The 48,431-nt window shown below is 43.0% G+C and carries 47 protein-coding genes; 33 read left to right on the forward strand and 14 right to left on the reverse strand.

Annotated features, from left to right (window positions below):
• Positions 1-705, forward strand: a 705-nt coding sequence (locus tag FTU72_RS10795) for an IS982 family transposase (protein ID WP_180087658.1), incomplete at its 5' end; no start/stop codon positions are given.
• 23 nt (positions 706-728) lie between these two features.
• Positions 729-1,772: a type I secretion C-terminal target domain-containing protein gene (locus FTU72_RS10800; protein ID WP_180052840.1), complete on the forward strand. Its 1,044-nt coding sequence runs from the start codon at positions 729-731 to the stop codon at positions 1,770-1,772.
• Positions 1,773-1,874: 102 nt separating this feature from the next.
• Here FTU72_RS10800 and FTU72_RS10805 read toward each other — a convergent pair whose 3' ends face one another.
• Both FTU72_RS10805 and FTU72_RS10810 read right to left on the reverse strand, forming a co-directional pair.
• A complete protein-coding gene (locus tag FTU72_RS10805; RefSeq protein WP_034706330.1) occupies positions 1,875-2,330 on the reverse strand; it encodes a hypothetical protein in 456 nt (151 codons plus the stop codon).
• Positions 2,331-2,412: 82 nt separating this feature from the next.
• A complete protein-coding gene (locus FTU72_RS10810; protein ID WP_180052839.1) occupies positions 2,413-3,021 on the reverse strand; it encodes a DUF805 domain-containing protein in 609 nt (202 codons plus the stop codon).
• A gap of 525 nt (positions 3,022-3,546) precedes the next feature.
• Here FTU72_RS10810 and FTU72_RS10815 point away from each other — a divergent pair.
• Positions 3,547-4,137 (forward strand): DUF4142 domain-containing protein, encoded by a 591-nt coding sequence (locus FTU72_RS10815; RefSeq protein ID WP_180052838.1) that lies wholly within the window; start codon positions 3,547-3,549, stop codon positions 4,135-4,137.
• Between the two features lie 81 nt (positions 4,138-4,218).
• Here FTU72_RS10815 and FTU72_RS10820 read toward each other — a convergent pair whose 3' ends face one another.
• The 3 genes from FTU72_RS10820 to FTU72_RS10825 all read right to left on the reverse strand — a co-directional run bounded on the left by FTU72_RS10820 (position 4,219) and on the right by FTU72_RS10825 (position 8,801).
• Positions 4,219-5,502 carry a ribonucleotide-diphosphate reductase subunit beta gene (locus FTU72_RS10820; RefSeq protein ID WP_180052837.1) on the reverse strand — a complete coding sequence of 428 codons (1,284 nt, stop codon included), beginning with the start codon at positions 5,500-5,502 and terminating at the stop codon, positions 4,219-4,221.
• Positions 5,503-5,640: 138 nt separating this feature from the next.
• Positions 5,641-5,772, reverse strand: a complete 132-nt coding sequence (locus FTU72_RS16415; RefSeq protein WP_005237071.1) for a hypothetical protein — start codon at positions 5,770-5,772, stop codon at positions 5,641-5,643.
• A gap of 194 nt (positions 5,773-5,966) precedes the next feature.
• Positions 5,967-8,801 (reverse strand): ribonucleoside-diphosphate reductase subunit alpha, encoded by a 2,835-nt coding sequence (locus FTU72_RS10825; protein ID WP_159124296.1) that lies wholly within the window; start codon positions 8,799-8,801, stop codon positions 5,967-5,969.
• Between the two features lie 569 nt (positions 8,802-9,370).
• Between FTU72_RS10825 and bfmR the strand changes: the two genes are divergently transcribed.
• Positions 9,371-10,087 carry a response regulator transcription factor BfmR gene (bfmR, locus tag FTU72_RS10830; RefSeq protein WP_004785097.1) on the forward strand — a complete coding sequence of 239 codons (717 nt, stop codon included), beginning with the start codon at positions 9,371-9,373 and terminating at the stop codon, positions 10,085-10,087.
• 41 nt (positions 10,088-10,128) lie between these two features.
• The gene (gene bfmS / locus FTU72_RS10835; RefSeq protein WP_180052836.1) at positions 10,129-11,805 is read left to right on the forward strand and encodes a sensor histidine kinase BfmS; all 1,677 of its coding nucleotides are present in this window, start codon (positions 10,129-10,131) and stop codon (positions 11,803-11,805) included.
• Positions 11,806-11,865: 60 nt separating this feature from the next.
• Here bfmS and FTU72_RS10840 read toward each other — a convergent pair whose 3' ends face one another.
• On the reverse strand, positions 11,866-12,222 hold the full coding sequence (locus tag FTU72_RS10840) for a hypothetical protein (protein ID WP_004785094.1): 357 nt from the start codon (positions 12,220-12,222) through the stop codon (positions 11,866-11,868).
• A gap of 574 nt (positions 12,223-12,796) precedes the next feature.
• On the opposite strand from FTU72_RS10840, the gene ndhC reads away from it, so the two are divergent.
• The 17 genes from ndhC (at position 12,797) to FTU72_RS10925 (ending at position 30,326) form a co-directional block, all read left to right on the forward strand.
• Positions 12,797-13,342: an NADH-quinone oxidoreductase subunit A gene (gene ndhC / locus FTU72_RS10845; RefSeq protein WP_004785092.1), complete on the forward strand. Its 546-nt coding sequence runs from the start codon at positions 12,797-12,799 to the stop codon at positions 13,340-13,342.
• A 6-nt stretch (positions 13,343-13,348) separates the two neighbouring features.
• Entirely contained in the window at positions 13,349-14,029 is a 681-nt protein-coding gene (locus FTU72_RS10850; protein ID WP_004785090.1) for an NADH-quinone oxidoreductase subunit B family protein, read from the forward strand.
• 90 nt (positions 14,030-14,119) lie between these two features.
• Positions 14,120-15,907, forward strand: coding sequence for an NADH-quinone oxidoreductase subunit C/D (nuoC, locus tag FTU72_RS10855; RefSeq protein WP_034702039.1), 1,788 nt, complete (start codon positions 14,120-14,122; stop codon positions 15,905-15,907).
• Positions 15,908-15,921: 14 nt separating this feature from the next.
• Positions 15,922-16,431: an NADH-quinone oxidoreductase subunit NuoE gene (nuoE, locus tag FTU72_RS10860; RefSeq protein WP_004785086.1), complete on the forward strand. Its 510-nt coding sequence runs from the start codon at positions 15,922-15,924 to the stop codon at positions 16,429-16,431.
• Positions 16,428-17,759 carry an NADH-quinone oxidoreductase subunit NuoF gene (gene nuoF / locus FTU72_RS10865; RefSeq protein WP_004785084.1) on the forward strand — a complete coding sequence of 444 codons (1,332 nt, stop codon included), beginning with the start codon at positions 16,428-16,430 and terminating at the stop codon, positions 17,757-17,759. Before nuoE ends, nuoF begins: the two co-directional genes overlap by 4 nt.
• 11 nt (positions 17,760-17,770) lie before the next feature.
• Positions 17,771-20,449 carry an NADH-quinone oxidoreductase subunit NuoG gene (gene nuoG, locus FTU72_RS10870; RefSeq protein ID WP_180052835.1) on the forward strand — a complete coding sequence of 893 codons (2,679 nt, stop codon included), beginning with the start codon at positions 17,771-17,773 and terminating at the stop codon, positions 20,447-20,449.
• A gap of 3 nt (positions 20,450-20,452) precedes the next feature.
• Positions 20,453-21,463, forward strand: coding sequence for an NADH-quinone oxidoreductase subunit NuoH (nuoH, locus tag FTU72_RS10875; protein ID WP_004785081.1), 1,011 nt, complete (start codon positions 20,453-20,455; stop codon positions 21,461-21,463).
• Positions 21,464-21,481: 18 nt separating this feature from the next.
• A complete protein-coding gene (nuoI, locus tag FTU72_RS10880; RefSeq protein ID WP_004785079.1) occupies positions 21,482-22,024 on the forward strand; it encodes an NADH-quinone oxidoreductase subunit NuoI in 543 nt (180 codons plus the stop codon).
• The gene (gene nuoJ, locus FTU72_RS10885) at positions 22,024-22,542 is read left to right on the forward strand and encodes an NADH-quinone oxidoreductase subunit J (protein ID WP_171056685.1); all 519 of its coding nucleotides are present in this window, start codon (positions 22,024-22,026) and stop codon (positions 22,540-22,542) included. The genes nuoI and nuoJ overlap by 1 nt, the downstream gene beginning before the upstream one ends.
• Positions 22,542-22,850 carry an NADH-quinone oxidoreductase subunit NuoK gene (nuoK, locus tag FTU72_RS10890; RefSeq protein WP_004280769.1) on the forward strand — a complete coding sequence of 103 codons (309 nt, stop codon included), beginning with the start codon at positions 22,542-22,544 and terminating at the stop codon, positions 22,848-22,850. The genes nuoJ and nuoK overlap by 1 nt, the downstream gene beginning before the upstream one ends.
• Positions 22,847-24,736, forward strand: a complete 1,890-nt coding sequence (gene nuoL, locus FTU72_RS10895; RefSeq protein WP_180012381.1) for an NADH-quinone oxidoreductase subunit L — start codon at positions 22,847-22,849, stop codon at positions 24,734-24,736. Before nuoK ends, nuoL begins: the two co-directional genes overlap by 4 nt.
• A gap of 1 nt (position 24,737) precedes the next feature.
• Positions 24,738-26,351 (forward strand): NADH-quinone oxidoreductase subunit M, encoded by a 1,614-nt coding sequence (gene nuoM / locus FTU72_RS10900; RefSeq protein ID WP_004785072.1) that lies wholly within the window; start codon positions 24,738-24,740, stop codon positions 26,349-26,351.
• A gap of 3 nt (positions 26,352-26,354) precedes the next feature.
• Positions 26,355-27,899: an NADH-quinone oxidoreductase subunit NuoN gene (nuoN, locus tag FTU72_RS10905; RefSeq protein WP_004785070.1), complete on the forward strand. Its 1,545-nt coding sequence runs from the start codon at positions 26,355-26,357 to the stop codon at positions 27,897-27,899.
• A 123-nt stretch (positions 27,900-28,022) separates the two neighbouring features.
• Complete coding sequence (gene upp / locus FTU72_RS10910) at positions 28,023-28,658, forward strand: uracil phosphoribosyltransferase (protein ID WP_004785068.1); 636 nt, start codon at positions 28,023-28,025, stop codon at positions 28,656-28,658.
• A gap of 85 nt (positions 28,659-28,743) precedes the next feature.
• The gene (locus tag FTU72_RS10915; RefSeq protein ID WP_180052834.1) at positions 28,744-29,037 is read left to right on the forward strand and encodes a cold shock domain-containing protein; all 294 of its coding nucleotides are present in this window, start codon (positions 28,744-28,746) and stop codon (positions 29,035-29,037) included.
• Positions 29,038-29,244: 207 nt separating this feature from the next.
• Positions 29,245-29,610, forward strand: a complete 366-nt coding sequence (locus FTU72_RS10920; protein ID WP_180052833.1) for a hypothetical protein — start codon at positions 29,245-29,247, stop codon at positions 29,608-29,610.
• 134 nt (positions 29,611-29,744) lie between these two features.
• The gene (locus FTU72_RS10925) at positions 29,745-30,326 is read left to right on the forward strand and encodes a cold shock domain-containing protein (protein ID WP_180052832.1); all 582 of its coding nucleotides are present in this window, start codon (positions 29,745-29,747) and stop codon (positions 30,324-30,326) included.
• A gap of 46 nt (positions 30,327-30,372) precedes the next feature.
• Here the strand turns inward: FTU72_RS10925 and gigC are convergent, their stop codons facing one another.
• Positions 30,373-31,251: a LysR family transcriptional regulator GigC gene (gene gigC / locus FTU72_RS10930; RefSeq protein ID WP_159124400.1), complete on the reverse strand. Its 879-nt coding sequence runs from the start codon at positions 31,249-31,251 to the stop codon at positions 30,373-30,375.
• An 85-nt stretch (positions 31,252-31,336) separates the two neighbouring features.
• On the opposite strand from gigC, the gene FTU72_RS10935 reads away from it, so the two are divergent.
• Positions 31,337-32,098 carry a ferredoxin--NADP reductase gene (locus FTU72_RS10935; RefSeq protein ID WP_180052831.1) on the forward strand — a complete coding sequence of 254 codons (762 nt, stop codon included), beginning with the start codon at positions 31,337-31,339 and terminating at the stop codon, positions 32,096-32,098.
• A gap of 312 nt (positions 32,099-32,410) precedes the next feature.
• Here FTU72_RS10935 and FTU72_RS10940 read toward each other — a convergent pair whose 3' ends face one another.
• Positions 32,411-32,833 carry a hypothetical protein gene (locus FTU72_RS10940; RefSeq protein WP_005237048.1) on the reverse strand — a complete coding sequence of 141 codons (423 nt, stop codon included), beginning with the start codon at positions 32,831-32,833 and terminating at the stop codon, positions 32,411-32,413.
• Between the two features lie 406 nt (positions 32,834-33,239).
• On the opposite strand from FTU72_RS10940, the gene FTU72_RS10945 reads away from it, so the two are divergent.
• The 4 genes from FTU72_RS10945 to FTU72_RS10960 all read left to right on the forward strand — a co-directional run bounded on the left by FTU72_RS10945 (position 33,240) and on the right by FTU72_RS10960 (position 36,144).
• Positions 33,240-33,593, forward strand: coding sequence for a hypothetical protein (locus tag FTU72_RS10945; RefSeq protein ID WP_034702043.1), 354 nt, complete (start codon positions 33,240-33,242; stop codon positions 33,591-33,593).
• Positions 33,594-33,791: 198 nt separating this feature from the next.
• Positions 33,792-35,627: a mechanosensitive ion channel gene (locus FTU72_RS10950; RefSeq protein WP_180052830.1), complete on the forward strand. Its 1,836-nt coding sequence runs from the start codon at positions 33,792-33,794 to the stop codon at positions 35,625-35,627.
• Between the two features lie 67 nt (positions 35,628-35,694).
• Positions 35,695-35,862: a hypothetical protein gene (locus FTU72_RS10955; protein ID WP_179992650.1), complete on the forward strand. Its 168-nt coding sequence runs from the start codon at positions 35,695-35,697 to the stop codon at positions 35,860-35,862.
• A gap of 129 nt (positions 35,863-35,991) precedes the next feature.
• Entirely contained in the window at positions 35,992-36,144 is a 153-nt protein-coding gene (locus FTU72_RS10960; RefSeq protein ID WP_180012012.1) for a hypothetical protein, read from the forward strand.
• A 34-nt stretch (positions 36,145-36,178) separates the two neighbouring features.
• Here FTU72_RS10960 and FTU72_RS10965 read toward each other — a convergent pair whose 3' ends face one another.
• Positions 36,179-37,378: an NAD(P)/FAD-dependent oxidoreductase gene (locus tag FTU72_RS10965; protein ID WP_180052829.1), complete on the reverse strand. Its 1,200-nt coding sequence runs from the start codon at positions 37,376-37,378 to the stop codon at positions 36,179-36,181.
• Positions 37,379-37,567: 189 nt separating this feature from the next.
• On the opposite strand from FTU72_RS10965, the gene FTU72_RS10970 reads away from it, so the two are divergent.
• Positions 37,568-37,891, forward strand: a complete 324-nt coding sequence (locus FTU72_RS10970; RefSeq protein WP_004785040.1) for a hypothetical protein — start codon at positions 37,568-37,570, stop codon at positions 37,889-37,891.
• Between the two features lie 24 nt (positions 37,892-37,915).
• On the opposite strand, the gene FTU72_RS10975 is transcribed toward FTU72_RS10970, so the two are convergent.
• Positions 37,916-38,776: a 1-aminocyclopropane-1-carboxylate deaminase/D-cysteine desulfhydrase gene (locus FTU72_RS10975; protein ID WP_004785037.1), complete on the reverse strand. Its 861-nt coding sequence runs from the start codon at positions 38,774-38,776 to the stop codon at positions 37,916-37,918.
• 178 nt (positions 38,777-38,954) lie between these two features.
• On the opposite strand from FTU72_RS10975, the gene FTU72_RS10980 reads away from it, so the two are divergent.
• A complete protein-coding gene (locus tag FTU72_RS10980) occupies positions 38,955-39,140 on the forward strand; it encodes an NF038215 family lipoprotein (protein ID WP_034702009.1) in 186 nt (61 codons plus the stop codon).
• Between the two features lie 102 nt (positions 39,141-39,242).
• Positions 39,243-39,866: a LysE family translocator gene (locus tag FTU72_RS10985; RefSeq protein WP_004785033.1), complete on the forward strand. Its 624-nt coding sequence runs from the start codon at positions 39,243-39,245 to the stop codon at positions 39,864-39,866.
• 61 nt (positions 39,867-39,927) lie between these two features.
• Here the strand turns inward: FTU72_RS10985 and FTU72_RS10990 are convergent, their stop codons facing one another.
• Positions 39,928-41,115, reverse strand: a complete 1,188-nt coding sequence (locus FTU72_RS10990; protein ID WP_180052828.1) for an ammonium transporter — start codon at positions 41,113-41,115, stop codon at positions 39,928-39,930.
• Positions 41,116-41,564: 449 nt separating this feature from the next.
• Positions 41,565-42,545, reverse strand: a complete 981-nt coding sequence (locus FTU72_RS10995; protein ID WP_180052827.1) for an MBL fold metallo-hydrolase — start codon at positions 42,543-42,545, stop codon at positions 41,565-41,567.
• A 265-nt stretch (positions 42,546-42,810) separates the two neighbouring features.
• Here FTU72_RS10995 and FTU72_RS16570 point away from each other — a divergent pair, with 265 nt between their 5' ends.
• The gene (locus tag FTU72_RS16570) at positions 42,811-42,927 is read left to right on the forward strand and encodes a hypothetical protein (protein ID WP_373683639.1); all 117 of its coding nucleotides are present in this window, start codon (positions 42,811-42,813) and stop codon (positions 42,925-42,927) included.
• 65 nt (positions 42,928-42,992) lie between these two features.
• Here the strand turns inward: FTU72_RS16570 and FTU72_RS11000 are convergent, their stop codons facing one another.
• Positions 42,993-43,349 carry a hypothetical protein gene (locus FTU72_RS11000; protein ID WP_034170100.1) on the reverse strand — a complete coding sequence of 119 codons (357 nt, stop codon included), beginning with the start codon at positions 43,347-43,349 and terminating at the stop codon, positions 42,993-42,995.
• Positions 43,350-43,544: 195 nt separating this feature from the next.
• Positions 43,545-45,605, reverse strand: coding sequence for a methionine--tRNA ligase (metG, locus tag FTU72_RS11005; protein WP_180052826.1), 2,061 nt, complete (start codon positions 45,603-45,605; stop codon positions 43,545-43,547).
• Positions 45,606-45,919: 314 nt separating this feature from the next.
• Between metG and FTU72_RS11010 the strand changes: the two genes are divergently transcribed.
• Complete coding sequence (locus FTU72_RS11010) at positions 45,920-46,723, forward strand: hypothetical protein (protein ID WP_180052825.1); 804 nt, start codon at positions 45,920-45,922, stop codon at positions 46,721-46,723.
• Positions 46,724-47,012: 289 nt separating this feature from the next.
• Positions 47,013-48,272 (forward strand): iron-sulfur cluster carrier protein ApbC, encoded by a 1,260-nt coding sequence (gene apbC / locus FTU72_RS11015; RefSeq protein WP_180004395.1) that lies wholly within the window; start codon positions 47,013-47,015, stop codon positions 48,270-48,272.
• Positions 48,273-48,431 lie beyond the last annotated feature (159 nt).

Consider the following 48,431-nt stretch of genomic DNA (forward strand, 5'->3'; position numbering starts at 1 on the left):
CATTTCACTAATTTCAAAGCATTTTTCACATGGTTGAAACAGGATAAAAATCATTTATTTAAAAGCTTACCCTGTTACCAACGGATGATTCATCTGATTAATAGACATCAATTAGCTCTACACGCTTCACATGTGGCGCTAATGAAAGGCCAAGGTACACAATATTTATGGATTGATTCAACAACTCTGCCAGTTTGTAAAAATCAACGTATTCAACGCCATAAATCATTAGTCCAAATTGCATCACGTGGTAGAAACTCAATGGGCTGGTTTTATGGCTGTAAATTACATATTGTGATGAATCAATTTGGTGAAATTGCTTGTTCTGCTTTATCCAATGGACATTTGGCTGATATCAAAATGGTTGAGAGACTCGTTAAAGAGATGGGAGCAAAGTTGTATGGAGATCGTGGCTATATTAGTCAAGAACTGAAGAGTAGGTTGAAAGAGCAAGGTATTGATTTAATTACCTATCATCGAAAAAATATGCAGGCTATACAACTTTCTGAGTCAGATAAATATCACTTAAAACAGCGCAATAAGATAGAGACTTTATTCAGTTTATTGAAAGGTCAGTACAATTTAGTGACAAGCAAAGCACGTAGTGTTCATGGATTTCTAGGAGGGATTTACGCGTCCTTGTGTGCATATCAACTGATCCATAAAAATAAGCCAACAATTCAAATTATGAAGTCATCGGCTTAAGCAGGATTCGGGTTACTTTAGGATTGGGTACAGCATTAGATGCGCTTCTAAATGGAATTTTAGAAGGGGTAGATGGTGCAGGCCAGGCATTATTCGATAACCTGGTTGAACCACTAGTTAGCGATATTTTGCTAGATACCGTGCTTGAAGAAACTGGCCTAACGACTGGTTTAAATACCTTGCTCGGATCATTAAATGCATTGCTAAGTACTTTAGGGCTGGATGATGTTTTACCAGCTGTTGATGGCTTAATAGACCTGATCGCTCAAGAAGCCTTAAGTAATCCATTAACGCTATTTGGTGGAACCACTGCTGAAGTCTACGAAGTCAATGGAGAAATCTACCGTGCAACAGGCAATATTCATGAAACTTCAGCCGACGGCACACAAGCGGATAATTGGGCGGGTGGCGTATTAACTGAGATTAATGGGCAGCCAGTAACTTTCTATTTAAGTGATGAAGGAGGTAACTTTACCCTTATCGAAGGGACATATGGTGAGCTCAAACTCTATGAAAATGGTAATTTCAGTTATGAATACAATAGTGCAGTAGGACAGGGCCCATTACTGAGTGAGGTATTTGAATATACGGTAACGCGTAATGCGGGACAGGCCGATCAGGAAAGTGCTTCAGCAAATCTGGTGATCAATATTGATCAGGTAAACCAGATTCTTAACTATGCCGACGATCCAGCAGATAACCTGTTACAGGGTGGTGCAGGTGATGACATCCTGACAGGTGGTGCAGGAGCAGATACAGCGATCTATTATTTACTAAATAATGCTGATGCAACTGGCGGCAATGGTACATATACCTGGACTGACTTCAATGCAGTTGAAGGTGACACCATCGATGTATCTGCATTATTAAGTGATCAGGCAGTAGATGCGTCAAATCTGGGGAACTATATCACGCTCGAACAACGTGGAGATGATACAGTCGTGACGATCGATCGTGATGGTTCCGATACCGATACCACCTTTGCGCGCGCTGATTTGCTGATATTGCAGAATGTAGACAGTGCAACTTTACAGCTGGATGACATCATTAAATATAATCCAATCTGATCAGCAGGTTCAGAATGGATGATTTATAAAATTTTATGATGTCATTGAACTTCAATTAAAAAATCCCGCTTAATGCGGGATTTTTTAATTTTACATGGGCATTTAAAGTGTTAAAAACCAGATAGAAGCAGCAATGACGACAATTAAGATAACCAGAAAGATTTTTAGATTGGTTTTAGGATAAGTGGTGCTTAAGCTCGCTTTCGTAATTTCCTGACCTGCGGGATCATACAGAATCACCTTTTGTGCACTATTTTCATAACCTAATTCTAGCAGGGCACGCTGTTCAAGAGCTGTCAGACCCTCTTCAGGCATATCCATAACTTGCAGCAGCGTTGTAGAGCCCCAAAGTTTTTGAACAATTGAAGTAGATACCAGCTGTTTTAGGGTGTCTGAGGCAGCATTAAAGTCGGCAATGATGCTGCGTTCATGCGCATAGGGAACGGGAGGGACCATTGTTTGCACAATCGTGCCCTCATTGTCCATCAGTTGCATTTTATCTTTATAAATTTGCACCCATATTGCATTGGGAAGTTTGGATAACTGATCTTGCAGCATGAATTGCCTACGTATTGCTTTGATATTAAATTAAATAATCTATAAACATATCCCGTATCAAGACGGGATATGTAATGTTCCATTACTTGGCAGGAGCACCATATTCATTATTTTCTTTTTTGGTATCACTTGCCCACCAGATAATGAGTAAAATGGCTCCTATCCCTGTCAGTACAAGCAATTGCCACCATCCAGAGCGTCCAATGTCATGCAAGCGACGTGCCCCTACAGCCAGACTTGGGAGCAGAACCGCTAAATTTAGCAGGCCATTCACCAAAGGTTTGGTGCCTAAAACTGCATCAATGGCTTCACTAATAATGCTTAAAATTACACAAAACAGCATAAAGAACCAAAATTCTTTACGGCGTGCACGACCTGAAAAGTTTGCATAATTGGTTAGACATTTTACGAACCAATCGATACTGCTGTAATTCTCTTCAGCCTGATCCAGATTGGAATATTTATTAATCTGATTGCTAATGCTTTCTCCCAGATGAATCGAGTTTCCCAAAGCCAGATAAATATCTGCTGCCTGACCGGTTGAGTTAACAATAAAATCAACCCGGTCACCGCGTGAAGGAGGGCGTTGTCCACGCCAGTCTGCACCGCTAAAACTGTAGCGGTTGTTATCATCCCCTGTGATAAAACCCGTATTATCTTGAATAGAAAAATCCAGGATGGAACCTTTCATAAGCCCTCTCTATTTATCTTCTGGCTATTATGGATTTGTATAAATATTATTCATATATGGCCGATAGTAGCATAGGAAATTTATTTTGAGATCAAGCTTTTATAAAAATATTTAGGTAATAAATTTTCACTATCTAAAGCTAGAAGTTCTGATTAATAAGAAGTTGATTTAGCCGATAACAAATAATTTAGTTAAATTTAGATTTTCTTAATTTGTTGAATAATAAGAAATGATTCAAGGGAAGAAAAACTGAAATAAATTTAATAAAGCTAAAAATATACCAATATTTATAAAAATAATTTAAATCAATGACTTAATTAATTTTAGTATTTTATTCAATATGAATATATTGCGAATTTTTACGTAGAGTTTGAATAAGAAACTAATCCCCAACAGACTTTGCTTAAGTTAATAAATGCTTATATATTGATCTCATAAAACAACTTAAACATTAAACTGTTTTTAAGTGAATTCACCTATTTTATAAAGGCAATTTTAATTAATAAAACATTAAAGGGTGTCATGATGAAAGCTATTCTAATGAAGAAGATGATTAACTGCGTTGCGATGAGTGGTGTATTGCTATTCACTGCTGGTCAAACGATGGCAATGAATCAGCAATCTTCAACTACTGCTCAAGCAAATTCTAAAGCATCAAATGACAGCCGAATGAATTTAACTGAGAGCCAAGTGATTAAGGTTGTAAGTACGGTCAATAACGGTGAAATCAAACAGGCAAAAACAGCCTTGCCTAAGCTTAAAACAGATGACGCACGTAAGTATGCGCAAATGATGATTAGCGAACATACAGCGAACGAGAAAAAAGGCCAGGCTCTGGCAGACCGTTTAAAATTAACTCCACAAGCAAGCAGCCTCAGTATTGCATTGCAAAGTGATAGTGACAAGATTGTCACTGACCTGAGCAAGCCATCTGCAGCCGATAAAGACTATATGATGAGTCAGGTTGAAGTACATCGTAAAGCCCTGAACACTTTGGATACACAATTGATTCCAAATGCGAAAAATGCGGAATTAAAAAGCATGTTGACGCAAACCCGTACTGCGGTAGCGACACATCTGAAAAAAGCTGAACAAATCGTTGAAAAGATGAAATAAGTTAAGCATTCATCCAATAAAAAAACCGCCATTTTAGGCGGTTTTTTTGATCATAATACTTTATATATTATGTGATATTTCTTACCAGCTTAACGCGCCACCAGTTTGATAATCTGTTACGCGAGTTTCGAAGAAGTTCTTCTCTTTACGTAGATCCATCATTTCTGACATCCACTGGAATGGATTGTTCACACCAGTAAACTGTTCAGGCAAGCCTAACTGGCTCAAGCGACGGTTACAGATAAATTTCAGGTATTCTTCCATCATACCGGCATTCATGCCCAATACACCGCGTGGCATCGTGTCACGTGCATATTCAATTTCAAGCATGGTGCCTTCAAGGATCATCTGAATCACTTCTTGCTGGAATTCAGCAGTCCACAGATGTGGGTTCTCGATCTTGATCTGGTTGATCATATCAATACCGAAGTTCAGGTGCATAGATTCATCACGCAGGATGTACTGGAATTGCTCAGCAACACCATTCATCTTGTTACGACGACCCATAGACAGAATTTGGGTGAAACCGCAGTAGAAGAAGATACCTTCAAGTACACAGTAGAATGCGATCAGGTTGCGAAGCAAGATCTGGTCGTTTTCTGGTGTACCGGTTTTGAAAGTAGGATCACTTAGAGATTGTGTATATTTCAAGCCCCAAGCCGCTTTACGTGCAACTGATGGGACTTCGCGGTACATGTTGAAGACTTCACCTTCGTCCATACCTAAAGACTCGATACAGTACTGGTAAGCATGCGTATGAATCGCTTCTTCAAATGACTGACGCAGGATGTACTGACGGCATTCAGGGTTGGTGATGTGACGGTAGATCGCCAATACCAGATTGTTTGCTACTAGTGAATCCGCAGTAGAGAAGAAACCAAGTGAACGCATCACGATGGTACGTTCATCTTCAGTCAAGCCATTTTTAGACTTCCACAACGCGATGTCGTGGTTCATGTTGATTTCTTGAGGCATCCAGTGGTTCGCACAACCATCCAGATATTTCTGCCAAGCCCATTCGTATTTGAATGGCACTAACTGGTTCAAGTCAGCACGGCAGTTGATCATACGTTTATCATCAACCTGTACACGCTGTGCGCCCATCTCAAGTTCTTCAAGACCAGGCGCAACGTCCAGTTGGTCTAGGGAAGCAGATGCTCTTGCCAGTGAATCGGTTGAATTTGATCCTGCGCTTCGAGGGGCTGCAGCGGGTTGTGCAGCTGCCACATTCGACGATGTGTTGCTTGCATCAGATACCATCTGCGGATTAGCCGTTTTTTTCGGCTCGACGGGCGTAGGCTGCTGTTCAGGTGCAGCCGGTTTTTGCGAATCATCTTCGAAATCGTCCCAACTTAGGATAGACATATCAATTCTCTCTAGTTGCTTTATATCTTTTATTAGACATCCAGCAGTGCTGAGATGTCTTACTATACGCTCAATTTGTGTAAACAAAATTAAGTTTTGTCGATGAATGCTCTGAATTTGTTCAGAGATAAATCCCCACTACTTATTTTGTTTACGCTGTTGCTGGCGAACTTTAAACCAGAAATAAGCAATCGGTGCGTAAAAGGTAACGGCAAAGGAAAGGATCAATGCCACAAGTCCTAACATGTAATTGTGAGTCATATGGGGCATGGTTTTTTCCTTTTTTAGTAATTTAACAATCCATTTTCTTGTACTAAATCCATGTACAACATTGTTGTACATGGATAGTAAGGATTACTTTTCATCACCTTTTATTGCAATGATTAATGCTGTAAATGCAGCCATAAATAAAACCATCAACAATAAAAGAACAATAATTAGTACAAGAAAATGAGGGATTGTCATTATTGGCAAGCCTCACAATCAGGATTGTCAATTGAACATGCTTGTGGCACTGGCGCTGCCTGAGTGAAACCTTCTTCCTCTACAGGCGCTTCAGGTTTTTTCTCTTCAACCACTGGCGCTGCAACTACAGGAGCCGCAACAGTTGCAGGTTTAACTGCATTCAATGCACCAGTATTAATGGTTGATTTTTCAGCAGAAGTTGCACCTAATGCACGTAGGTAGTAAGTGGTTTTCAGACCACGTAACCAAGCCATCTTGTAAGTGATGTCCAGTTTCTTACCGTTTGCACCAGCGATGTACAGGTTCAGAGATTGCGCCTGATCGATCCATTTTTGACGACGAGAAGCAGCATCTACGATCCAGCGTGGCTCAACTTCAAACGCAGTCGCAAAGATTGCTTTCAATTCTTCAGGAATACGAGAAATCTTTTGTACTGAACCTTCAAAGTGTTTCAGGTCATTGACCATCACTGCATCCCAAAGACCACGTTCTTTCAACGCACGTACCAGGTACGGGTTGATCACTGTGAATTCACCAGACAGATTAGATTTCACATACAGGTTCTGGAATGTAGGCTCGATTGACTGAGACACGCCACAAATGTTCGAAATAGTTGCAGTCGGAGCAATCGCCATCACATTCGAATTACGCATACCGTCTTTTTGAACTTTGGCACGTAAAGTGTCCCAGTCCAGACGTTGAGTGCGATCCACTTCAAACATGCGTTCTGGACGAGTTTTCGCAACCAGGTCAAGTGAGTCGATTGGCAGAATGCCTTGGTCCCACAATGAACCTTTGAATGTTTCATACGTACCACGTTCAACAGCAAGGTCACTTGAAGTTGAAATTGCGTAGTAAGAAATCACTTCCATTGATTCATCAGCAAACTCAACCGCAGCGTCAGAACCGTAAGCCATACCCATTTCGTAAAGCGCATCCTGGAAGCCCATGATACCCATACCGACTGGACGGTGTTTCAGGTTCGAGTTACGTGCTTGTGGAACCGCGTAGTAGTTGATGTCGATCACGTTATCGAGCATACGAACCGCAGTTTTCACTGTACGAGCCAGTTTTTCACGATCCAGCTTGCCGCCTTGAACGTGTTGTACCAGGTTAATCGAACCTAAGTTACATACTGCGATTTCTTCTTTGCTGGTGTTCAGGGTAATTTCTGTACACAGGTTAGAAGAGTGAACTACACCCACGTGTTGTTGTGGTGAACGCAGGTTACATACGTCTTTAAATGTGATCCATGGGTGACCTGTTTCAAACAGCATAGACAGCATTTTGCGCCACAAATCTTTTGCACGGATTTTCTTGTGCAACATGTTTGTTTCTTTGGCAATGCTTTCGTAGTAAGCATAACGCTCAGCGAATTCTGCACCAGTCAGATCATGAAGATCAGGCGTTTCAGAAGGAGTGAACAGTGTCCATTCAGCATCTTCGAATACACGTTGCATGAACAGGTCAGGAACCCAGTTCGCAGTGTTCATGTCATGGGTACGACGACGGTCATCACCCGTGTTCTTACGAAGCTCAAGGAATTCTTCGATATCCAGGTGCCAGGTTTCCAGGTATGCACATACCGCACCTTTACGTTTACCGCCTTGGTTTACCGCAACAGCAGTATCGTTGGCAACTTTAAGGAATGGCACCACACCTTGAGACTTACCGTTTGTACCTTTAATGTAAGAGTTCAGGGCACGAACTGGAGTCCAGTCATTACCTAAACCGCCTGCCCATTTAGACAGCATTGCGTTATCACGCATCGCGCCATAGATGTCAAACAGGTCATCATCAATCGTAGTTAAATAGCAGCTAGACAACTGTGGACGTAACGTACCTGAGTTGAATAGGGTAGGTGTAGACGCCATGTAGTCGAAGCTAGACAATAAGTTATAGAACTCGATTGCGCGGTCTTCGCGGTTATCTTCGTTCAGGGCAAGGCCCATAGACACACGCATGAAGAACAATTGCGGCAATTCGAAACGCACGCCATCTGAGTGGATGAAGTAACGGTCAAATAGGGTTTGCAGACCTAGGTAAGTGAACTGGTTTGAACGTTCTGGTTGAATCGCTGCAGCCAGTTTAGCTAGGTCAAAGTTTAACAATTCAGGTGAAAGAAGCTCTAACTCAATCCCTTTTTTCAGGAAAGTTTCAAGTGCATCACCTTCATTAGTATCAGTGGATAGACCCAAGAACTCTAAACCGGTAGCCACCAGGTCATCACGCAACAGACGTGCAGTCACATAAGTATAGTTAGGTTCTTGCTCAATACGGGTACGAGTTGCCATCATCATTGTGGTAGAGATGTCAGACTCTTTTACACCGTTATAAAGGTTTTTTACGGTCTCATCGACAATCGCCTGTACGTCGATCCCTTCAAGGCCTTCAGCAGCACGAGTCACAGTCGCAGTCAATTCGCTTAAGTCAAGCGGCTTTAACTTACCTTCTGCATCAGTGACTTGCAGTGTAGGGTGATGGTTGGCACCTAACTGTTTGCGCGCTTCAGAACGTTGTTCACGGTAGATGACATAGGCACGTGCAACTTTCTGTTCGCCAGTACGCATCAGCGCAAGTTCAACCTGATCCTGAATTTCTTCGATATGGATCGTGCCACCCGATGGTAAACGGCGTTTGAATGTATTCAGAACCATTTCCGTTAATTGTTCGATACGGTCGTGTATACGGCTCGAATCTGCACTTTGCTGGCCTTCTACTGCCAAAAATGCTTTTCCAATTGCAACAGAAATTTTTTCTGCATCAAAAGCGGCAACATCACCGGTGCGTTTAATCACCTGAAGTTGACCCGGAGTGGACGTGATTACGCTCATGTTAGCATAGCTCCATTGTCATCTATTTTTATGTTTATGGACCGTTTGAACTGGGCAAAAATCGTGCCACAGTGTTCGAGGAATAAACACAAGACCTAGTGGTTATAAAATTAATTGAACACAAGATACGGGAAAATTTAGGGTAGATCAATATTGACATTTTGCTAAATATTTTTCTGAAGTTTTATCTTAATCTTTTGCAAAAAGATACCAATTTTTATTGATTCTTGCATAAGCCTTATCCGGCAAGGCATAGCATATCAAAGCTGGCAAAAAGTGCTTATAGATAACATTGTGGATAACTAAAAAGGCCTGAATCAACTAGTCACATTTTGTTCAGATTAAGCTTTAATCGATGCAAATAAGCCGACAAACGGTAGTTAAATGCACATTCGAGTGAAATGTGCACGATAAAATATTACAAAATGCTACTTTGATGTATTGGTTTGGTGAACGCTATCTTGTTTACAATGTAAACGTGTGTATATTGCAAGCATATTAAAAACGTATCTATTGGATTTCAAAAGGATACGTCCGTAGCATGCGTCCATCAAATAAAGGGGCAACACATGAGCCAAGAAGAAAAGTTACCTAAAATTCTAATTGTTGAAGATGATGAGCGTCTTGCTCGTTTAACACAAGAATACCTCATCCGTAATGGTCTTGAGGTTGGGGTAGAGCCGGATGGCAACCGTGCTATTCGTCGTATTATTGCTGAGCAACCAGACATGGTGGTTCTAGATGTCATGTTGCCAGGTGCTGATGGTTTGACCATCTGCCGTGAAGTTCGTCCACATTATCATCAACCGATTTTAATGCTGACTGCACGTACTGAAGATATGGATCAGGTCTTAGGTCTGGAAATGGGTGCAGATGACTATGTCGCTAAACCGGTTCAGCCGCGTGTCCTGCTGGCTCGTATTCGTGCTTTATTGCGTCGTACCGACAAGGTGCCTGAAGATGAAGTGGCTCAGCGCATCGAATTTGATGACCTGGTGATCGACAATGGTGGTCGTTCAGTGACCTTGAATGGTGAGCTGGTTGACTTTACCAGTGCAGAATATGACCTGTTGTGGCTGCTGGCTTCAAATGCGGGCCGCATCCTGTCACGTGAAGATATCTTCGAGCGTCTACGCGGCATCGAATATGACGGCCAAGACCGTTCAATTGATGTGCGTATCTCGCGCATTCGTCCAAAAATTGGTGACGATCCTGAAAATCCAAAACGTATTAAAACAGTACGTAGTAAAGGTTATCTATTCGTCAAAGAAACTAACGGTATCTAATCGGTGCCTTTAGCCGCCTGAATAAACAGGATAATTAATAGGTGTTTAAACACAGTATATTTTTGCGGATATACGCAGGCCTGGTCATGCTTGTGGTCCTGGTGGCAGTATTCAGCTATCTGCTGGTACAGATCATCAACTACCAGCGTGCGCAGGAGTATCGTGAATCCCTGACTAATGGTATGGCATATATCATCAGTGAGGGGGTTGCGAGACAGCCTAATCTGCAGCAAAAGATGGATTGGGTTTCAGATGCGTCTGATCTGTTGGAATTGCCGATCTACTATGTCGAAGCCAGTAAAGTGGATATTACCCGAGCGGAAGGTCGACGTCTGGCTGACCGTAAGGCAGTCGTGCGTTGGGATGCTAAAACTGGGGTAGCTTATATTGTCATTGGGCTACGCGATGATCCAAGTCATTATCTTTATATTAAGGCGGATAATATTACTGAACGTCAGATGAAGGCTTTACCGGTCTTTATTCTGGACTATCTGGTGTACTACCCAGGTCAGGAAAAAGAATACCTGAAGCGAATTCAGGACTATTTCTCTTATCCAATCTCGATCGAAAATGTCCAGAGCCTGCCACTAGATTCCGAGCAGATCGGACGTTTGCGTCTGGATCACAGCATTATTTTATATCGTGATAGTGCCTCAATTCGCGGCACTACAATTTCGATCATTTCTCCTATTCCTAGCTCGACGTCTGAAGTGCTGGTGATGGGGCCAGTGCCGTTATTTAACTGGATGCCATTCCAGTTAGCTGCCGGAATTACCTTATTGAGCCTGTTTGTCTTAAGTCTGGGGATTTATGGTCTGCTGGTGCCAATGCAGCGTAAACTGCGTGAAGTGAGCTATGCCCTGAACAAGATGAAAACCGGGAACATGTCATTGCGTCTTCCGGTGGAGGGCAGTGATGAGATGGCGACGCTGGCTTCCAGCTATAACAATATGTCGGACCATATTCAGCGCCTGATTGAAGCGCAGCGTGAATTGATGCGTGCTGTATCGCATGAGCTGCGTACACCGGTTGCCCGTATCCGTTTTGCTGTGGAAATGATGGCAGATGAAGACGACTATGATTATCGCTTGCAGCAGGTTGAGCAGATCGATAAGGATATTGAAGCCTTAAATACCTTGATCGATGAAATCATGACCTATGCCAAACTGGAACAGGGCATGCCTTCAATTGAATTTGAAGATATTGATCTGTTTGAAGTGTTGGAGCAGGTGGCCGTCGAAACAGATGCTCTAAAAACTGGCAAAGAAGTTGAAGTGCTGCCAATGTCAGTACCTGTAACCGTAGAAGCTGAACGACGTTACCTGCATCGTGTGGTGCAAAATCTGGTGGGTAATGCAGTACGCTACTGTGAGCAGAAAATCCTGATCAGCGGCGGACTAGATGCTAAGGGCATGGCGTATATCTGTGTAGAAGATGATGGTCCGGGGATTCCAGAAGCTGACCGCGCCCGTATCTTTGAAGCTTTTGCCCGACTGGATGATAGTCGTACCCGTGCTTCAGGGGGGTATGGTTTGGGCTTGTCTATTGTCAGCCGGATTGCTTACTGGTTTGGTGGAGAGATTCAGGTCGATCAAAGTCCGACACTGGGTGGTGCACGCTTTATCATGATTTGGCCAGCCAGCCGTTACGGTAAAAAAATCAAGCAAAAACCGATCGAAAAGCTGGAAAAAGCTGAAGTGTCAGATCAGTCAGAATAAGAGTTTAGGTGAGAAAAAACGATACATAGGTATCGTTTTTTTATGGCTATTTAAAGGGGATTATTCATGGATGGTAGCATCCGGTTCAATCAGTGGCTTGCCTTCTTTCAGGCTGTTTAAGGCATCAGAATTGAAGTTGATCAGTAGCTTGTTATTTTTAACATCTACCTGATAGCTTTGGATTAGCTTCTGGTCACCAGATAAGGTTTCAAGCTTGTACTCATCGGCAATATTCATAATACCGTCCAGGTTAATGCTGGAAGAGGCATAGTCTGTCTGGAAAAGTTTATGAATATCCCCTAAGTCAAAGATTGCATTGCTGGCATCCTGATGTTTTTGGATATAGCTTTCTACATGTCGCATCAATAATTGAGCAAAGAAAAAATAATCAGGTTTATGGGTAAATCGTAGAGACATGCATGGACTCCTTATTGTTACTTTATAAATGTCATAGTGTGTTTAAAAATAGAAATATCATAATCTGAATCAAACTGTTGGACGTGTTGCAAAAATACACAATTGCTCTTTTAAGGCTTACCGAGAGCGGGTAGAAAAGGGGGGCTTCTAATTGAATGACAACATTCATGTTAAACATCTTTTAAAAACACACTTATTTTCCGGAGCATGATGCAAAGGTGAAATGTTTTTAATTGATTCTTTATAAGTTTCGTTTCATTGGGTGGGTAGCCAGCCACTGTAAAAGGAGTGAGGCTTAATTATGCATAGCTTTAAAAGTCTATCTGGGTTTAGAAAAAAATAATGGAAATTTAAACTTTAATTTAAAAAAACGATCGGTTGAGATTCTATGAGCTTAAAGCCAGAATAAAATTAGGAATGTCTAAAAAATCATCCAAAAGACTAAGGCTTATAAACTAGCAAGTGAAATCCAAAATCAGGTACAATTGGCGGGATTAATTTTGTGTTTGGTGTATTTGAAGGCCAATACATACATTCTTTGTTAATAAATCGGCCTGCCAGGAGTTATCCCCGCATGAGTGCCATTACTCCATACGAATGGGCAATTATTGCCTTCGTGATCGGCGTTACATTTTTATGCGTCTTTATGCTCACTGTCCCATTACTCCTCGGGGGTAAATCATGGGGCCGTGCCAAGCAGGAGCAGTTTGAGTCAGGCGTAGTCAGCGCAGGTGGAGCTCGTATCCGCTTGTCTGCGAAATTCTATTTAGTTGCAATTTTCTTTGTAGTCTTCGACCTCGAAGCACTTTACCTGTATGCATGGGCATCTTCTGTTCGTGAAGTAGGTTGGATTGGTTTTGCAACTGCAGCTATCTTTATTTTGGTTTTACTTGTTGGTTTGGTTTACGAATTATCGACAGGCGCACTGAACTGGGCACCTTCAGACAGACGTAAAGCAGCAGGATACAAAGCTAAAATTGGTTCGCCAAATATGGATCTTGCAGAAATTACGCGCTTCAACTCAGTTGAAGAATTGGTTATGGATCCAACTGGTCAAATCCCAGCTCAATCATCTGGTCTTGTGAAAAAATCACAAGTTCAACCCTCTGATAAGGAGTAACTCGGGATGAAATATACATTAACCCGTGCGAATCCGAATGCTGATGAATATCCACTTCAAGAGCGTATCGTTGTAGAAGATCCGCTTCTAGAAGAAGAAGTGAATAAAAATGTGTTCATGACTCGCCTAGAGGATGTAATGCACACAGCAGTGAACTGGGGTCGTAAGAACTCAGTTTGGCCATTTAACTTTGGTACATCTTGCTGCTACGTTGAATATGCAACGACTTTGACCGGTGTACATGACTTGTCACGTTTTGGTGCCGAAGTTATCCGTGCTTCACCGCGTCAGGCAGACTTGATGATTGTAGCAGGTACATGCTTCGTGAAAATGGCTCCGGTAATTCAACGTCTGTATGAACAGATGCTTGAACCGAAATGGGTGATTTCAATGGGTGCGTGTGCAAACTCAGGTGGTATGTACGATATTTATTCAGTCGTACAAGGTGTGGATAAGATTATTCCGGTAGATGTATACGTTCCGGGCTGCCCACCACGTCCTGAAGCATTGATCCAGGCATTAATGCTGTTACAAGACCAAATTCAATTAGAGCGTCGTCCGCTGTCTGCGGTAATCGGTGATGATCTTAAGCCAGTGTATAAGCCAAAGATGATGCCGGAACGTGACCGTAAGAAAGACCAGCGTGTGGCTGTGAAGAACTTACGCTCTATGGATGAAATTAAATAATTTAAACGACCGGTTTTTTGTTGTGCACCCGCTATGGGTGTAGTTGTCGTTTAGGTTGACTGAATTTGTATTAAATAGGAAGCCAAGCCAATGGCTGAAACTGACATTGCTATGCCAGAATCAACAGCAGTTGATTCACGCCCAGCATTTGCCATCATTGAAGAGCTCAAAACCAAGTTTGGTGAGAACTTCTTTGTGCAAACAACTTTCGAGGATTTCCCGACAGTTTGGGTTGAGCGCGCACGTGTACAAGAAGTATTGATGTTCTTGCGTACCGTGCCACGTCCATACGTGATGCTATTCGACTTGTCTGCAGTAGATGAGCGTTTACGTACGCACCGTGACGGTTTGCCTGCGTCAGAATTCACAGTGTTCTATCATTTATTATCTTTAGAGCGTAACTGTGACATTCGTATTAAAGTTGCATTAAGCGACAGCGATCTGAATATTCCGACCGCAACGAATATCTGGCCAAATGCGAACTGGTATGAGCGTGAAGCTTATGACATGTTCGGCATCAATTTCGAAGGGCATCCAATGCTCCGTCGTATCTTGTTGCCAACCTACTGGGAAGGTCATCCGCTACGTAAAGAATATTCTGCACGTGCGACTGAATATACTCCGTATATTCAAGACAAAGCCAAGCAGGACTTTGAACAGGAACATCTACGTTTCGTGCCAGAAGACTGGGGTCTGAAGCGCGGTAATGCAGATGAAGATTTCATGTTCCTGAATTTGGGTCCTAACCACCCGTCTGCGCACGGTGCGTTCCGTGTAATTTTGCAGTTGGATGGTGAAGAAGTGAAAGACTGTGTGCCAGATATCGGCTATCACCACCGTGGTGTGGAAAAGATGGCTGAACGTCAAACTTGGCATTCATTCATTCCGTATACTGACCGTGTGGACTATTTGGGTGGTTGTGCTCAAAACATGCCGTATGTGATGGGTGTGGAACAATTGGCAGGCATTACTGTGCCAGACCGCGCACAATGTATCCGTGTCATGATGTCGGAATTGTTCCGTATCAATAACCACTTGCTGTACATCGGTACTGCGATTCAGGATGCCGGCGGTATGACCCCAGTATTCTATATGTTCGCTGACCGTCAGAAAGTGTATGACATCGTGGAAGCGATCACCGGTTACCGTATGCATCCAGCATGGTTCCGTATCGGTGGTACTGCACATGACTTGCCAAATGGTTGGGAAAAACTGGTTCGAGACTTACTCGACTGGATGCCTAAGCGTTTGAATGAATACTACACTGCAGCACTGAAAAACTCTGTATTTGTGGGTCGTACCCGTAATGTGGCTCAGTACGATGCGAAATCTGCATTGGCATGGGGCGTAACAGGTACTGGTCTGCGTGCTACAGGTATCGACTTTGACGTACGTAAATACCGTCCATATAGCGGTTATGAAAATTACGACTTCGAAGTACCGGTTGAGTACGAAGGCGATGCATATGCTCGTGTGATTGTTCACTTCCGTGAAATCGAACAGTCACTGAAAATCATTAAGCAGTGTCTAGAGAATATGCCATCTGGTGCGTACAAAGCAGACCATCCACTGGCTGTTCCACCACCAAAAGACAAAACATTACAAGATATTGAAACCTTGATTACGCACTTCTTGAGCGTTTCTTGGGGTCCTGTAATGCCTGCAGGTGAATCATCTGTGATGGCAGAAGTGGTGAAAGGGGCGTCAACTTATTATCTGACTTCAGACAAGTCAACCATGAGTTACCGTACCCGTATTCGTACACCAACTTTCACGCATTTACAGCAAATGCCTTCTGTGATTAACGGCAGTCTTGTATCTGACTTAATCATTTATTTAGCGACAATCGACGTCGTAATGGCTGACGTGGATCGCTAAGGGGTAAACGCATTATGATGATTTTGACTGATAAAAAGCCACGTGTGAATGTTGAAGGGATTTTAACTTCGGAAGAAATCCACGAAATTGAACATCACATTGGGCATTACCCGTACCCACGTGCAGCGTGTCTTGATGCGCTGAAGTGTGTACAACGCCGTAATGGCTGGGTAGACGATGCTCAAATGAATGCCATCGCGCAAATGCTCAGCATGAGCCTTGCCGATTTGGAAGGGGTTGCAACGTTCTATAACCGTATTTACCGTCAGCCAGTGGGTCGTCACGTAATTTTACTGTGTGACTCAATTGCGTGTTTCTTGATGGGTGCGGAGACTTTAGCAGAAGCATTCCAGCGTGAATTGGGTATCCAGTTCGGCCAAACCACAGCGGATGGCCGTTTTACCTTGCTTCCAATTTGCTGCCTAGGTAACTGTGACAAAGGTCCAACCCTCATGATTGATGAAGACACTCACGGTCTCGTGGAAGTGACATCAATTAAACAGTTATTGGAGAAGTATGTATGAATACCGAACCAAAACCAATTTATGGCGACGGTAACCCGGAAACGCATCCACTGACTTGGCGTCTAAGCAAACAAGCAAATGTCCGTCACGTTGATGACTACGAAGCGCTTGAAGGCTATGCAGGCTTTAAAAAAGCCCTGTCTATGACACCGAAAGAAGTGCTGGAAGTTGTAAAGGCTGCAACCGTAAAAGGTCGTGGTGGTGCAGGCTTCCCGGCAGGGATCAAATGGTCGCTGATGGCGCCAAATGACAATTCAGGTCCACGTTACCTGATTTGTAATGCCGATGAGATGGAACCAGGTACCTTCAAAGACCGTCTGTTGATGGAAGATCTTCCGCATCAGCTGATCGAAGGTATGCTGATTGCAGCTTATACCCTTGAAGCAACTCAAGGTTATATCTTCATCCGTGGTGAATACATCGAAGCGGCGAAGTACCTGAACGAAGCACTTGAGCAGGTTCGTGCCAAAGGTTACCTGGGTGACAACATCCTGGATTCTGGCTGGAGCTTCGAGTTACACGTGCATACCGGTGCGGGTCGTTATATCTGTGGTGAAGAAACTGCATTGATTAACTCGCTTGAAGGTCGCCGTGCAAACCCGCGTACCAAACCGCCATTCCCGCAGGTTGCAGGTGCTTGGGGTCGTCCTACGATCGTGAACAACGTAGAGACCTACAACAACTTGCCAGCCATCATGTTGCGTGGTCCAGAATGGTACATCGGTCTGTCTGCAGGTAAATCGAAAGATCCTGGCACAAAAATTTATGGTGCTTCAGGTAAGGTGAAATTCCCAGGTCTATGGGAACTGCCATTCGGTACCACTGCACGTGAAGTGATTGAAGAACATGCCGGTGGTATGCGTGACGGCCTGAAGCTGAAAGCATGGTTACCCGGTGGTGCATCAACTGACTTCCTGGCTGCCGAGCATATCGATCTTCCGATGGATGCGGAAAGCATCATGAAAGCAGGTTCACGTTTAGGTACCTGTCTATTGATGGTGGTTGATGAAACTCAATGTATGGTTTCAGCGACTCGTAACCTCGAAGAATTCTTTGCGCGTGAATCATGTGGCTGGTGTACACCTTGCCGTGATGGCTTACCTTGGGCGGTGAAAGCGCTTAAAGCACTTGAAGATGGTACTGGCAAGAAAGAAGATATCGATCACTTACAAGAACTGACTCGTAAGCTTTGGATTGGTAAAACTTTCTGTGCTCACGCACCAGGTGCTATGGAACCGTTAATGGGCGCACTCAAACATTTCCGTGGCGAATTTGAAGCGAAAGTCGTAAATGCTGCCGCTCAAACCCGCAACGTAGAACAAGCTTAAGGAATTCGACTATGGCTACAATTCATGTCGATGGAAAATCGTATGAAGTCAACGGCTCGGAAAACTTGCTGCAAGCATGTTTGAGTCTTGGCATCGACATCCCATACTTTTGTTGGCATCCATCCTTAGGTTCTGTCGGTTCTTGCCGTCAATGTGCTGTGACTCAATACGCGAATCCAGAAGATACGCGTGGTCGTTTGGTCATGTCATGTATGACACCGGCTGCTGACAATACCTACATCTCGATTGAAGACAAAGAAGCAAAAGATTTCCGTGCTTCTGTTGTTGAATTCTTGATGACCAATCACCCGCACGACTGTCCAGTCTGTGAAGAGGGTGGCCACTGTCACCTGCAAGATATGACTGTGATGACACAACATGACCGTCGTCGTTACCGGTTCACCAAGCGTACGCATTACAACCAAGAACTTGGTTCGTTCATTGCGCACGAGATGAACCGTTGTATCGCATGTTACCGTTGTGTTCGTTATTACAAAGACTATGCGGGCGGTACGGATTTCGGCGTATATGCAAACGCTTCTCGCGTTTATTTCGGTCGTCCGGAATCAGGTACTTTGGAATCTGAATTCTCAGGTAACCTGACTGAAGTTTGTCCGACTGGTGTATTCACCGATAAGACTCACTCAGAACGCTATAACCGTAAATGGGACATGCAGTACGCACCAAGCGTATGTCATGGCTGTTCTTCAGGTTGTAACATCTCTCCAGGTGAGCGTTATGGTGAGCTTCGTCGCGTTGAAAACCGTTTCAACGGTGAAGTTAACCAATACTTCCTGTGCGATAAAGGCCGTTTCGGTACCGGTTATGTAAACCGTAAAGACCGTCCGCGTCAGCCACAGTTCCGTACTGGCACGAATGTAGAAACTGTTTCTGTTGATACAGCATTGGATACCGTAATTGCGAAAATCCAAGGCAAAAAAGTACTGGGGATCGGTTCACCACGTGCATCGCTTGAAGCTAACTTCGCACTACGTGAGTTAGTTGGTCAAGACAATTACTCAACCGGTATGGCTCAAAAAGAGCAAAATCTGGTTGAGCTGGCTGCATCGATCATGCAAACCGAGGGTGTTTATAACCCGAATATGCGTGAAATCGAGAGCTATGATGCGGTACTGATTCTGGGTGAAGACCTGACTCAAACTGCACCACGTATGGCTTTATCTGTTCGCCAAGCTGCGAAAAATAAAGGCAAGGAAATGGCTGCAGAGCGCCGTACCCAAGAATGGCTGGCTGAACCTGTACAACGTATTGCCCAAGATGCGAAATCTCCGATTTACATTCTGGCTGCAACACAAACACGTTTGTCTGACGTTGCGGAAGGTGAAGTGGTTGCTTCTCCAAATGACATCGCACGTTTAGGCTTCGCGATTGCTGCGGGCGTAAAAGGTGAAGTCATCACTGGTCTTGATGACGATGCGAAAGCATTTGCACAAACCATTGCAGATACGTTGAAAGCTGCGAAGAAACCACTGATCATCTCTGGTACAAGTCTACAAGACGCAACCATCATGGAAGCTGCTGCACAAGTCGCACAAAATCTGGGTAATGCGGGCTTGACCTTGACTGTTCCTGAAGTGAACTCAATGGGGCTGGCAATCTTCGGTGGTCAAAGCCTTGAGCAAGCATTTGCACAAGACTATGACACTGTCGTAATTGTAGAAAACGATCTTTACCGTCGTTTACCAGCGGCTCAGGTTGATGCTGCGCTTGCAGGCAAACAGGTGATCGTATTGGATCACTCTGAAACTGCGACTGTGAAGAAAGCGAACATCGTATTGTCTGCTGCCTCATTTGCTGAAGGTGATGGTACTGTCGTTTCTCAAGAAGGCCGTGCACAACGTTTCTATCAAGTGTATGACCCTAACTACTACAACCCGGAACTGGCAATCAAAGAATCTTGGCGCTGGTTACACGCACTGGAAACAGGCGTACAAGGCAAAGCGATTTCTTGGACTTTGCTGGATGACGTGATCGAGTCAGTGGCAAAAAACATTCCAGCGCTGGAAGGCATTCTGGATGTTGCACCTGATGCGGGCTTCCGTGTCCATGGTCTGAAAGTGGCACGTGAACCACGTCGTTACTCAGGCCGTACTTCGATGCGTGCGCCATTGTCTGTCCACGAGCCGAAACAGCCAACCGATATCGATTCTGCATTAACATTCTCTATGGAAGGTTATGTGGGTAATGAAACACCATCTCCACTGATTCCATTTGCCTGGTCTGCAGGCTGGAACTCACCACAAGCCTGGAACAAATACCAGGATGAAGTGGGCGGTCACTTAAAAGGCGGTGATTCAGGCGTTCGTTTATTCGACCGTTTACCAAAACGTCCAGCGCGTAGCTTCGTTGCACCAGCACCTGTGCTTGTAAATGCTGAAAGCTTCCGTCTGGTACCAATGCATCACATTTTTGCATCTGGTGAGTTCACGATCAAAACTCCGGCAATGGAATCACGTATTCCTGACGCAGTATTTGCAGTGGGCGAACAGGATGCTACACGCTTGAACCTGCAAGACGGTCAGAAGATCACTGTGAAAGCAGGCGAGACTTCAATTGTTCTTCCTGTACAAGTGATTGAATACTTACCAACAGGTTATATTGGCTACCCAATTGGTCTTGCACCAACGGTATCTCTTGCAGAGCCTGTTTCAGTCGCGGTAGGAGCGTAATTCATGGAACAAGAATTAATCCGTCAAACGCCGTTGTGGGCTGAAAACTGGCCAATCGCCTATTCAGTACTTCAAGCGATCGTGATCTTACTGGTTGTAGTACTGATCGCTGCGTTGATGTCTTTTATTGAACGTCGTTTACTCGGCTTGTGGCAAGACCGTTACGGTCCGAACCGTGTAGGTCCGGGCGGTATGTTCCAGATTGTTGCCGACATGCTGAAAATCATGTTCAAGGAAGACTGGACACCAAAATTTGCCGATAAATTGACTTTCCGTATGGCTCCAGCAGTTGCGATGGCAACTGCGGTGCTGTCGTTCATGGTTATTCCTGTGTCACCTTATCTAGGTGTTGCAGACATGAGTATCGGTCTGTTGTTCTTCATGGCAATGGCAGGTATTGCGGTATATGCAGTACTATTTGGTGGTTGGTCTTCTAACAACAAATACGCATTGCTTGGTGGTCTACGTTCAGCAGCGCAAACTATTTCTTATGAAGTGTTCCTGGGTATTTCACTGATGGGTGTGGTGGCAATTGCCGGTTCATTCAACATGCGTGAAATCGTAGAAGCACAGAAAGATGTCTGGTTTATCATTCCTCAGTTCTTAGGCTTCCTGATCTTCGTGGTTGCAGGTGTTGCGGTAACGCACCGTCACCCATTTGACCAACCAGAGGCGGAACAAGAATTGGCGGAAGGTTACCACGTAGAATATGGCGGTATGAAATGGGGTATGTTCTTCGTTGCGGAATACGTCAACGTAGTACTGATCTCTGCATTGATCGTAACCCTGTTCTTCGGTGGCTGGTTAGCACCATTTGGTCTTGATTTCCTTCCACCAGCATTCTGGTTCATTATTAAAACAGCGTTCTTCGTAATGATGTTTGTATTGGCGCGTGGTTCTTTAATGCGTCCACGTTATGACCAGGTGATGAACTTTGGTTGGAAAATTTGCTTGCCATTGGCGTTGGTTAACCTTTTGGTGACTGGTGCTGTGATTCTGTTGAATCAGGCCTAAGACAGCAGGGAGAACAAAATGTTTAAATTTCTAGCTGGATTCGGGTCAATCGTTCGTACGTTGTTCATGGTCTTTACCCATGCAACGCGCAAACGTGACACCATTTTATATCCGGAAGTGCCAGCCGAAGAAATCGTGCCACCACGTTTCCGTGGTCGTATCGTGTTAACGCGTGACCCAGATGGCGAAGAGCGTTGTGTGGCATGTAACCTGTGTGCAGTTGCATGTCCGGTAGGATGTATTTCACTACAAAAAGCAGAACGTGAAGATGGTCGTTGGTATCCGGAATTTTTCCGTATCAACTTCTCTCGCTGTATTTTCTGCGGTATGTGTGAAGAAGCATGTCCGACAACTGCGATTCAAATGACACCAGATTTCGAATTGGGCGAATATGTTCGTCAAGACTTAGTCTACGAAAAAGAGCACTTGCTGATTTCTGGTCCTGGTAAATATCCTGACTATAACTTCTACCGTGTCACCGGTATGGCAGTTGCTGGTAAGGACAAGGGTCAGGCACAACGTGAAAGTGCACCTGTTGATGTACGGAGTCTATTACCATGATGTGGCCATTTTATTTAATGGCCCTTGTGGCCATCGTCTCTACAGTTCGTGTGGTAACTAATACGAACCCGGTACATGCTTTATTAAGCCTGATCGTTTCACTCCTTGCTGTAGCAGGGCTGTTCCTGATCGTGGGTGCACCATTTGCGGGTGCGCTTGAAGTCATCGTTTATGCTGGCGCAATCATGGTGTTATTCGTGTTCGTGGTAATGATGCTGAACCTGGGCGAACAGACTGTCGCTCAGGAACGCAAATGGTTGACTTCATCAGCGTGGGCTTATCCGGCATTGATGAGCTTCCTGATTGGTCTGATCCTGGTTTGGGTACTTAAATCAGATTACGTACAGCCTTCAATGGTGATGGGCACTGAAATGGTCGGTCCTAAAGCGGTAGGTCAATCACTCTTTACGCAATACTTATTGTTGGTAGAAGTTGCCGCGATGTTATTGCTTGCATCACTTGTTGCAGCATTCCATTTGGGTAAACGTGAACCAGGTGCAGAAGAGGAACAACAATAATGGGCAACATCCCTTTAGAGCATGGTTTGATCGTTGCATCCATTCTTTTTGCACTGGGTTTTTACGGTGTAATGGTGCGACGCAACCTGCTATTCATTTTAATGAGCCTTGAAATCATGATGAATGCTGCTGCTTTGGCGTTCGTCCTGGCGGGCAGTGCATGGGCACAGCCTGATGGTCAAATCATGTTTATTCTGATTCTGACCCTTGCTGCGGCAGAGGCGTGTATCGGTCTTGCGATCGTCCTTCAGTTCTATCATCGCTTCCATCATCTGGATGTGGATGCTGCTAGTGAGATGCGCGGATGAGTTATTTATATCTAACAATTTTATTCCCGCTCATTGGCTTCGTCCTTTTAGCGGCAGGGCGTCACAAGCTTCCTGAAACAGTTGCAGCCATTATTGGTGTAGGGGCTGTGGGGTTATCAGCATTGTTCGCACTCATTGCGGGTATGGACTTTGTCAACAATGGTTCTACTGCAGTGGTGCAACCTCTTTGGACCTGGTTTAATGTCGGTGGTTTTGCACCGGGCATCAGCCTGCACCTGGACGGTTTGTCTCTGTTGATGCTGGGCATGGTGACAGGCGTTGGTTTCCTGATCCATATCTTTGCATCATGGTACATGCGCGGTGAACAAGACTTCGCACGTTTCTTCTCTTACTTCAACCTGTTCGTTGCAAGCATGTTATTGCTGGTACTGGGTGACAACCTGGCGTTGTTATTCCTGGGTTGGGAAGGTGTAGGTCTGTGTTCTTATCTGCTGATTGGTTATTACTACCAAAATCCTGCAAACGGTGTGGCAGCGATCAAGGCATTTACCGTTACCCGTATTGGTGACGTATTCCTGCTGATTGCCATGTTCTTGCTGTTCCAGCAATTCGGTACGCTAAATACTCAGTACATCGTAGAAAATGCTGCGGCTGTGATGACTCAAAGCTCATCATTGACCATCTGGACTGCTTTAATGCTGTTCTTGGGTGCTGCTGGTAAATCTGCACAGATTCCACTGCAAACCTGGTTGGCAGATGCGATGGCAGGTCCGACTCCTGTTTCTGCATTGATCCACGCTGCAACAATGGTAACAGCAGGTGTTTACCTGTGCTGCCGTCTGTTCACAGTATTTGAACTTGCACCTGAAGTGATGATGTTCATCTCAATTACTGGTGCGGTGACATTACTGGTAGCTGGTTTTGCTGCATTGGTACAAACAGACATCAAACGTATTCTGGCTTACTCAACGATGAGTCAGTTGGGCTATATGTTTATGGCTGTAGGTGCTGAAGCATACCAGGCGGGTCTGTTCCATATGCTGACTCACGCATTCTTCAAGGCATTATTATTCTTGTCTTCTGGTGCAGTGATTCTGGCTTACCACCACGAACAAAATATCTTCAAGATGGGCGGTCTGTTCTACAAGAACAAATTCCTGTTTGCATGTTTCGCCATTGGTGGCGGTGCATTGGCTGCAATTCCATTCATCACTGTGGGCTTCTTCTCAAAAGATGCAATCCTGGGTGCGGTTTGGGTACAAGGCCAATCAATCGCAGTTTACAGCACACTTTACTGGGTGGGTGTAATCGGTGCGTTCCTGACTTCGATCTATACATTCCGTCTGATCTGGGTGGTATTCTTCGGTAAAGAAAACACACCTTACCATGCAATCAAGGGTGTAACTTACTGGGGTCCATTGGCAATTCTTGCAGTACTTTCAACTTTCGTGGGTGCAGCATTAAAAGCGCCTGTGGAAAGTATTTTGAATGCGGCTAAACTTCCTGCATTTGAAATTCCGGAAGCACTTGAACATGGCATGCATACTGCAGAATACACAGCAGTAGGTATTGCACTGGTAGGTCTTGCAATTGGCGTGGTGCTGTTTGCTTTTGCTTACAACGCTGTGAAATCTTTTGCGAAAACTTCTCTGGGTGCGGGCCTTGCCAACATCTGCCGTAATGCACTTGGTTTCGACAAGCTGTATGACATCGTTTTTGTGAAGCCTTATTTGTTCTTCGCGAAACTGTTCGGCCGTGATCCGATTGATGGCTTCTGGCTGGTGCTGCCTGCACTGGTTAAAGGTGGTCATAGCTTTACCAGTTCACGTCAAACAGGTTCACTGCGTGAATATGCATCTAGTATGGGGCTCGGTGTCGTTGTCCTACTGATGATCTTGCTCGTGATTCAGGTAGTGGGGAAATAAAATGGAAGCTCCAAACAATATTATTTTGCCGGCTCTGATCCTCATTCCGTTCATTGCAGGTTTTATTTGCTGGTTGGTCGATAAACTCGACCAACACCTTCCGCGTTATATCGCGCTGATTGGTATGTTAGTGACGCTGGTCTTGACCATCGTCCTTTGGCAGTCGGGTACTTATAACTATGAACTTGGCGGTGCGGCTCCTACGTGGGCAGCCGAGTTTAAATTGCCTTGGATTCAAACCCTGGGCATTAACATTCACCTTGCGGTGGATGGTTTATCTTTACTGATGGTTGGCTTGACTGCACTCCTTGGTGTGCTGGCAGTAGGCTGTTCGTGGGGTGAGATTCAGAAAAACGTTGGTTTCTTCCACTTGAACCTTTTATGGTCTCTGGGTGGTGTAATCGGTGTATTCCTGGCGATTGACCTGTTCCTGTTCTTCTTCTTCTGGGAGATGATGCTGGTGCCGATCTACTTCCTGATCGCACTTTGGGGTCATAAAGGGGCAGAAGGCAAGTCACGTGTATATGCTGCAACCAAGTTCTTCATTTACACACAGGTAGCTGGTTTAGTCATGCTGATTGGTATCCTTGGTCTGGTGACTGTAGGCTACACCATGACTGGTCAAATCCGTTTCGACTACAACTACCTGATGGGTGTAGCGAACATGCTGGATACACAAGCACCAGCAGTTGCTTATGCATTCATGATCTGTCTATTTATCGGTTTTGCGGTAAAACTTCCAGTTTTCCCATTACACGGCTGGTTACCAGATGCGCATGCACAAGCACCAACAGCGGGTTCTGTTGACCTTGCAGGTATCTTGATTAAGACAGCTGCTTATGGTCTGATCCGTTTCGTGATTCCATTCTTCCCGGCGGCTTCTGCACAGTTTGCAGACATCGCGATCATTTTCGGTTTAATCGGTATCTTCTACGGTGCTTGGTGTGCTTTCCAGCAAACCGATATGAAACGTTTATTGGCGTATACGTCTATTTCACACATGGGCTTCGTTTTACTTGCAATTTATGCAGGTAACATCCTGACCTTCCAAGGTCTGATGATCATGATGCTGGCTCACGGTCTGTCATCTGCAGCGCTGTTCATTATGTGTGGTCAGGTGTACGAACGTGTTCATACACGTGATATGCGTTTGATGGGTGGTATTCGTGGTCAGTTCCCATACCTTGCATTCTTCCTGATGTTCTTCATCGCGGCGCTTGTCGGTATTCCAGGTCTAGGTAACTTCATTGGTGAGTTCCTGATCCTGATGGGTTCATTCGGTAAATTCCCTGCATTCACAATCCTCGCTGCAATCAGCCTGGTATTTGCGGGTCTGTACGGTTTGATTCTGATCCATAAAGCGTTGTTTGGTGTTCCAAACGAAGAGCAAAAACAGCACTACACAAATCCGTTAAAAGATTTAAATGCACGTGAAGTGGTAATTTTGCTGATCTGTGCATTTGGTCTAGCATGGCTTGGTCTATACCCACAAAGCTTCCTTGACGTTTCTAACTCAAGCATGGCGTGGTTAGCGAATAGCTACATTCCTGTGTCTGAAGCAGCTGATGCTGTGCAGCAAGCTGCCGTTTCAGCTGAAAATGTGGAGATCCAATAAGCCATGAACTTCACAATGTCTTTTTCTGAGCTTATGCCTCTAGCACCTGTGATGATCGTGTCATTGACTGCGATCGTCGTGATGTTGCTTACTGCAATTAAGCGTAACCATAACTTAGTTGCGACTACGACAGTCATTGGTCTAAACCTGGCGGCGTTGTACATTCTGTTCGTTCTGTTAGCGGGTCAATTTGCACCTGCCAATGTAATGAATCTGTTCCTCGTAGATCCGTTTACGATGCTGTATCAGTTTGTGATTATTGTGGCTGCACTGGCGTGCAGTACCTTGTCACATGCTTATATTGAAACCTATAAAGATAACCGTGAAGAACTATACATCCTGATGCTGACCTCCGTTGCCGGTGCGATGCTGATGGTGGCAAGTTCTCACTATGCATCTTTCTTCATTAGCCTTGAGCTCATGTCGATCCCTGTATACGGCTTATTGGCGTATACACATCAGCGTTCTCAATCGCTTGAAGCAGGTGTGAAATATCTGGTGCTTTCAGCAACTGCATCTGCAATGTTGTTGATGGGTATGGCATATGTTTATGCATATACAGGTTCTCTAAGCTTTGTCGCTGAACCAGGCAAACTGTTAACTGCATTCAGTCAACCTGCTGTAGTAATTGGTCTGGCACTGATCGTATTCGCTGTGGGCTTTAAACTGTCACTGGCTCCATTCCACAAATGGACACCAGACGTATACGCAGGTGCTCCAGCACCAGTTGCAACTTTCCTTGCAACTGTGTCTAAAGTGGCAATGCTGGGTCTGTTCGTACGTTATGTATTGTCTTCTGGCTTAATCCTGTCAGATAGCTTCGTAACTATCATCAGCGTGATTGCAGTACTTTCCATCATTGTAGGTAACTTGCTTGCAGTGAAACAGGTGAACTTGAAACGTATCTTGGCATACTCTTCAATTGCTCACTTCGGTTATGTACTGGTTGCGATCGTATCTGCACGTAATACTGACTTTTTACAGGTTCAAGGTTTCGCGACTTTTGAAAGTGTAAACGTCTATATCATCACGTATGTATTGACTACGATTGGTGCTTTCGGTGTGGTAACGCTGATGTCTAGTCCGTATAACAATACAGATGAAGCAGGTAGCCTGGCAGAGTACCGTGGTCTGTTCTGGCGCCGTCCAGTATTGACTGCTGTATTAACTGTGATGATGCTGTCTCTGGCAGGTATTCCATTAACAGCAGGCTTTATCGGTAAGTTCCTGGTAGTGAAAACTGCAGTTGCAGGCGAGTCTTGGTTCCTTGCTGCGATGGTTATCCTGGGTTCAGGTATTGGTCTGTACTACTACCTGCGTGTGATGGTTGTCATGTATATGACTCCACCAGAAACACCACGTCTTGACGCTGTAAATCACTGGGGTCAGAAAGTCGGCGGTATCATGGTATTGCTTGTCGCATTACTGGTACTGGTGATCGGTGTTTATCCAGATCCAATCATTGCGCTGTCTCGCTATGCGTTCTTCGCAATGTCGCCTGAATTACAACAGTTTATTTTCACTTTGGTTCAAAGTGGTTTTAACTAATTCAGCGCAAGTTTGAAGTTATTACAAAAAAGCCTCCACGATTGGGGGCTTTTTTAGTTAAACAAATCCGGAAAAGTCTTTATAATAGCGGAAATTTATCTTTAACCTTCTAGGTGTTCTCCCGTGGCAATCCATGAAATCCGTCATCCTTTAATTCGACATAAACTCGGTTTACTGCGTCGTGCTGACATTAGTACCAAGAACTTCCGTGAGCTAGCTCAGGAAGTGACTATGCTTTTGACTTATGAAGCGACCAAGGATCTTCCTGTCGTTGAGCATGAGATTGACGGCTGGAACGGACCGGTAACTGTAGACCGCATTGCAGGTAAGAAAATTACTGTGGTGCCAATTCTACGTGCAGGTATTGGTATGCTGGACGGTTTCCTGAATCTGATTCCAAGTGCCAAAGTCTCTGTACTGGGTCTGGAACGTGATGAAGAAACCCTACAGGCACGTACTTACTATAAAAAACTGGTTCCAGACGTACAAAACCGTCTTGCGATGATCATTGATCCAATGCTGGCGACAGGTTCTTCTCTGGTTGCTGCGATTGACGTATTGAAAGCCAGCGGCTGTAAAGATATTCGTGTGATGGTATTGGTCGCTGCACCTGAAGGCATTAAACGTGTTGAAGAAGCTCATCCAGATGTGGTGATTTTCACTGCGGCGATTGATCATGGCTTGAATGAAAATGGTTACATCGTTCCGGGTCTGGGCGATGCGGGTGACAAGATTTTTGGTTCAGTTCAAAAAGATTAATATTTTTGAAAATGAACAGAAAAGGGGCTTTTACAGCCTCTTTTTTATATACTGAATACTGACAGATACAGAGTAGGGGACGTTTATGACTTCCGAGCAATACCAAGGAAAAGTAAAACAGTACAATTCAGAAAAAGGATTTGGTTTTATTTCTTCACCTGAGGGTGAGGTATTTTTTCATATCTCGGATTTCCCCGCCGATTTAGGTGAGCCGAAGCGCAATGACCGAGTAAAATTCAATGTGGTTCAGAATGGTGATCGCTATAAAGCCATTAAAATTGAACGTGTAGAAGATAAATCGAAGAAAGCCAAAAAAGCCAAAGCGGTAGCAGTCAATACTTCGATTACTTCAGCCCTATTGTCGAATTTAAAGCGTTAATATTTGCCTGGAAAATACATTTAAAAGGAGGCTTTAAAGCCTCTTTTTTATTCGAGTTATAAGTTTATGTAAGTTATAGGAATCTTGTGTAATTTAAAGCTTATAGAATGTTGCTAAAACAATAAAATACCCACCAAAGCTCAACAATATCTTTTAATCCCTTCCATATAAACTACGCATCTGTTGAATGATCTAGGGACACATATCATGTTTACAGATGGAAGAATTAAAACCTATGATGCTGTACGTGGGATTGGGAGTATTGAACTAAAAAATAATGCACAGGAGCTTAATTTTCAGTTAGATCAACTACCTTCACCTGAAATCGCGCCTCAAGTCGGAGAACGACTTAAATTTAGAATAATTGAAGAGCAAAATACGATTCAGCTGGAGAATATGGTACGTCTGGATATCAAGCATCAGGAAGAGTTCGTTTCTGAAGTAGTTGTATTACCATCTCTAGCTTCTACTTCTGCAATAGTCAATCCGGCACGCAATACTATTTTCTTTAGTCCCACACTCTGGTTGATTCTGGTAACAGCGATTGGATTTATAATTTTTGGAGAAATTTAAGTTAGGTTCTCATTTATTAAGATATTTGTCTCATCCTTCAAATAAAAAAAGCATCTTACGGTGCTTTTTTATTTTTAGAATTTAAAACGCTTTTTGAATACAATAGTTAAAAATATCAAACAATAGAGTGAATTATGTTTTTAGAGGGGAAGATCAAGACCTATAACGAAGAACGAGGTTTTGGTTTTATTGAGATAGCGGGTGAGTCAAAAGATTTATTCTTCCATATTAAAGACTTTCCAAATAAGAATGTGCCACCAAAAGTTGGGGAAAGGTTAAAGTTTCTCAAAGTACAGGATGCAGGCAAGTTTAAAGCAGACAATATTGTGCGTTTGGATCTCAAAACGGAAACCCCTCGACATACGCCTCAGTCACGAGCATTAGAAAATAAGCCTCGTATTACTCAACGAAAACAATCTCAAGAGAAGAAAAGTAGCTTTAGCACTTACATTGGACTTCTGATTATGATTGGCTTAGCCTATGCGGTTTATAACAAATATCAGTATTGGCAAAGCAGCAGAATACAGCCAGTAGAAGTGCAACGTATAGTTGAAGAACCACAAGTACAGCAGAATTTTAGCTGTGATGGACGACAGCATTGTAGTCAAATGAGTTCATATGAAGAAGCTTTATACTTTTTAAGAAATTGTCCAAATACCAAAATGGATGGTGATGGCGATGGGATCCCATGTGAAAGCCAATTTGGACATCGGTAAATAAAAAAAAGCGCCAAAAGGCGCTTTTTTTTATTGAAAGTGAAATTTATGCTTCACAGAATTTCATAAAGGCTTTAAGACCTGGTCCTTGATATTTTTGGCGGTGTACCAGCATAAATAAAGGACGGGTGAGTGACCAGAATGGAGTATTCAGAATGACCAGTTGACCTTTTTCCTGCAAAGGTTCAATCGCCAGCTTGGAAATACAGGACATCCCTAAACCACCTGCCACAATCTTCAGAATCGCTTCATTATGACCTAGAGTCAGACGAATATTGGCATCAGGTACATCTTTTAAAATGGCATTATCAAAGACTTCACGAGTTCCTGAACCTTCTTCACGTAAAATCCATTCAACCGATTTAAAATCTTCAGCAGTGAGCGGACGGTTTAGCTGAGCTAGAGGATGATCCGGCGCACAGCATACTGCCAGTTCATCATCGCGCCAATGAATACATTGCAGTTGTGGTAAATGGCAAGAACCTTCAATCAGGGCCAAATCTAGCTGGAACTGATTTACGGCTTCGATCATTTGACGGGTATTGCCGACCTGCAGTTGCAAGTGAGCCTGTGGCTGGATTTTCAGGAAATCCGCCATCAGATCTGGCATCAGATAGTCGGAAATGGTCAGCGTCGCACCGAGACGAAGGTCAATGCTTTGCAGTTCACCTTTGGCTGCCTGCTCGAAAGCTTCACAGCGGCCAAGGATTTCAAGAGCTTGCGGGAGAAGAAAACGACCTAAGTCATTGAGCTGTAAACGCTTACCAAGACGGTCGAATAAAGGCGCGCCAAGACCATCTTCTAAATCTGCTAAAGCCATACTCGCCGCACTTTGGGTGAGTTTGACTGCATCACTGGCTTTGGTGACGGTGCCTTCTTGAGCAACTGCTACAAAAACAGCCAACTGGCGTAAAGTCATGCGCATGAATAGAGCCTTAACATTTAAAAAATATTAATAAATTATGCTGTCATGCTACCATGAGCATAGTCTTTGATGCCACGTTTGAATCATGTCTATTGAAAAATTTAGCTTGGAAAAGGTTTTATCTGTACACCGTTGGACCGATACGCTGTTTAGTTTCACCATGACCAGACCTGCACATTTCAAGTTTACTGCAGGGCAGTTTGCGCGTATTGGCTTGAAGATAGGGGATGAACTCGTTGTCCGGGCATATTCAGTGGTGTCTTCACCTTTCGATGAAACCCTGGAATTTTTCTCAATTGTGGTGCCTGAAGGTAAATTTACTTCAAATTTACAACATCTTAAAGTAGGTGATGAACTTTACCTGGAAAAGATTCCTTATGGCTATCTGACCCTGGCACGTTACCAGCTGCCATTACCACAAGATTTATGGTTACTGGGAACAGGTACAGGTTTGGCGCCATTTTTATCCATGCTGCAAGACTTTGAAACCTGGAATAAATATAAACATATTAACCTGGTTTATAGCGTCCGTACGCAAGACGAACTGGCTTATGTCGACCGTATTCAGGAAATTGCCGAGAGCTTTGGCGAAGGTTATACTGGCTTTAAATTTATTCCAATCATTACCCGCGATCCTGAAGCAGTGCTTCATCATCGTTTACCGATCTTGATTGAGAATGGGGAACTTGAACGGGCAGCAGGACTTCAGCTTAATCCTGAAACCAGTCACGTGATGCTCTGTGGTAATCCGGAAATGGTTGAAGATACCAAAGAAGCGCTAAAAGCACGTGGCCTGACTATGAACCGTCGTGGTGAAGGAAATATTGCGGTAGAGAATTATTGGTAATTTCTTTAGAGTTTCTCCCTTTCTAAAAGGGAGGTTAGGAGGGATTGAAGTTAGATTATTTGTCAGTTCTTGAATCCTCCCCAACCCCTCCTTTGCAAAGGAGGGGCTTTTACCTCTCCCTTGCGCAGCAGTGCTGCTCATCGCTTAAAAGGAAAGGGAGTTACATCCTTCTTTAAATTAGAAATGGATTAAAACTGAAAATATTTTCAAGTTAAAAAGAATCCCCCTAAATCTCCCTTTGTTAAAGGGGGACTTTTATTTTTTTAGGTACAAAAAAACCTCCGTCATGGAGGTTTTTTTCATACTGTCATATTAGTGAACAAACATATCCATAAAGTCACGGATTTCCTGAATGGCAGTATCTGTATCGGTCGTTAACCAGGTCGGCTCAAAGAAACCGGCATAATGCTCGATCCGATCCGCAGGCACAACTAGACGTACCGGGCAATCTTCTTCCAGTAGGCGCCATGGAATAATCGGAACGTCATTATCTAGCCAGGCCGCAACATTCCGTACATCAATGACCATGGCATTAATGCAGTCCGGAAAAGGCATTACCGACATTTCTTCAGTACGGCGGCGGAAATATTCCAGATCTTGCCAGCGTAGCATAAAGCTCGGTTTGCTAAATTCAATGATTCCAATCAGATGCTGATCACGAGTGTAGTGCAAAGCACATTGATGTGTGACGTCAGTGTCAAGATCAAGCGATACACTCTGTTGACGGTACGCCATAAAACTCGGGTGCATGAAAAATAAGGTGGATAATTATAACGTATTTTGCGCAAAGTAGCAGGTATATTGAAAAACGGTATTTTTACAGCATGTTTTAGCCCACTTAAAATGTGCTTAAAATTTAATAAAATCATAGTGGTATATTGTTTATTTTATAGACAATTCAATTCCTGATAAATCAGCTAAAAACTGCCAGTATCAATTGTCTCGGAAGAGAGTTTCTAACCATAAGACCATAGTATGTTCAGGCTAGAAAATGCCTTTTTTGAAACTAATACCAAGTTCATCAGACTCATACATATAACTTACATCCATTCACTATCTCACCATCTTTTGTCACAGAAGCTGTGATAACTGCTTGTTATGATAAAAATCTACTTATGAATAAGAAAGAGTGAGAATGGTCATGGTTGATGATTTTAATAAAAAACCACCTTTGCATGATCAGGCAGCAATTACGCAGAAGAAGCGCATTCCTGTCTATATCCTGATTTTGGTCGGTATCTTTTTACTGGCAGTCCTGTTCTATATGTTTGCAGATGTGAAGCCAGATGCGCCTGCGACCCAGCCTAATACACCAGTACCAGCGACTGAAGCCCCTGCCAATAATGGTAGTCCGGCGGCTACTCCAGGCGGTGAAAGCAATGAAGCAATGGCTACTGCAGATGATGCGATGACAGAAGCAACAGCCACTGTAGGCGAAATGTCACAAGATACAGCAGAAGCTACTGCAACTGATGCTCAACAGGCCACCCAATAATTGGAATTATTAAAAAAAGCTCTGGTTCATGACTAGGGCTTTTTTGCAATAGGTGGTGATGTTTTTCAAAGTTCTGTATCTCCAGGCAAGCTAAGCACAGGAAGTTCAAGCTTTATAAGCAATCGGAAAGAGCTGAAGATTTCAAAAATAAGCTCGTGAATTCAGACAAATAGCGTAATAACAAAGAGGGCAGAAAACATGAATGATTATATGAGAGGCCCACGTGGTGGCTATGATGCCATGTACTACTGGGATCAGTTTCATCCAATTCTTAGTGCAATTGCCATATTAGTCCTAGGTTGGATTATTGCATTACTCGTCTCGGCAGGTGTTAAAAAAATCTTGCAAAAACTAGGGACCAATACACACTTAAATGCAGCGACAGGACATCGCTCTAATGTCGAGAGTATTATCGCTCGTGTTGTGTTCTGGATTATTCTGATTATTGCGGTCATCGGTGCGCTTAACGTGTTGAATCTGACAGCAGTGAGCGGACCGTTCAGTAATATGATCCAGCAGTTCCTGCTCTTTATTCCACAATTGCTGGCGGCTGTTGCTGTGGCCTTTGTTGGGTGGATTGTGGCAAATCTGGTCAAAGTCGGCTTGCAAAAAATGCTTGATCGCACCCAGCTGGATGAAAAGCTGAGTGCCGAAGTCGGTGTCAGCCCAATTAGCCAAAATATCAGTGAAATTGTTTACTGGCTGATTTTACTGCTGTTCTTGCCAATCGTCTTGTCGATTCTAGGTCTACATGGTTTATTACTGCCAGTGCAGAACATGCTGACTGATGTTGTAAGTTATCTGCCTAATATCTTCATTGCTGCAGTTATTGTATTTGTCGGATACATTCTGGCAAAAATCGTTCGCGGTATAGTTGAAGGTTTGCTCAACAGCCTGAATATTCAACATCAAGCTGAAAAAGTCGGCATTTTCAAAAACTCGAATGTCGCTCAACTGATTGGTTCATTCATCTTCGCAGTTGTAATTATTACGTCATTAATCATTGCATTTGAAGCACTGGGTATCGAAGCAATTTCTCAACCAGCAACTGCAATGCTGTATGAGATCATGAATGCCATTCCAAATATCATTGCAGCCGCACTGATTCTGATTCTGGCTTATGTGGTGTCTAGACTGGTAGCACGTCTGGTGACTGAAGTCGTTGCCGGAACAGGTGTAGATGAGGTTCCAGCTAAACTGGATCTGCAACGCTTCCTAGGCAAAACCAAACTATCAAGTCTGGTGGGTTATCTGATTGTACTGTTCACCATGCTATTTGCAGTTTCCGAAGCTGCGGACCGTTTAGGCTTTGAACAGGTGAGTGGCCTGATCGCGATGTTCATCTACTTCGGTGCAAACATCCTGCTAGGTGCTGTGATCCTGGTGATTGGCTTCTGGCTGGCCAATGTAGTTGCCAATATTGTGCAACGTGGTGAATACAACAGTTCACGCTGGTTAGCGAACCTGGTTCGTGTACTGATCATGGGTCTGGTCATTGCGATGGGTCTACGTGCCATGGGCATTGCTGACTCGATCGTGAATCTGGCCTTCGGTTTAACTCTGGGTGCTGTTGCTGTGGCATTTGCCTTGGCCTTTGGTCTCGGTGGCCGTCAACCAGCAGAACGTGTACTGACTGATTTGATCGATAAAGCTAAACGAGAAGCTAAAGAGCCGAATCCTTTGAAAAATGAAACTAATATCATGACTTCAGGCTTAGGTGCTGATGTCAGTGGTACTACAGGTGCAGGCAGTTCAACTACAGGAGAAAATATTGTGCCGAATCAAGATCAATCACAAGATGACAATACGCCAATGCGTACCAATTTATCCAATAGTACGCCAGCGACCTTGACTACTGCACCACAGGATGATGAAGCGTCAGGGGTAGATCAGGTGACACCAGATGTCGATCAGGCTGTACCGGATTCGCTTCAAGTTGATCCAACTCATCCACCAGCGAATAATCCATTTGGTTCTACAGGTGAAGAAGAACCGGATGTCGATAGTCATCCAAAAAAAGATGACCCGAATTAACCTGTTCTATTTAAACAAAATCGGCCACGCTTGAGTGGTCGATTTTTTTAATCCTGAGGAAATCTGAATGAATGCCAAGAAACCGAATAATCTGTTAGCACCCTTAGTGATAGCAGGCATAACCATTGGCTTTTTCACGGCTGCTTATCGATTTGTCTTTGTGAAAAGCAAACAGGATGAGCAGGCTGAAAAAGAGCTGGATAAGAAAATACCTGATCCAGACGAATTTAACTAAGTCGAAATACTGCCTAGTCACTATACATAGAATTTCTTTTTTAAAAAATATAGAATATTCAAGTGAATACTAAAATGATTTTGGTATTTTTCTTGCATTAAAAATATAAAGAAAAAGGAGATCAATAAGATGTGGAAAACATTTCAGCATAAATTCATGGCACCTATGGCAGATCAAGTACCCTTACATCTGCAGGAAGCGGCTCAGAAAATGCAACTGACGATTGACCGTTTAGAAAATACGGCCAATCTCAACCTGTTTAAAACGGATTATCTGGAATAAGCGAAGTATTTTCTCTTCCCAGATCATCTCTGTATTAAACATATTCCGATGCGGCATGTGCTGATGACCATGCCCATTGGAAGTTAAAACCTCCCAAATGACCAGTCACATCCAGTATCTCGCCCACAAAATACAAGCCTTTCTGCTTTTTGCTTTCCATGGTTTTAGATGAAACTTCGGTTGTATCTACGCCGCCCAAAGTCACTTCAGCTGTCCGGTAACCTTCAGTTCCAGAAGGCTTCAGTTCAAAGCCACTTAAACGTTTGGCAATCTGTTCCAGCTTGTCATCACTGATATTGCCGATGAATGTTTCAGCTACTTCAGTCCAGATCAGATTCTGTAATTCTAGTACTACGCTCTTCGGTAAATATTCGGTCAATAGTGTACGTAGCAGAACTTTAGGCTGACTCTGTTTTTTAGATTTAAAGAAATCAAACAGGTCGACACTTGGTAGAAAATCAACCTTAAAGCTTTGGCCAACATCCCAGTAATTTGACAGTTGTAGGGAGCTAGGGCCGCTCAGACCACGATGGGTAAACAGTAAAGCTTCAGTAAAACTGTTTAAATCATTGGACAGCGTGGCTTCAACTGCATTACCGCTCAGACGGGTGGTGACTTCCTTGAAACTATCCGAGAAAGTAAACGGCACCAGACCGGCACGGGTTGGATAGACATGATGTCCAAACTGTTTGGCAATCTCATAGCCGATGCCTGAACCGCCTAAGGTTGGAATTGACAGGCCACCTGAAGCAACCACAACAGATTCCACTTCAAAATATCCTAAAGAAGTGGCTACCTGAAATCCTTGATCGTCTACAGTGTTGATAGCTTTCACTTCGCAGTTGGTTTTGATCTCGACCAGACCGGTTTTGTCACATTCGGACAGCAACATCGCCAGAATTTCTTTAGCACCATTTAAGGTGAATAACTGTCCATGTTTACGTTCTTCATATTCGATGCCATATTCGCAGACCATGCTAATAAAATCCCAGTTGGTATAGCGGGTCAGTGCTGAAATCACGAAATGCGGATTGTGCGAGATGAAATTTTCAGGTTCGACATAGAGGTTGGTGAAATTACATTTTCCGCCACCGGACATCAGGATTTTCTTACCCACCTTATTGGCTTTTTCAACGACTACGACTTTACGACCACGTTGTGCTGCCATATAGGCCGTCATTAAACCTGATGCACCTGCACCTATGACCAAAACATCGTATTGCTGAACAGACATGACACACTCAAGGGAGAAGAAAGGGGAGCATTATAGACAATTTTATTTCAGCTTTGGCTATTCTTGAAAGGGGCTGCCCGAATTACAACGTGTTAGCGAATATTTATCATAAATAATTTGAAGCAGCTGGCGGATTCATGCATAGTTTTGTCATGCCTAAAAAATAATCACAATGAAAAGGAATAATTTATGACGGATACGGCAGCATACAAACAATATAATCTGATCAGCTATATTCTTCATCTACTGGGTTTTTTCCTGGGAATAACCCCATTAATCGCCATTATCATGAATTATATTAAACGTGATGAAATGCGGGGCACCTGGCTGGAAAGTCATGTGGACTGGCAGATTAAAACCTTCTGGTTCAGCTTGCTGGGTTATATTCTAGGTGGGCTGCTCACCGTGATTCTAATCGGTTTTGTGATTATTTTTCTTGTCTTTGTCTGGCATGTCTATCGGCTGGTCAAAGGGCTAATTGCACTCAATGAAAATAATCCGATAGGCATTTAAGTTTCGATCAGAACTTTAAGCGATTTAAATATTTCGACCTTGTAGTCCACCAGTATGCAGGATCAGCAGTTTTGTTTCTGGTGGAAAGCAGCCTTTTTCAATCAGATTTGAAATTCCCAACAGCATTTTTCCAGTATAAATTTGCTCTAAGGGAATATCATATTCAGCTTCAAAGTGCTGTATAAACTGGATCAGTTCAGGAGTGGTTTTGGCATAACCACTGCAACAATAATCATCGAGAATGGACCAGTTTCTTTTCTTGGTCAGCTTAGCCACCTCCTCATTCAGGAAGTTGCCTTTTAAGGCAGAAAATCCTAATACCTGTTGATGAGGCTGGCTGGCTTCAATCAAACCTGTAATCGTGCCACCAGTGCCTACAGCACAGCAGATCACGTCAAATTGTGCATCGCCGTCCTTTAGAATCTCCTGACATCCCCGAATCGCTAATGTATTAGTACCGCCTTCAGGAATGATGTAATGTGCAGGAAAATTTTGTGCTAACGCTGTTAGATAATTAGCGTCCTGTTTACGTCGATATTCTTCACGACTCACAAAATGCAGTTGCATTCCGAATTGTTGTGCCAACGCTAAAGTGGGGTTTAAAGGCTGATGAGCCAGTTCTTCACCCCGAATAATGCCGACACTCTCAAAGCCAAACTGCCGTGCTGCAAACGCCGTTGCGGCAATATGATTGGAATAAGCGCCACCAAAAGTTAGCAGCTTTTTAAAGCCAAGTTGCTGTGCTTCCAGAAAGTTGTATTTCAGTTTAAAAAACTTGTTGCCTGATATTTGCGGATGCACCAGATCCAGACGGCGTATGGTTACAAACCTGTCTTTCAGCCAGATGCGCTGGTCTGGAATATGCTGGGCGATTTTTTCAAACATGGTATTTTCATAAGCTAAGAATGAGCAAATTATAGCGAAATAGAATCAGCAGGATGGCAGAATCATGAGCTCCTTAAACTAAGAATAAAATTTTGTAGATTGTCACAATTCATATGCTGAAAATTTAAACAAATTTGCTAATCTGAATCTTATAGGGAACTTAGAGGAGGATAGAATAATGAAAATACTATCCTGTACGATTTTAAGTGTATTGCTCTTAGTAGGCTTATCTGGCTGCGATGATCCTTTGAATAAGCCTAAAACTGATACACGAAGCATGATCATTGGCGGAGTGCCGGTGCATGACCATGATTATAAGATGCTTGATTCATCCCTCACCGCTCAAGACCAATTGAAGAAATAGCCGGATTTCGCACAAATATTGCATCATTTGTGTAGAAATATTAAAGCAAAATAAATTATTTTTACTTAAAATAAGCCATTCATTTTAAGTTTGGATGGTCACGTGGAATCATTTTGGATTTTAGGTTCAATTGCCTTTGCCCTCATGTTAGGTGCAATGAGCCCAGGACCAACTTCTATTTATGTAGCGAAAAATTCAATTGCGATCTCACGTAAGCATGGCTTATTTACAGCTTTAGGTACCGGAACAGGGGCGGCTATTTTTGGCTTACTTGCAGTCCTAGGTTTACAGGCATTCTTGCTGGCTGTGCCATCTGCTTATCTGGCGCTTAAAATTTGTGGTGGTTTATATCTGCTCTGGTTGGCTTTTAAAATTATCAAGCATGCCAAAGAACCGATCGATGCAGGCGATGACAGTCAAACTCAGATGTCCTTACGTCGTGCTTATATGACAGGTTTGATTACCCAATTATCTAACCCAAAAATTGCGATTGTATTGGCCAGTATTTTTACTGCGCTTTTACCAAAAGAAATTCCAACTTACTTTTACTTTGTATTGCCGGTTTTATGTTTCTTTATTGATGCGGGCTGGTGCTCACTGGTGGCCGTTGCACTTTCTGCTGAAAAGCCACGTCGAGTATATTTGAAGTTTAAAGCCGGTTTTGACCGTGCAGCAGGGGCGGTTATGACCGTACTTGGCTTAAAGCTGATCTTCGGGATGAAGTAATTTCCAATTATCGCAGACTATAAAAAAGCCCCGATGATTCGGGGCTTTTTTAATTTGGTGCTTAAAAAATATTTTCTTCGGAATTTGCCGAGATCCGGTGAATAGATAAGTCTGCACCAGTAAATTCTTCTTCCTGACTCAGACGAATACCGATCAACACTTTCAGCAGACCATAAACCAGAAATCCACCCACCAGAGCTACTACAATCGCCAGTACGGTGCCGAATAGCTGTGAAATAATAGAAACACCGCCCATGCCTCCGAGCCATTGCTGACCGAATACACCGACAGCAATTCCACCGAAAGCACCACATACACCATGCAAAGGCCAAACCCCTAATACATCATCCACTTTAAGTTTATTTTGGGTATAGGTGAATAGTTTTACAAAAATCACGCCTGCGCTGATTCCGATAAATAATGCACCCAGTGGATGTACCACATCAGAACCTGCACAGATGGCAACCAGTCCGGCTAATGGACCATTATGCAAGAAGCCCGGGTCATCTTTACCCGCTACTTTTGCCGCAATAGTTCCACCGACCATCGCCATTAAAGAGTTAATTGCAACCAGTCCGGAAATGGCATCCAGGCGCTGTGCACTCATCACATTAAAGCCAAACCAGCCGACAATCAGAATCCATGAGCCTAAAGCAAGGAAAGGGATAGATGAAGGGGGATGTGCAGTAATCCGGCCATCATTTTTATAGCGTCCATTACGTGCACCAAGTAAAACGACCGCAGCCAGAGCAATCCAGCCTCCCATGCCATGCACGACCACAGAGCCGGCGAAATCATGGAAGCTGGCACCAAAGGTATCTGCCAACCAGTCCTGAAAACCAAAGTTTCCATTCCAGATCATCCCTTCAAAAAATGGATAAATCAGAGCCACCAGAAATAAAGTCGCTAAAGCCTGCGAACGCATTTTGGCACGTTCTGCAATTCCTCCCGAGATAATCGCAGGAATAGCAGCGGCAAAGGTCAATAGGAAGAAACAGCGCATCAGGTTATAACCATGATCGGCTGCTAAAGTAGAGGCATCGTGGAAAAAATGCTGACCATAGGCAATATAATAGCCCACTAAAAAGTAAGCGATGGCAGATAGGGAAAAGTCAGTGAGAATTTTACTTAAGGCATTGACCTGATTCTTATGGCGAACTGTCCCTAGTTCTAAAAACGCAAATCCTGCATGCATGGCAAGCACTAGAACTGCACCGAGAAGGAGAAATAATAAGTCTATATTTTGCATTGTGCGTTCCAATTTAGTGCATAGAATCACAAAAGAAATCCAGTATATAGAGGCAAACTGATTCGAAAAGAGTTACTAACAAGGGAAATTTTGATAATGAATTTCTTGAAACTGACAAGACTCGATATAAAGCACAATAGAATTTTATGCACCAAACTAAGACATCATAAGAAAAGATAAAATTTAAATTTATATTTTGTTTTTTAGATATTTAGCTTTATCAGGGAAAATGGCATGTTAAAAATGTGTGCTAAAGGTGCACATGAAAAGTAAAAGGATTTTTAAGAAAAAATTTAAAAAAAAATAAGTGAAAGATGATTTTGAATTGCAAAAGTACATCATGGTTTTAAATTTTAGAAGTCATATAGGCTATTGATTAGCTATATTTCCAATAAATAAAACCCTAACAAATTAGGGTTTCATCCGGAGCTAAAATCTGAAGTATTCAATTAATCTTTAAAATGTACGGGAATCCACTGATAGCTCTTTCCATCTTTCGAGTAAATATGACCGATCCCCGGAAATGGTAAATGTGGCGCTGCAATGGTCTGACCTTGCTTGGCGTATTCAGCAAAATGCTTTAAACGGGTTTGCACCGCAGTTTTAGGATCGACATCGAATTCTATGGCTGTTTCAGGTTTGTCGAATTGCAAGGTATGTGAATGGACGATGTCACCCACAAAAACCACTTCTTGACCATCTGCTTTGAGTTTAAAGCTGTAATGCCCTGGGGTATGACCAAAGGATGGCTTAAACTCGACCCCCCCAAAGGCTAAAGATTTATCAGAAAAGACTTTCACTTTTTTAGCTTTTTCATAGGGTGCAAGGGCTGCTTTAATTTTCTCTACGGTACCTAAGAAACCTTCCTGCTGGTCTTTCGGTAGTTTCTTGACAGTATTTGGACTTAGCCAGTAGTCATACTCGGTTTTGGAAATATGTAAGGTGGCATTTGGATAATTTGCTGCGCCGTTATTTGAAATGCCACAAACATGGTCAGGGTGGAGATGAGTCAGAAAAATACTACTCACTTGCGCAGGTTGATAACCTGATGCCTTGAGGTTGTTATAAATTGACCCTAAGTGTGCACCAAAGCAGCTTGCAGCACCGCTATCCACCATGAGCAGTTGATTGCCTGTATTAATCAGGAAAGCATTGACTGAAGTCTGTATGCCTTTGGCTTGATCGGCATGATATTTCTTCAAAATTTCTGTTTTTTCTGCATCATTTAGGCCTTTAAACATCGATGGATTTAAGTAGTTTGTGCCATCCAGCAGGGCAGTAATCTGAGTATTACCAATTTGGTGATGATAGTAGCCGGCGACTTGTTTTTGTAAAGCAATTGTTGCAGGTTCAGCAGCCTGACTCACACTTACACCCAAAACAGAAAATGAAAGTAGAGAGGTGAGGAGGGAGGTCTTTAAAATATTCATGGCAATTCTTATGGTTGTGAAGTTTATGCTATGTATTAGCATGTAAAGCATGAAAATAGAATATAAAAATATTTACCTTTTTTAAAAGAGAGAAGAGGAATTGAATATCTGTACTAGGCATTCAGTTTGAATCTGTATATTGATTTTTTAAGAAAATAAAAGTTTTTTTCTAAAAATATTTTTATAAATAAATTACTTAGATAAATTTCACTTTTATAAAAAAGCCCGTTAACATGGGGCATTGCAAACAGCCTTGGGTATCACTATGAGTTTTTGGAAAAAGAAAAATAATGCAGCATTTGTATTTTTCATTATTACCTTATATTCATTGCTAGGCTTCGGCATTGGCTATGTCATCTGGGAATTTTTCCTCGATAAATAAGTGCTATCTGATTTATTGATCGATCTAAAAAAGCCTCTAAAGATAGAGGCTTTTTTAATAAGCATTTATTTACTACATTCAGGCTGAGAACGGTCAATAATTTGAGTGCCTTCTACGCGATAACCAATTTGGCCTACAAGAAATGCTTGATTTAGTTGAGTGATGACTACATCAGAAAGTGCTACTGCACAACGATCTTTTTCAATGGCACGATCTACTGCTGTTTTGAAATTAGGAATACCTAAAGGGAATAAAATTACTGGAACTTTATCTTCGCCTTTAACGCGTTCGCCTTTAACGAACTGAGTTGAGTTTAGGTTAAAGTTTTTAGTTGAAGCTACAGTCATATCAGCCATACGGACTGAACATCCTGTGAATAGAATTGTTGATGCTGCTAAAGCTGAAACTAGTAATTTTTTCATGTTTACCCCGAATAATTCTAAAAATAAAAAAGCGTTTAGATTCTATAGATATATTTTTAAAAAACAAGAAAATAAATTGTATAAATGGTAAAAAAACTAAAGATGAAGAACTTTTATTGGCTGAGTATTATTTTAGTAGACTAAGTAAAAAGCCCCTACAATGTAGAGGCTTTTCCTCTATCTAAGACCTAAATCTCAAGACACTTTATCACCTGGTTTAGCACCAGATTCAGGTGAAATCACCCAAACACCTTCGCCATTACCAGCGGCAAGTACCATACCGTTCGAAATACCAAAACGCATCTTACGTGGAGCAAGGTTAGCGACCATCACCACCAGTTTGCCTTTCAGGTCTTCCGGTTTATAGAACTCACGGATACCACTGAACACATTACGTGGTTCAGCTTCTCCAACATTTAAAGTCAATTGCAGTAGTTTGTCAGAACCTTCAACCGTTGCAGCGTCCAGAACTTCAGCAACACGTAAATCAACTTTAATGAAGTCATCAATCGTGATGATCTCAGCTTCACCAACTTTAGGTTCAGCTTTCTTCTCTTTGGCTTTCTCTTTTTTCTTCTCAGCTTTTGCTGGTTCAGCAGCAGGTGCAGCTAAAGAATCTTTAGATGCATCGACCATCGCAGCCACAGCTTTCGGATCAACACGTTGCATCAGTGGCTGGAACAATGCAATTTCATGACCAGTCAAAATTTCAGTGCGAGAAGCAAAGTCGAAAGAAGCTAATTTCAGGAAGTCCTGAACCTGAGCAGCCAATGTTGGTAACACTGGAGCTAAATACACAGCCAATTGACGGAACAGGTTGATACCTACAGAACACACATCGTGAACCTGTTGTTCTTCACCTTCAACTTTCGCTAAAGCCCAAGGTTTTTTCTCATCGATGTACTGGTTGGCTTTATCTGCAAGTGCCATGATTTCACGGATCGCTGCCGAGAATTCGCGGGTTTCATATGCTTTGGCAATTGAGTCACCAGCATCAATAAAGCTTTGAACCAGTTCAGGCTCGGCACAAGTTGTACTTAACTTGTTATCAAACTTGGTATTGATGAATTTTGCACAACGGCTGGCGATATTCACTACTTTACCTACAAGGTCCGAATTCACTTTCTGAACGAAATCATCCAGATTCAGGTCAGAGTCTTCAACCTTGTCAGAAAGTTTAGAAGCAAAGTAATAACGCAGGTATTCAGGGTTCAAATGCTGTAAATAAGTTTCAGCTTTAATGAAGGTACCGCGAGATTTAGACATCTTCTGACCATTTACAGTCAGGAAGCCATTCACGAATAAACCGGTTGGTGTACGGTAGTCTGCACCTTCCAGCATTGCAGGCCAGAACAGGGCATGGAAGTAAACGATGTCTTTACCAATGAAGTGATAGACTTCATTTTTAGAATCTTTTTTCCAGAAATCATCGAAGCTTAAATCAGGACGTTTAGTTTTGATGTAATTCTCGAAGCTCGACATATAGCCGATTGGCGCATCCACCCACACATAGAAATATTTGTTTGGCGCATCAGGAATTTCAAAGCCGAAATACGGTGCATCACGTGAGATGTCCCAGTCGTTCAAGCCATTGTCAAACCATTCATCCAGTTTGTTGGCGATAGATACGGGTAGACGGCCTTCGTCACGGGTCCATTTTTGCAGGTATTCACCAAAATTTGGCAGTTTAAAGAAGTAATGGTCCGAAGATTTCTCAACAGGAGTCGCGCCGCTTAAAGTCGATTTTGGATTTAATAATTCAGTCGCGTTGTAAGTTGTACCGCAAACTTCACATGAATCGCCGTATTGATCTTCCGCCTTACATTTTGGGCATGTACCCTTAATGAAACGGTCTGACAGGAACATGCCTTTTTCAGGGTCAAATAACTGGGTTACAGGGCGAACTGCAATATTACCGGCTTCACGGTTTTTGATATAGATTTCTGAAGCGCGGGCGCGGTTGGTATCACTGTGGGTAGAGTCATAATGATCGAAATGCACACCGAAACCGTCAAAGTCACGAATATGTTCTTTTTGCACATTGGCAATCTGTGCTTCAGGTGAAATGCCATTTGCCTCAGCACGCAGCATGATCGCTGTACCATGAGCATCATCCGCACAGACATACGTCACGTCATGACCCATCGCGCGCATCGCACGTACCCATATATCAGCCTGGATATAGCCGAGTAAGTGACCCATATGAATCGGGCCATTGGCGTAAGGAAGGGCATTGGTGACTAGGATTTTATGCACGGATTCACTCTCTCATTCGTATTCATTATGCAATGGGCCATAATTTTACATGATGCAGAAGGGATTACAAAGAAATGCTTTTACAGAAGCATAAGGAATAAATCAGGCCGAATATTCAGAATACAAAAACTGGCTATAAACGGGTAATTGACCCGTAAAAATTCGATTGAGATAAGTTGATGCTACTTCCTGCAATCAATAGCAACAACATGTACAGGCTTTGTTGCAGTTTGCTTAATTCACCCACGTCATTGCATGCTTTGTGCTAAAAATTTGGCTGATCATTTTTATTATGACGCCTTAGGAGGGTACTCATGACTCAGAATAACCAGACAAGTACTTCAAAACAGAATCAAGATAAAGAACAACATGCACGAGAACTGCATGACAAGATTGAACAAGAGCAAAAGCAGAATGAGATTGATAAACAGCATAAGCAGAAGCATGAAGAAGTCCTAGAAGCCCAAAAAAATGGTGCTGATGAAAATTCTGATCATCAGCAAGACTCTAAAGCATCTGGTCATCAGCAATCAGAGCAAAAAGATGCGTCTAAAAATGACCAATCTAATCATGGTGATCAATCCGATAAAAAAGCTGAAAGTACCAAAATGGATGACTTAAAAGCGAAAGCCATCGCGATCGGTGAAGAGCTGTTGCAAAAAGGCGAAAAGATTCTGAATGAGCTAAAAAATGGCAAATCAGACAGCCAGAAAAATGGCGAGCAAGGTTCAGATGATTCGAAAAAGGCACAGGATCAAAGTTCTGGAGATAAATCAGCAAATCAGGCTGACCAAGATCGTATGGCAAATTTAAAAGATGAAGCGCTACACAAGTTTGAAGATACTAAGGTCAAAATTAGTGATTTGGTAAATGAAGCTGCTACGAAACTAAATGAGTTGAAACAGATGGCGGCTGAAACCATGACTAAAATGAAAGGCGATGATCAATCTCAGTCAAGTGATTCAAAAAAGCAGGATCAGGATTCTTCATCTAAAGAGGCTAAGGATAAGGACCAAAATTCAGATCAGACCAATAACAAAAATGATGCTAAAAAGGATCAGGATAAGGCTGATCAATCTGGGCAAAACAAGACCGATCAAGATAAAAATCATAAATAATCATTTCATGTTGAAAGCCACTTCATTTAATTTTTGAATGAAGTGGCTTTTTAATGGATACTATCTAGTTAATTTTATTTAAAATTTTAAAATATCAATAATATAAAACAATAAATAAGATGTAATGCTGACTTTATAAATTTTCTTCCCTGTAACTCTTTAAAACCAAGTAAAATAGTTGGAAATTATATTTGTCTTTCAGGCTTCTGAATACAGATTGCTTAACCTGAGACTAAAACCTCGTTAAACTAAGCTATTCAGATGTCTATCTATATTTTTGGAGTAACCTATGTCCTGGCTTTCTTCGCTTAAATCGGTTTTTTCGCCTTCCAAGGAGGTGAACGAAGAAGCTGTGCAGAACGTACTGCAAAACTATATCTTGCCAAATTCTAGCAATGCGCTGAAAGACCGGATTACTCAGGTCAATGTGCAAGGCGAGATTCTGCAAATCACCATTAATACCTATCCGGAAGAAAAAGAGCAGTTACAGCAGATTCATGATGAACTGGCGGATGCGCTAGAGAAATGCGGTATTAAAGAACTAAACCTGCATGTGATTCAGCAAAAGACGGGTCATAAAAAAGAAGGCGGTTGTGGACATCATCATGCAGAAGGCGAGAGCTGTTCCAGCCAGCCGCAAACTGCTGCTTCAAAATCGAATCTGCCACCTGTGGTTGATGCTTCAGGTCATGCAGCTCAAGCAGAAGCTGACCCAAATAATCCGCCGATCCAGAAAGCTGCTCCACAGCAACGTGATGTACCGAAGCATCCACGCATTCAGAATGTCATTCTGGTCTCTTCAGGTAAGGGCGGTGTAGGTAAATCAACCACAACTGTGAATCTGGCTTTGGCTTTGCAAAAATTAGGTTTGAAAGTGGGTGTACTGGATGCGGATATTTATGGTCCAAGTATTCCGACGATGCTCGGCAATGCCGGCAAAACCCCGATGATCGAAGCCGAGCAGTTTGTCCCACTCGATGCCTATGGTATGGCAGTGCTGTCGATTGGCCACCTAACGGGTGATAATAATACGCCAGTTGCTTGGCGCGGTCCGAAAGCAACAGGTGCCTTGATGCAGCTATTCAATCAAACTTTATGGCCAGATCTGGATGTATTGATGATTGATATGCCACCAGGTACAGGTGATATCCAGTTAACGCTCGCTCAGCGTATTCCAGTCACAGGTGCTGTGATCGTCACCACACCACAAAACGTGGCATTGCTGGATGCGACCAAAGGCATTGAACTGTTCAATCGTGTGCAGATTCCAGTGATGGGTGTAGTCGAAAATATGTCGACCCATATCTGTTCAAACTGCGGTCACGAAGAACAGATCTTTGGTACAGGCGGCGGTGATAAACTGTCAGAGCAATACAATATTCCATTGCTCGGCCGCTTGCCTTTGAATGCAGTGATTCGTGAAAATGCCGATGCCGGTAAGCCTTCAGTGATTGCTGGAGATGATGCTGCTGAAAGTTATATGGCCATTGCCCAGAAAATTGCAGCAAAATTGCCAAAAGCAGAAAAAGATAAAACTCGTATTTTCTAAGATTCTATAGTGAAAAAAAGAGAGCCGAGGCTCATTGCTGTCCCACAATTTTTCACAAGAGGAAGCTCAAATGAGCTTCCTCTTGTTTTATGGGTATTTTATCGGGTGAAAATAAAGCTTTTAAAGTTCTTCTTTCAAACAAATTCACTTGAATTATTC

The sequence above is a fragment of the Acinetobacter sp. YH12137 genome, assembly GCF_013418535.1.
Taxonomy (GTDB): Bacteria; Pseudomonadota; Gammaproteobacteria; order Pseudomonadales; family Moraxellaceae; genus Acinetobacter.

Bases quoted from the DNA above. Each gene is read 5' to 3' on its own strand.
- FTU72_RS10950 (WP_180052830.1), top strand. From the start codon at position 33,792: ATGAATGATTATATGAGAGGCCCACGTGGTGGCTATGATGCCATGTAC.
- nuoJ (WP_171056685.1), top strand. From the start codon at position 22,024: ATGTGGCCATTTTATTTAATGGCCCTTGTGGCCATCGTCTCTACAGTT.
- FTU72_RS10810 (WP_180052839.1), bottom strand. From the start codon at position 3,021: ATGAAAGGTTCCATCCTGGATTTTTCTATTCAAGATAATACGGGTTTT.
- nuoI (WP_004785079.1), top strand. From the start codon at position 21,482: ATGTTTAAATTTCTAGCTGGATTCGGGTCAATCGTTCGTACGTTGTTC.
- FTU72_RS10840 (WP_004785094.1), bottom strand. From the start codon at position 12,222: ATGTCTCTACGATTTACCCATAAACCTGATTATTTTTTCTTTGCTCAA.
- FTU72_RS10915 (WP_180052834.1), top strand. From the start codon at position 28,744: ATGACTTCCGAGCAATACCAAGGAAAAGTAAAACAGTACAATTCAGAA.
- FTU72_RS10935 (WP_180052831.1), top strand. From the start codon at position 31,337: ATGTCTATTGAAAAATTTAGCTTGGAAAAGGTTTTATCTGTACACCGT.
- FTU72_RS10820 (WP_180052837.1), bottom strand. From the start codon at position 5,502: ATGTCTATCCTAAGTTGGGACGATTTCGAAGATGATTCGCAAAAACCG.
- FTU72_RS10920 (WP_180052833.1), top strand. From the start codon at position 29,245: ATGTTTACAGATGGAAGAATTAAAACCTATGATGCTGTACGTGGGATT.
- FTU72_RS11000 (WP_034170100.1), bottom strand. From the start codon at position 43,349: ATGAAAAAATTACTAGTTTCAGCTTTAGCAGCATCAACAATTCTATTC.
- nuoG (WP_180052835.1), top strand. From the start codon at position 17,771: ATGGCTACAATTCATGTCGATGGAAAATCGTATGAAGTCAACGGCTCG.
- FTU72_RS10960 (WP_180012012.1), top strand. From the start codon at position 35,992: ATGTGGAAAACATTTCAGCATAAATTCATGGCACCTATGGCAGATCAA.
- FTU72_RS10850 (WP_004785090.1), top strand. From the start codon at position 13,349: ATGAAATATACATTAACCCGTGCGAATCCGAATGCTGATGAATATCCA.
- FTU72_RS10975 (WP_004785037.1), bottom strand. From the start codon at position 38,776: ATGTTTGAAAAAATCGCCCAGCATATTCCAGACCAGCGCATCTGGCTG.
- FTU72_RS10940 (WP_005237048.1), bottom strand. From the start codon at position 32,833: ATGGCGTACCGTCAACAGAGTGTATCGCTTGATCTTGACACTGACGTC.
- bfmR (WP_004785097.1), top strand. From the start codon at position 9,371: ATGAGCCAAGAAGAAAAGTTACCTAAAATTCTAATTGTTGAAGATGAT.
- FTU72_RS16415 (WP_005237071.1), bottom strand. From the start codon at position 5,772: ATGCCCCATATGACTCACAATTACATGTTAGGACTTGTGGCATTGATC.
- FTU72_RS11010 (WP_180052825.1), top strand. From the start codon at position 45,920: ATGACTCAGAATAACCAGACAAGTACTTCAAAACAGAATCAAGATAAA.
- FTU72_RS10995 (WP_180052827.1), bottom strand. From the start codon at position 42,545: ATGAATATTTTAAAGACCTCCCTCCTCACCTCTCTACTTTCATTTTCT.
- nuoE (WP_004785086.1), top strand. From the start codon at position 15,922: ATGATGATTTTGACTGATAAAAAGCCACGTGTGAATGTTGAAGGGATT.
- FTU72_RS10980 (WP_034702009.1), top strand. From the start codon at position 38,955: ATGAAAATACTATCCTGTACGATTTTAAGTGTATTGCTCTTAGTAGGC.
- FTU72_RS10945 (WP_034702043.1), top strand. From the start codon at position 33,240: ATGGTTGATGATTTTAATAAAAAACCACCTTTGCATGATCAGGCAGCA.
- FTU72_RS10815 (WP_180052838.1), top strand. From the start codon at position 3,547: ATGAAAGCTATTCTAATGAAGAAGATGATTAACTGCGTTGCGATGAGT.
- FTU72_RS10965 (WP_180052829.1), bottom strand. From the start codon at position 37,378: ATGTCTGTTCAGCAATACGATGTTTTGGTCATAGGTGCAGGTGCATCA.
- nuoL (WP_180012381.1), top strand. From the start codon at position 22,847: ATGAGTTATTTATATCTAACAATTTTATTCCCGCTCATTGGCTTCGTC.
- FTU72_RS10925 (WP_180052832.1), top strand. From the start codon at position 29,745: ATGTTTTTAGAGGGGAAGATCAAGACCTATAACGAAGAACGAGGTTTT.
- FTU72_RS10825 (WP_159124296.1), bottom strand. From the start codon at position 8,801: ATGAGCGTAATCACGTCCACTCCGGGTCAACTTCAGGTGATTAAACGC.
- FTU72_RS10970 (WP_004785040.1), top strand. From the start codon at position 37,568: ATGACGGATACGGCAGCATACAAACAATATAATCTGATCAGCTATATT.
- nuoM (WP_004785072.1), top strand. From the start codon at position 24,738: ATGGAAGCTCCAAACAATATTATTTTGCCGGCTCTGATCCTCATTCCG.
- apbC (WP_180004395.1), top strand. From the start codon at position 47,013: ATGTCCTGGCTTTCTTCGCTTAAATCGGTTTTTTCGCCTTCCAAGGAG.
- nuoH (WP_004785081.1), top strand. From the start codon at position 20,453: ATGGAACAAGAATTAATCCGTCAAACGCCGTTGTGGGCTGAAAACTGG.
- nuoN (WP_004785070.1), top strand. From the start codon at position 26,355: ATGAACTTCACAATGTCTTTTTCTGAGCTTATGCCTCTAGCACCTGTG.
- FTU72_RS16570 (WP_373683639.1), top strand. From the start codon at position 42,811: ATGAGTTTTTGGAAAAAGAAAAATAATGCAGCATTTGTATTTTTCATT.
- gigC (WP_159124400.1), bottom strand. From the start codon at position 31,251: ATGCGCATGACTTTACGCCAGTTGGCTGTTTTTGTAGCAGTTGCTCAA.
- nuoK (WP_004280769.1), top strand. From the start codon at position 22,542: ATGGGCAACATCCCTTTAGAGCATGGTTTGATCGTTGCATCCATTCTT.
- ndhC (WP_004785092.1), top strand. From the start codon at position 12,797: ATGAGTGCCATTACTCCATACGAATGGGCAATTATTGCCTTCGTGATC.
- nuoF (WP_004785084.1), top strand. From the start codon at position 16,428: ATGAATACCGAACCAAAACCAATTTATGGCGACGGTAACCCGGAAACG.
- FTU72_RS10955 (WP_179992650.1), top strand. From the start codon at position 35,695: ATGAATGCCAAGAAACCGAATAATCTGTTAGCACCCTTAGTGATAGCA.
- nuoC (WP_034702039.1), top strand. From the start codon at position 14,120: ATGGCTGAAACTGACATTGCTATGCCAGAATCAACAGCAGTTGATTCA.
- FTU72_RS10805 (WP_034706330.1), bottom strand. From the start codon at position 2,330: ATGCTGCAAGATCAGTTATCCAAACTTCCCAATGCAATATGGGTGCAA.
- FTU72_RS10990 (WP_180052828.1), bottom strand. From the start codon at position 41,115: ATGCAAAATATAGACTTATTATTTCTCCTTCTCGGTGCAGTTCTAGTG.